The sequence below is a fragment of the Pseudoalteromonas sp. L23 genome, from assembly GCF_021728455.1.
Lineage (GTDB): Bacteria > Pseudomonadota > Gammaproteobacteria > Enterobacterales > Alteromonadaceae > Pseudoalteromonas.
On record NZ_JAKKCW010000002.1, the window covers coordinates 565,957 to 623,627 of the forward strand.

The 57,671-nt window shown below is 42.6% G+C and carries 53 protein-coding genes and 1 riboswitch (2 of these 54 only partly in view); of the genes, 16 read left to right on the forward strand and 37 right to left on the reverse strand.

Annotated features, from left to right (window positions below):
* From L3V43_RS06360 to L3V43_RS06395, 8 genes are all read right to left on the reverse strand, one after another.
* Nucleotides 1–466 carry the 5' portion of a LytTR family DNA-binding domain-containing protein gene (locus L3V43_RS06360; protein WP_010604559.1) on the reverse strand. Its footprint begins 245 nt before the window's first position, so 466 of the gene's 711 nt are visible here — the first part of the coding sequence; the start codon lies at nucleotides 464–466; the stop codon falls past the left edge of the window.
* Complete coding sequence (locus L3V43_RS06365) at nucleotides 460–1,482, reverse strand: histidine kinase (protein ID WP_235367526.1); 1,023 nt, start codon at nucleotides 1,480–1,482, stop codon at nucleotides 460–462. Before L3V43_RS06365 ends, L3V43_RS06360 begins: the two co-directional genes overlap by 7 nt.
* A gap of 150 nt (nucleotides 1,483–1,632) precedes the next feature.
* Complete coding sequence (locus L3V43_RS06370) at nucleotides 1,633–2,565, reverse strand: class I SAM-dependent methyltransferase (protein WP_010371782.1); 933 nt, start codon at nucleotides 2,563–2,565, stop codon at nucleotides 1,633–1,635.
* Nucleotides 2,566–2,681: 116 nt separating this feature from the next.
* Nucleotides 2,682–3,266 carry a GNAT family N-acetyltransferase gene (locus L3V43_RS06375; protein ID WP_102056657.1) on the reverse strand — a complete coding sequence of 195 codons (585 nt, stop codon included), beginning with the start codon at nucleotides 3,264–3,266 and terminating at the stop codon, nucleotides 2,682–2,684.
* Between the two features lie 88 nt (nucleotides 3,267–3,354).
* Complete coding sequence (locus tag L3V43_RS06380; protein WP_237116176.1) at nucleotides 3,355–4,578, reverse strand: DUF418 domain-containing protein; 1,224 nt, start codon at nucleotides 4,576–4,578, stop codon at nucleotides 3,355–3,357.
* Entirely contained in the window at nucleotides 4,571–5,920 is a 1,350-nt protein-coding gene (locus L3V43_RS06385; RefSeq protein WP_237116177.1) for a peptidoglycan DD-metalloendopeptidase family protein, read from the reverse strand. The genes L3V43_RS06380 and L3V43_RS06385 overlap by 8 nt, the downstream gene beginning before the upstream one ends.
* Nucleotide 5,921: 1 nt before the next feature.
* Nucleotides 5,922–7,250 (reverse strand): M23/M56 family metallopeptidase, encoded by a 1,329-nt coding sequence (locus L3V43_RS06390; RefSeq protein ID WP_211868743.1) that lies wholly within the window; start codon nucleotides 7,248–7,250, stop codon nucleotides 5,922–5,924.
* 3 nt (nucleotides 7,251–7,253) lie between these two features.
* On the reverse strand, nucleotides 7,254–7,634 hold the full coding sequence (locus tag L3V43_RS06395; protein ID WP_010371797.1) for a BlaI/MecI/CopY family transcriptional regulator: 381 nt from the start codon (nucleotides 7,632–7,634) through the stop codon (nucleotides 7,254–7,256).
* Nucleotides 7,635–7,792: 158 nt separating this feature from the next.
* Here L3V43_RS06395 and L3V43_RS23795 point away from each other — a divergent pair, with 158 nt between their 5' ends.
* Nucleotides 7,793–9,352: an ATP-binding protein gene (locus tag L3V43_RS23795; RefSeq protein WP_237116178.1), complete on the forward strand. Its 1,560-nt coding sequence runs from the start codon at nucleotides 7,793–7,795 to the stop codon at nucleotides 9,350–9,352.
* Nucleotides 9,353–9,376: 24 nt separating this feature from the next.
* Here L3V43_RS23795 and L3V43_RS06405 read toward each other — a convergent pair whose 3' ends face one another.
* Complete coding sequence (locus tag L3V43_RS06405; protein ID WP_211868739.1) at nucleotides 9,377–10,132, reverse strand: SDR family oxidoreductase; 756 nt, start codon at nucleotides 10,130–10,132, stop codon at nucleotides 9,377–9,379.
* 109 nt (nucleotides 10,133–10,241) lie between these two features.
* Between L3V43_RS06405 and L3V43_RS06410 the strand changes: the two genes are divergently transcribed.
* Nucleotides 10,242–11,138 carry a LysR family transcriptional regulator gene (locus L3V43_RS06410; protein ID WP_237116179.1) on the forward strand — a complete coding sequence of 299 codons (897 nt, stop codon included), beginning with the start codon at nucleotides 10,242–10,244 and terminating at the stop codon, nucleotides 11,136–11,138.
* 6 nt (nucleotides 11,139–11,144) lie between these two features.
* On the opposite strand, the gene L3V43_RS06415 is transcribed toward L3V43_RS06410, so the two are convergent.
* Complete coding sequence (locus L3V43_RS06415; RefSeq protein ID WP_237116180.1) at nucleotides 11,145–11,996, reverse strand: GNAT family N-acetyltransferase; 852 nt, start codon at nucleotides 11,994–11,996, stop codon at nucleotides 11,145–11,147.
* A 241-nt stretch (nucleotides 11,997–12,237) separates the two neighbouring features.
* Here L3V43_RS06415 and L3V43_RS06420 point away from each other — a divergent pair, with 241 nt between their 5' ends.
* Nucleotides 12,238–12,933, forward strand: coding sequence for a hypothetical protein (locus L3V43_RS06420; protein ID WP_102056649.1), 696 nt, complete (start codon nucleotides 12,238–12,240; stop codon nucleotides 12,931–12,933).
* Between the two features lie 81 nt (nucleotides 12,934–13,014).
* Here the strand turns inward: L3V43_RS06420 and L3V43_RS06425 are convergent, their stop codons facing one another.
* The 8 genes from L3V43_RS06425 to L3V43_RS23695 form a co-directional block, all read right to left on the reverse strand.
* Entirely contained in the window at nucleotides 13,015–14,277 is a 1,263-nt protein-coding gene (locus L3V43_RS06425; RefSeq protein WP_237116181.1) for a HAMP domain-containing sensor histidine kinase, read from the reverse strand.
* Between the two features lie 21 nt (nucleotides 14,278–14,298).
* On the reverse strand, nucleotides 14,299–15,000 hold the full coding sequence (locus L3V43_RS06430; protein ID WP_174169013.1) for a response regulator transcription factor: 702 nt from the start codon (nucleotides 14,998–15,000) through the stop codon (nucleotides 14,299–14,301).
* Nucleotides 15,000–15,884 (reverse strand): alpha/beta fold hydrolase, encoded by an 885-nt coding sequence (locus L3V43_RS06435; RefSeq protein WP_237116182.1) that lies wholly within the window; start codon nucleotides 15,882–15,884, stop codon nucleotides 15,000–15,002. The genes L3V43_RS06430 and L3V43_RS06435 overlap by 1 nt, the downstream gene beginning before the upstream one ends.
* A gap of 19 nt (nucleotides 15,885–15,903) precedes the next feature.
* Nucleotides 15,904–17,034, reverse strand: a complete 1,131-nt coding sequence (locus L3V43_RS06440) for a DJ-1/PfpI family protein (protein ID WP_237116183.1) — start codon at nucleotides 17,032–17,034, stop codon at nucleotides 15,904–15,906.
* Nucleotides 17,035–17,191: 157 nt separating this feature from the next.
* Nucleotides 17,192–17,836: a DUF6058 family natural product biosynthesis protein gene (locus L3V43_RS06445; protein WP_235367536.1), complete on the reverse strand. Its 645-nt coding sequence runs from the start codon at nucleotides 17,834–17,836 to the stop codon at nucleotides 17,192–17,194.
* A gap of 3 nt (nucleotides 17,837–17,839) precedes the next feature.
* On the reverse strand, nucleotides 17,840–18,229 hold the full coding sequence (locus L3V43_RS06450; RefSeq protein ID WP_235367537.1) for a hypothetical protein: 390 nt from the start codon (nucleotides 18,227–18,229) through the stop codon (nucleotides 17,840–17,842).
* 62 nt (nucleotides 18,230–18,291) lie between these two features.
* A complete protein-coding gene (locus L3V43_RS06455) occupies nucleotides 18,292–19,134 on the reverse strand; it encodes an alpha/beta hydrolase (protein ID WP_237116184.1) in 843 nt (280 codons plus the stop codon).
* A gap of 90 nt (nucleotides 19,135–19,224) precedes the next feature.
* Nucleotides 19,225–19,356 (reverse strand): hypothetical protein, encoded by a 132-nt coding sequence (locus L3V43_RS23695; protein ID WP_266068412.1) that lies wholly within the window; start codon nucleotides 19,354–19,356, stop codon nucleotides 19,225–19,227.
* A 269-nt stretch (nucleotides 19,357–19,625) separates the two neighbouring features.
* Here L3V43_RS23695 and speA point away from each other — a divergent pair, with 269 nt between their 5' ends.
* Nucleotides 19,626–21,539, forward strand: coding sequence for a biosynthetic arginine decarboxylase (speA, locus tag L3V43_RS06460; protein WP_235367539.1), 1,914 nt, complete (start codon nucleotides 19,626–19,628; stop codon nucleotides 21,537–21,539).
* 3 nt (nucleotides 21,540–21,542) lie between these two features.
* Nucleotides 21,543–22,463 carry an agmatinase gene (speB, locus tag L3V43_RS06465; protein WP_010604538.1) on the forward strand — a complete coding sequence of 307 codons (921 nt, stop codon included), beginning with the start codon at nucleotides 21,543–21,545 and terminating at the stop codon, nucleotides 22,461–22,463.
* Between the two features lie 664 nt (nucleotides 22,464–23,127).
* Here speB and L3V43_RS06470 read toward each other — a convergent pair.
* Nucleotides 23,128–23,610 (reverse strand): MarR family transcriptional regulator, encoded by a 483-nt coding sequence (locus L3V43_RS06470; RefSeq protein ID WP_235367540.1) that lies wholly within the window; start codon nucleotides 23,608–23,610, stop codon nucleotides 23,128–23,130.
* A gap of 116 nt (nucleotides 23,611–23,726) precedes the next feature.
* On the opposite strand from L3V43_RS06470, the gene L3V43_RS06475 reads away from it, so the two are divergent.
* Complete coding sequence (locus L3V43_RS06475) at nucleotides 23,727–24,626, forward strand: EamA family transporter (RefSeq protein ID WP_237116185.1); 900 nt, start codon at nucleotides 23,727–23,729, stop codon at nucleotides 24,624–24,626.
* Between the two features lie 49 nt (nucleotides 24,627–24,675).
* Here L3V43_RS06475 and L3V43_RS06480 read toward each other — a convergent pair whose 3' ends face one another.
* Both L3V43_RS06480 and L3V43_RS06485 read right to left on the reverse strand, forming a co-directional pair.
* Nucleotides 24,676–25,191, reverse strand: a complete 516-nt coding sequence (locus L3V43_RS06480) for a GNAT family N-acetyltransferase (protein ID WP_010604532.1) — start codon at nucleotides 25,189–25,191, stop codon at nucleotides 24,676–24,678.
* Nucleotides 25,192–25,218: 27 nt separating this feature from the next.
* Complete coding sequence (locus tag L3V43_RS06485; protein ID WP_010604531.1) at nucleotides 25,219–25,524, reverse strand: NIPSNAP family protein; 306 nt, start codon at nucleotides 25,522–25,524, stop codon at nucleotides 25,219–25,221.
* Nucleotides 25,525–25,751: 227 nt separating this feature from the next.
* On the opposite strand from L3V43_RS06485, the gene L3V43_RS06490 reads away from it, so the two are divergent.
* Nucleotides 25,752–26,126 (forward strand): VOC family protein, encoded by a 375-nt coding sequence (locus L3V43_RS06490; protein WP_227387189.1) that lies wholly within the window; start codon nucleotides 25,752–25,754, stop codon nucleotides 26,124–26,126.
* A gap of 49 nt (nucleotides 26,127–26,175) precedes the next feature.
* On the opposite strand, the gene L3V43_RS06495 is transcribed toward L3V43_RS06490, so the two are convergent.
* The 5 genes from L3V43_RS06495 to L3V43_RS06515 form a co-directional block, all read right to left on the reverse strand.
* The gene (locus L3V43_RS06495) at nucleotides 26,176–28,587 is read right to left on the reverse strand and encodes a TonB-dependent siderophore receptor (RefSeq protein WP_237116186.1); all 2,412 of its coding nucleotides are present in this window, start codon (nucleotides 28,585–28,587) and stop codon (nucleotides 26,176–26,178) included.
* 180 nt (nucleotides 28,588–28,767) lie between these two features.
* Nucleotides 28,768–29,265 carry an RNA polymerase sigma factor gene (locus tag L3V43_RS06500; RefSeq protein WP_237116187.1) on the reverse strand — a complete coding sequence of 166 codons (498 nt, stop codon included), beginning with the start codon at nucleotides 29,263–29,265 and terminating at the stop codon, nucleotides 28,768–28,770.
* Between the two features lie 244 nt (nucleotides 29,266–29,509).
* A complete protein-coding gene (locus tag L3V43_RS06505) occupies nucleotides 29,510–31,123 on the reverse strand; it encodes an ATP-binding protein (protein WP_233525226.1) in 1,614 nt (537 codons plus the stop codon).
* Between the two features lie 31 nt (nucleotides 31,124–31,154).
* Nucleotides 31,155–31,958, reverse strand: a complete 804-nt coding sequence (locus L3V43_RS06510; RefSeq protein ID WP_102056633.1) for a phosphate/phosphite/phosphonate ABC transporter substrate-binding protein — start codon at nucleotides 31,956–31,958, stop codon at nucleotides 31,155–31,157.
* 111 nt (nucleotides 31,959–32,069) lie between these two features.
* Entirely contained in the window at nucleotides 32,070–32,957 is an 888-nt protein-coding gene (locus L3V43_RS06515; RefSeq protein WP_102056632.1) for a LysR family transcriptional regulator, read from the reverse strand.
* A 107-nt stretch (nucleotides 32,958–33,064) separates the two neighbouring features.
* On the opposite strand from L3V43_RS06515, the gene L3V43_RS06520 reads away from it, so the two are divergent.
* Nucleotides 33,065–33,727, forward strand: a complete 663-nt coding sequence (locus L3V43_RS06520) for an NAD(P)H-dependent oxidoreductase (protein ID WP_102056631.1) — start codon at nucleotides 33,065–33,067, stop codon at nucleotides 33,725–33,727.
* Nucleotides 33,728–33,873: 146 nt separating this feature from the next.
* On the opposite strand, the gene L3V43_RS06525 is transcribed toward L3V43_RS06520, so the two are convergent.
* The 7 genes from L3V43_RS06525 to L3V43_RS06555 all read right to left on the reverse strand — a co-directional run bounded on the left by L3V43_RS06525 (nucleotide 33,874) and on the right by L3V43_RS06555 (nucleotide 43,109).
* Nucleotides 33,874–34,488, reverse strand: coding sequence for a MarC family protein (locus L3V43_RS06525; RefSeq protein WP_237116188.1), 615 nt, complete (start codon nucleotides 34,486–34,488; stop codon nucleotides 33,874–33,876).
* Between the two features lie 603 nt (nucleotides 34,489–35,091).
* Nucleotides 35,092–37,776 (reverse strand): DUF349 domain-containing protein, encoded by a 2,685-nt coding sequence (locus tag L3V43_RS06530; RefSeq protein WP_237116189.1) that lies wholly within the window; start codon nucleotides 37,774–37,776, stop codon nucleotides 35,092–35,094.
* A complete protein-coding gene (locus L3V43_RS06535) occupies nucleotides 37,766–38,047 on the reverse strand; it encodes a DUF1315 family protein (RefSeq protein WP_010604521.1) in 282 nt (93 codons plus the stop codon). The genes L3V43_RS06530 and L3V43_RS06535 overlap by 11 nt, the downstream gene beginning before the upstream one ends.
* Before the next feature lie 2 nt (nucleotides 38,048–38,049).
* Nucleotides 38,050–38,376: a hypothetical protein gene (locus tag L3V43_RS06540; protein ID WP_010604520.1), complete on the reverse strand. Its 327-nt coding sequence runs from the start codon at nucleotides 38,374–38,376 to the stop codon at nucleotides 38,050–38,052.
* A gap of 108 nt (nucleotides 38,377–38,484) precedes the next feature.
* Nucleotides 38,485–40,155: an AGCS family amino acid carrier protein gene (locus tag L3V43_RS06545; RefSeq protein WP_102056628.1), complete on the reverse strand. Its 1,671-nt coding sequence runs from the start codon at nucleotides 40,153–40,155 to the stop codon at nucleotides 38,485–38,487.
* Between the two features lie 135 nt (nucleotides 40,156–40,290).
* Nucleotides 40,291–41,418, reverse strand: a complete 1,128-nt coding sequence (locus tag L3V43_RS06550; RefSeq protein ID WP_010604518.1) for a M14-type cytosolic carboxypeptidase — start codon at nucleotides 41,416–41,418, stop codon at nucleotides 40,291–40,293.
* 245 nt (nucleotides 41,419–41,663) lie between these two features.
* The gene (locus tag L3V43_RS06555) at nucleotides 41,664–43,109 is read right to left on the reverse strand and encodes a glyceraldehyde-3-phosphate dehydrogenase (protein ID WP_010604517.1); all 1,446 of its coding nucleotides are present in this window, start codon (nucleotides 43,107–43,109) and stop codon (nucleotides 41,664–41,666) included.
* Nucleotides 43,110–43,297: 188 nt separating this feature from the next.
* Here L3V43_RS06555 and L3V43_RS06560 point away from each other — a divergent pair, with 188 nt between their 5' ends.
* Nucleotides 43,298–44,098, forward strand: a complete 801-nt coding sequence (locus tag L3V43_RS06560) for a DUF2989 domain-containing protein (protein ID WP_095727874.1) — start codon at nucleotides 43,298–43,300, stop codon at nucleotides 44,096–44,098.
* A gap of 61 nt (nucleotides 44,099–44,159) precedes the next feature.
* On the opposite strand, the gene L3V43_RS06565 is transcribed toward L3V43_RS06560, so the two are convergent.
* The 4 genes from L3V43_RS06565 to nhaD form a co-directional block, all read right to left on the reverse strand.
* Nucleotides 44,160–45,485 carry a sodium-dependent transporter gene (locus L3V43_RS06565; protein WP_237116190.1) on the reverse strand — a complete coding sequence of 442 codons (1,326 nt, stop codon included), beginning with the start codon at nucleotides 45,483–45,485 and terminating at the stop codon, nucleotides 44,160–44,162.
* Between the two features lie 79 nt (nucleotides 45,486–45,564).
* Nucleotides 45,565–46,095, reverse strand: a complete 531-nt coding sequence (locus L3V43_RS06570; RefSeq protein ID WP_206472745.1) for a DUF924 family protein — start codon at nucleotides 46,093–46,095, stop codon at nucleotides 45,565–45,567.
* A 122-nt stretch (nucleotides 46,096–46,217) separates the two neighbouring features.
* Entirely contained in the window at nucleotides 46,218–47,564 is a 1,347-nt protein-coding gene (gene lysC, locus L3V43_RS06575; RefSeq protein ID WP_102056625.1) for a lysine-sensitive aspartokinase 3, read from the reverse strand.
* Nucleotides 47,565–47,652: 88 nt separating this feature from the next.
* A riboswitch (Lysine riboswitch) is annotated at nucleotides 47,653–47,823 on the reverse strand.
* A 145-nt stretch (nucleotides 47,824–47,968) separates the two neighbouring features.
* Complete coding sequence (nhaD, locus tag L3V43_RS06580) at nucleotides 47,969–49,216, reverse strand: sodium:proton antiporter NhaD (RefSeq protein WP_235367547.1); 1,248 nt, start codon at nucleotides 49,214–49,216, stop codon at nucleotides 47,969–47,971.
* Nucleotides 49,217–49,372: 156 nt separating this feature from the next.
* On the opposite strand from nhaD, the gene L3V43_RS06585 reads away from it, so the two are divergent.
* The 7 genes from L3V43_RS06585 to darB all read left to right on the forward strand — a co-directional run.
* Nucleotides 49,373–50,617 carry a hypothetical protein gene (locus L3V43_RS06585; protein WP_010604512.1) on the forward strand — a complete coding sequence of 415 codons (1,245 nt, stop codon included), beginning with the start codon at nucleotides 49,373–49,375 and terminating at the stop codon, nucleotides 50,615–50,617.
* A gap of 4 nt (nucleotides 50,618–50,621) precedes the next feature.
* On the forward strand, nucleotides 50,622–51,170 hold the full coding sequence (locus L3V43_RS06590; protein ID WP_010371906.1) for a hypothetical protein: 549 nt from the start codon (nucleotides 50,622–50,624) through the stop codon (nucleotides 51,168–51,170).
* A complete protein-coding gene (locus L3V43_RS06595; RefSeq protein WP_235367549.1) occupies nucleotides 51,167–53,944 on the forward strand; it encodes an ATPase in 2,778 nt (925 codons plus the stop codon). Before L3V43_RS06590 ends, L3V43_RS06595 begins: the two co-directional genes overlap by 4 nt.
* A gap of 107 nt (nucleotides 53,945–54,051) precedes the next feature.
* Complete coding sequence (locus L3V43_RS06600; protein ID WP_235367550.1) at nucleotides 54,052–54,603, forward strand: DUF4136 domain-containing protein; 552 nt, start codon at nucleotides 54,052–54,054, stop codon at nucleotides 54,601–54,603.
* A 394-nt stretch (nucleotides 54,604–54,997) separates the two neighbouring features.
* Nucleotides 54,998–55,174 (forward strand): darobactin family peptide antibiotic, encoded by a 177-nt coding sequence (gene darA, locus L3V43_RS06605; RefSeq protein ID WP_157782782.1) that lies wholly within the window; start codon nucleotides 54,998–55,000, stop codon nucleotides 55,172–55,174.
* Nucleotides 55,175–55,239: 65 nt separating this feature from the next.
* Entirely contained in the window at nucleotides 55,240–56,316 is a 1,077-nt protein-coding gene (locus tag L3V43_RS06610; protein ID WP_237116191.1) for a hypothetical protein, read from the forward strand.
* 1 nt (nucleotide 56,317) lies between these two features.
* Nucleotides 56,318–57,671 carry the 5' portion of a darobactin export ABC transporter permease subunit gene (gene darB, locus L3V43_RS06615; RefSeq protein WP_237116192.1) on the forward strand. Its footprint extends 950 nt past the window's final position, so the window shows 1,354 of its 2,304 coding nt (coding positions 1–1,354); its start codon is at nucleotides 56,318–56,320; the stop codon falls past the right edge of the window.

A 57,671-nucleotide genomic window follows, 5' to 3' on the forward strand; every position in this document is an offset into this window, starting at 1 on the left:
CAATGGCTTGACCGTATTCTAGCTTGATAAGTTCGATACTGCTGACATCAATTAGTGAGGTTTTCCCCGCCACCTTACTCGTTAAAGTAGCGGCGAATCCTGTCGCGATAACACGATTGACTCTTGATAGCGCCAACGCTAAGCGTTCAGTACTATACGGTTTGAGCAAATAATCAACCGCGCCGAGCGTAAAGGCCTCAACCGCAAACTCACTGTAGGCCGTGGTAAAAATTATCGCACCTGCAAACCCCGTTCCTTGAAGTTTCTCGACCAAAGTAACACCATTGCATTCTGGCAAGTTAATATCGACAAAGACAATATCTATCGCAAGTTCTCGATATGTATCAAGAAATACTAATGGCGTGTTACAAGTCAGTACCAAGTTGTGCTTGGTGATCTGGCTAAGTTGTTCAGTTAATTTATCAATGGCTGGTTGCTCATCTTCCACAATGGCAATGTTCAACATTCCTTTGCTCCTCGTGTGAGTGAAAAGCTGACAACAGCACCACCTGTGTGCATGTCGTTACCAAGCCTAAGTTCAGCATTTTCTTCTAACTTTAACCGTGAGCGCGTGATCGAAAGACCGAGTCCCGCATCTGACGAACTCAATATGTCCTGCTCCTTAAAGCCCACCCCGTTGTCACTGATTTTAAACACTAACTGGTTCGCTAACTTTTTGATTAATACATCAATGTGAAGCGGCCTACTGTTGCCATGTTTTACTGCATTTTCCAAAAGTGGCTGTAAAATCATTGGCGGTATTACTTCGCTCAATAATGCATCGTCGATATCAAAGTCGATGATAAGCGCATCCCCAAACCGGCTTTGCTCTATCTCGCACCATTGATTTAGTGCAATTAGCTCATCGGCAACGGATACTTTGCTCGGTATTTTTCCGCTTGTCACAGAATGCGTTAATGAATATCTTAATACCGCAGCGAGATTATGAACCAAAGACCGTGCTGCTTCTGGTTGGTTTGGTACAAAGGCTGCAATTGTGTTGAGGCTATTGAACATAAAGTGCGGGTTTAACTGACTGTGTAATAACTTAATTTCAGCTAGTTGGCGAAGCTGTTTTTCTTGTTTTAACAACTTTTGGGAAAGGTAGAACTTAATCACCACAAAAATACCGCTAGACCAAGGCAGTGCGATGGTTAGCGCCTCAAACAGTGAAAATGCATGGGTATTTAACATTCCACTTCTGAGTACACCCCAACATAAACAGCCCATTACCATCAGTCCGTAAAAGCCGATATATTGCAGCGGCCAATTGCCTATCTTGAAACGGATGATGAGTACGTAACTTATCACCATAGGTAACCAGTAGAGGAACACAACCGCCAAAATAGAAGAAAGCGCGATATTTGCTGACAACAACATGCCCCGCTGCACCCAATCGGTAAGACTGATAGCAAAACTTATTGCGGCAACGATGGCTAAAATTGCGAATTGTTCATTTCGCTGCAATGTGAGATTGACCATAATCAATACAAATAGTGACTGAATACGTTCATGGTACGCATTTAGCGTCGAAAAGCACTCTGAATGTTGCTGAATGGTCGCTTTTCAATGCTAAATGGTTATCTGTATTAGTCCACACTTTTACATCCAGTCAAAGTGCTAAAAAATAGATTAACTTGCTTTAAACCGTAAACACTTGAGGCTGCTTTGCTCATCAATGTCTTTAAATTCAGGTGGGTTTTGCAAACGTTCAACAAACGTAAGCGCTGGTGCCTCTCTGGTCATTTCATCAATGAGGAATTGACTTGAAACATCGGGAGAATTCACACACGCCAACACTTGGGCATTTGGCGTAAGTAACTCAGGAAGCTTTCTTAAAATACGTTGATAGTCTTTGGTCAGTGCAAAGCTGCCTTTTTGAAAGCTTGGCGGATCAATTACGATTAGGTCGTACGGCCCATATTTACGTACTTTCCCCCAAGATTTAAACAAATCATGGCCTAAAAAAGACACCTTGCTGAGGTCGTGTTCATTGAGTTGGTGGTTGACTCGGCCTTGCTTGAGCGCCGCTTTTGCCATATCTAGATTCACAACATGGGCAGCTCCGCCCGCAATTGCCGCAACAGAAAACCCACAAGTATAAGAAAACAGATTAAGTACCCGAGCCCCCGCAGACTGAGCTTTAACAAACTCACGACCCAAACGCATATCTAAAAACAGTCCCATGTTCTGCTTTACGCCAAGCTTTAGGCCATATTTAAGTCCATTTTCTTCAACGATAGGCATAGCAGTTAATTCACCATACAAAACCTCGAGATCTGAGTCAGGCAAATAACGATGCTGTAGTAAAATAGCAGAGAGTTTTCCGTTAAACGCTTCGGTCTCCACAAGTGATAATAATGCCTGCTTTAACGACGCTATCAAGTCAACGTCGTGCTCCTTGAATAAAGAGACTAAGAGCTGACCTTGTAACCAATCTACTGTGATTTGTTCAAGCCCTTCATAGCAACGACCACGTCCATGAAATAGACGCCTTAGCTCGTTTGGTACGGCTTGGGTTTGCAAATGATTAAGGAGGGTCGATACAGGGTTTATTGCTGTCATGTCGGTGTCTGGTTATGCGTAAAGTTCGGCATTTTACTTGTTACTTCATAGCAAAAGCAAATGCCTAAGGTCTGCTTATCTTTCACGTTTATTTTTTGCAGCACAGAAAACCGGTCCTATGGACGCCACAACATCGTTGTTGCCCCGCTAAAACCGATTAACCAATTGAGATAAGAAAAATCTTCGTGATGGGAGGTAACAAAGCCCATTCTCATATAAAGCTTTTTTGCTTGGGGGTTAGAATCAATTACATCAAGTCGTAAAGCGTGAAACCCGCTTTGTTTGGTGTAGCGCTGCAGTGCCACTAGAAGCGCAGTGCCAACACCTTGTCCTCTGACCGATTTTGCAACAGCGATGCCGTCCATCACTACTTCATTGGGCGCAGGCTTTCGCTCAAATAGGGTAAACACCGCTGCGGCTTTAACCCCGCCTAGCAAGCCTAATTCATCAATGAGCCCAGTAAAGCCCATATTCGATGTAAAACCGCCTTTGCCATATTGAAAGCCCGCAACCCCCACTAACTTGCCGTCTGCAAAGGCAGCAAAAGAGTATTCTGAGATGAAGCTCTTCGCGATAATAGTGATCAGCTTATTGCGATCCGGCACTGCAGCTTTGAATTTGCTACCAAACGCGTCAACATAAAGCTCAGCAGCCGCTTGTGCATACTCAATGTCCCATCCTTGTGTTATTTCTATTTCCATACTTTACCTCAAGCTAACGTATCGACTTCAATATTAGGTCAAAATTAGCTTAGGTATGAAGTTCGAATTTGTAAAAAATTCGAGTCGATTATGCATGTAACGTAATCGTTAGTTTGCGCCATACACGTTCAACGGGTCCCACCTTAAAGAATCGCCCGTAAATCACATTTAATAGCAGCTGCCCTGCCATAATAACAAGCCATAAGAACAAGAGCTCACTGCGACTTAGCGTATTATGTAATCCAAAGCCATAAAATATCACTACCAATAACAGTGACTGTCCAATGTAATTGCTCAGTGCAAATCGACCCACTTGATTTATCGCCTTCAGGGGTTTGAACCGATGCAACCAACGGTTATATAGCAAAGATAACAAAACCAAGTAAACAATCGCTTGCAGCTCCCGGTTAAGTACGATGACCATTTGTTTAGCGTAAGACAACACTGGGATATGTGAACTTTGCAGCCAATGAAAATAACGAGCTTGAGTGGCATAACACGACACCGCAATCAAGCAAAGCAGTGCCACAACCGCAAATGGGCTAAGTTTAGTCTTTGAAAACAATCCCCATTGAAACAGCTGCGAGCCTATCAGCATCATCATTAGCGTGGACCAAAAAATACTTGAATAAAACAGCTTACCTTTGTGGACTTGCGGACTGTCAAAGTTTTCCTGCCAATACTCAGTTAAGCTTGGCGTTTCTTCCAAAGTACGATGAGTGGGTGTCCGTGGTTCAGTTTTATTCTGCCACCGATTAATCGCTTTTTGCTGGCCTCGTGTGCGAGACGCTTCGTCCACATTGAGTGCTGCTTGGTAAGCATCGTATTGGGCGATAGTGCGCTCTGCTCTGCCAAAACCTGCAACTAACATAAACGCCAAACAAATTACTATGCTGGCTTTGATGGTCCGGGTGCCAAGTAATATGATGGTGGTGGCAATCATTCCTATCACAGCATAGTGATAGAGAATGTCGCCACTCCAAATATAATAAGCATGAACAAGACCGAGTATAAATAAAGCCACTAGCCTTGCCGCACTTAATTTAATAGCAAATTCAAATGGCTGTTTTTGAAGAATAATCGTAAGGCCAGCGCCAAATAACATCGCCAGCAGCCCGTAAAACTTGCCCTGAGCAAACACGTACACCCAGTACCTTACCTCACTGTCTATATCTGTCATAAAGCCATATTGGTAACTGCCCCATGGATTGGGATAGGCAAAGCTTTCGATGTTGATAAGTAAAATACACAGAATTGCTACCCCGCGAATAAAGTCGAGGCTGTTAAGACGATTTTTTTCAGCACTAGTCATCAGAGCTACCCATGCTGCCCGACTGTCCATCATGGTGAGCTAGCTTTGTATTTTCGCTATCGAGCAGTGTGGTAATTTGTGCAACCTGCGCGCTAAATTCATCAAATTGCGTGTCACTTAGCTTAGTGTTTTTTGGTTGTTTTAGGGTGAGTGGATTGATGGCTTTTCCGTCTTTATGCACTTCATAATGTAGGTGACGCGCCTGCGACAGGCCGGTATTACCAAGGTAGCCAATCACATCGCCTTGCTTTACTCTCGTCCCATTTTTGAGGCCGTTCGCAAAGCCATTTAAGTGAGCATAAAGTGTTTGATAGCCTTTGCCGTGATCTAACACTACGCGATTACCAAAGCTGCCGCCCCACCCAGCTTTGAGTACTTTTCCAGAACCCGCAGCCATAATAGGCGTACCAACAGGCGCACCAAAATCGATCCCTTTGTGCATTCGGGTATAGCCCAATACTGGGTGATGACGTTTACCGAAGTTTGACGATAATCGAGCACCGTTAAGCGGCGTTTTCATTAAAAAACTTTGTGCGAGGGTACCATCTGAGTGGTAAAAAGCGGTCGTTCCGCCATTATCAGTAAACCGGTATAAGCGGTATTTTTCTTTTCCTGAAAGTAGCGCAACATGTTGTAATTCTAAAGGTTTGGAGATTTGCTTGAGTAACTCTTCGGCAATCACAAGCTGCTGTTCTTGAAATACAAAATCAATTTGATCGCCAGCATAAACTTCTCTTTGAAAATCGACAAGGTGAGATAAGGCGACAATACTTTGATTGATAATATCATTGGGTACCCCGATTTTGCTGGCGTCCACAAAAAAACTAGAATCTATGCTTGTCGATAAACGCTTTGTTTGCGTGACGGTTTCAAGCTCACTTAGCGATGCATGCCAGTGTTCATCTACTCTTTTAATCTCAATAACCTGTGCAAATGCGTATTCAAAGCGGATCTGCATTACTTGTCCGTCTACAAGCTCTGCTTCTATTAACTGTCCAGCCTTGAGTTTAGTCAGTGATGTCCACGTACTCACGGCTTGTTCCACCAGCCAACTATCGCGGTCACTGAATGCAAACTCACTTAAAAGATTAGCTAAACTCTCACCCGATTTAAGTTCAAGTAAACGAATATCTTGAACTGGCTTTAGCTCCTCTGTGATTTGGATTTGGGCCGTGACTGAGTCTTCAGCGGATCTATTGAGTACAACAACTTGACCTTGTTCTGCTTGTACCGACACAAGCGTATTCTCTTGCGCTTTATTGACAGAATGAGTCTGCTCGGGCTGTTTCGAGCAGCCAAAAGTTGCCATCATTACAATGGCAATAGAAAGCTTTTTAATCATGTTAATTTTCCAATAAGGTCAGCGGATCAATGCGCGTGTTGTTATGTAGAGCTTCTAGATGTAGATGTGGACCAGTGACTCGACCGGTTTCACCTATGGTACCGATCACTTCTCCTTGCGATACTTGCTCACCCACTTCAACATCAATGCTATCAAGGTGTGCGTAGAGACTTTGATAACCATTGTCATGATGGATCAACACCACTTTACCGTAATTCTCAGGCAAGGTTTTATCATCAGCAATCGTGACCGTACCGCTGGCAACCGCCATCGCAGGTTCACCAACGCCGCCAGCTAAATCCAGTCCTTGATGTGCTTTATTGTGACGAAAGTTCGATATATGCCCAAACCTTGATGTTATTTCAGGTGTGACGACTGGGTATGTCCATGTTTTACTGACCATCGCCGTTCCCATTGTCCATTGAATATTGCCATAGGCTAAACCTGAACTAAGCAACACAAAAAACCCTATCAACACAAGGTTACTTGGCTTCTTTTTAGATTTAAGAATAACGCTAAAACGCTTTTTATAATCATCTAAAGTCAAAGAGTTAGATGCAAAATTTGCTGTCATATTCATCGTTTTCGGCGGAGCAGCAGCCCGTTTTAAAGAGTTCATTAATGCTTTGCTATAAGCCAAAGGCTCAAGGCCGTGCTTCGCTATCGTCACCTCATCACAGCGATATTCCATCGCTCGAATAAAGCCCTGTTCCATTTTTGCAATAAACGGATTAAACCAAGCAAGCGTCGCGAGTATTCGCCAAATTACGACGGCAATGTGATCGCCTTTATCTATGTGGGTTAACTCATGCAGAATAAGTGCTTGCTGTTCTGCCTCTGGTAGCGTGTCAAATTCCACCGGCAAATACACTTTAGGTTGCCACAGTCCGAACACAAAAGGAGAGCAAGTAATTGGCAATTGATAGCAACTCGGTGCGCCGAGCTTTATTTTTGAGGCGGTGCTACAGAGGCGTTTTACTCGCCAATACTGTCGCCCAAGTACCAAAAGATGAGCGATTAGCCCAACGCAATAGACCATAAATACAGCCATAAGCGTCAGGTTTAGCCAGTCAGACGCAACTTGAGTACGCTTCGTCATCGCCAGCAGCGGCTCTGCAAATTGTTGTAAATTGGCATTAAACAATACGGCTGGAATCGCGTTGTGTTGCCCCATGTGTTCAAGTGGGATCCAAGGCACAAAAGTCACTGCCAGCACGCCCCACCAAAGTCCTTTATTCTGTACATACCGAGCGGAAAATTTCACTCCAAGCGCGTACGTTAAGCCACTAAGCGCCACCCACAGCAAGACCGAAAGTAATATTAGTTCCATACCTTACTCTTTATCACCTTGCGTCTTAGCTAACTCATCTAACATGGCTTCTAATTCATCTAATTCATCCGCTGCAATTAACTTACTATCTGAAAACATAGCGATTGGCAGAGGCTCATCCAACTCCATAATTTGCTTTGCAAACTCTTGGGCATAAAGTGCGAGAGTCGGTACCTTAGCAAGGACAGCTGAGTATATTTTTTTATTGCCTTGCATTTGCTCGGCGAGATAACCCTTTTCACACATTCTCTCAAGAGTTTTTCGAGTTGATGAGTAGCTCCAGCTGAGCTTTGATCCTATTTCTGTGTGAATTTCTTTGCCCGTTCTTGGCTGTTCACGCCAAAGGATTTTTAAAACGATTAGTTCGGTTGAGTTAGGTTTCATTGTTTTTCTCACAACGGCGACATATGTCACACATTAACAAACAAAAAAGTGCGACACAAGTCGCACATTATGCTTTTTTAATTTTCACCACGAAAAATGGCGACATTATCAACAGCACTTATACTTCAAGTTGATATATAAAAAATGAGTTATCTGTAGTGCTAGAGCTAATTAATATTCGCCATAAATTATGGCTGCTAATTGTGTTTCCCATCATTGCGCTTGCCTTACTGCTTGGATATGCTTTTAACCGTTACGCTCACCTTGAGTCAGAAGTAGAATCTCTATACGCCGATCGTGTTGTGCCGCTTATTCAAATAAAAAAAGTATCAGATCACGGTGCGATTCAGATTGTCGACATACTTCATAAGTATCGTGCAGGGCTGGTCTCCAAAGACGAGGTGTTGATGCAAATAGCAGATGCTACTCGGGTCATGAACGACGCCTGGCAAAGCTATCTAAACACATATTTGGTGACGGCGGAGCAAGTCAAAGTTGAACTCATTGAGTTCCAACTGCAGGCCGTATTTACGCATATTGCCACGCTCCAAAGCGCGATAAATCAAGGGACATTTTTAGCGATTCCACAAAATCAGTTTGTTACTGCACTCTATGAAAAGTTCGATCCGTTAACTTCGTCACTACAAGCTCTCACCGAGGTACAAAATGACGTCGCACTCAGTATTGTGGAGCAAACCGAGCAACAATTTAGCCAACTAAAGTTGTTGCTCATTACTTTTTCTGTGATTGTATTGGTGAGCTTAATTGCCGTTGGCTTCGCCTTATACCGTTCTATTCAACATCCAATCGATCATATTCGCTCGCAAATCAACCACATTATTGAGAGCTCGAGTCTCGAAAAACGTATCGACATTGATAATCACAATGAATTGACTGATGTTAGCCTTGCCATCAACCAGCTCCTTAGCCACATCCATGTGATCCACCAGCAACTGGTAGAGGCGGAAAAATTATCGAGCCTAGGTAGTTTAGTTTCGGGATTGGCTCACGAGGTAAATACCCCACTTGGCGTCTCGATTACCGCAGTGTCATCCTGCCAAGAGCAAGTGGATGTGATGGAAACCGGCATGAAAACTCAGCGTTTGTCGCACGCTGAGTTTTTAGAAATTATGGCAGCATTGGATTCTGGGTTGTCTATCGCAGAGCGAAATCTCGGCAAAACGGCAAAGCTAGTACAAGAGTTCAAGAATATCTCTGCAGAGCAAGAAACTGACGTCGAGCAACTTGTCGACCTAGAAGCAGTTATTCGCGATTATTGCGAACAAACGGCCCGTTTCCAGTTAAAGATGCGCGTTGAATTTAGCGCAACAGGAAAACTGGAACAACTGGTCAAAATCAACGTTAAGGCGCTACAGCAAATTTTGTTGCAGCTGCTTGAGAATGCCCGAGTGCATGGTTTTAGTAATGATAGCGACACCCAGCCGTTTGCCGCTGTTCGTTTAGAGATCACTGACAATAAAATATTTATTCGAGTCAAAGACGAAGGCGTCGGTATGAGTAATGAGGTTCTAAACCGGATCTTTGAGCCCTTTTACACCACAGCTCGCCAACATGGTCATGCCGGACTTGGACTTTCCGTCACCTATAATCTCGTCAAAAAACATTTAGAAGGTGACTTAAAAGTCAATTCCAAAGCCGGAAATGGCACCACTTTTACCATCTTGTTGGCGAACAAAACGTTGGCACAAACCGCCTAACCAACTTGTGCCCTCATAGCATACTTAACGAGTGACAAAGCCTCCGTTAACAAACAAAGTTTGCCCAGTCGTCCAGCGTGATTGCTCCGACGCAAGATAAAGCACCGCAGGGGTAATATCGTCTACTTGCCCTAGTCGGTTCATTACACTTGCAGACTGCAAATAATTAATGGTTTGCTCGTTTTCTTCGCCACGGAAAAAGTCAGTGTCAATTGGACCTGGTGCAATAGTATTGACGGTCACTCCTCGATGTCCGATTTCCTTTGCCAGCGCACGAGTGAAATGCTCAAGTGGTGCTTTTGAGCCAGCATAGAGTGCATAATTTCCAGTAAATGCTGCCAGCAGCGAAGTGCCCATATTAATGATCCGACCATTATCACGAATATGTTTAGCGGCTTCTTGCATCACAAAAAATGCCCCTTTACAGTTGATCCCAAATAGCCTGTCAAAATCTTCCTCGCTATATTCAACAAACGGTTTTTTGCTGATAGTGCCGGCATTATTGATAACGATATCTACGCCGCCAAACTCACTAATAATATGCTCAAATATATTCATTACTTGCGCTTTATTGCTGACATCTCCGTGTACTAGCGTCGTCCTAACACCCAGCGCTTCAACTTCCTTCTGGGTTTCAAATGCTTGTAGTTTAGAATGGGCACTATGATAGTGAATAACAAGATCAGCGCCTTGCTTTGCCAGCGCAATAGCAAAATCCTTGCCCATATTTTTGGCTGACCCTGTGATAAACGCAACCTTACCTGTTAATTGCTTAGACATACCTATTTCTCCTACTTGAAATATTCAATCGACTTTTAGTGTAGCTAGGTGAAAGGGATACAGGTATAGTGATTTTAGTCATTTACTAATTGCATTTTTTACATCCGCTATGAAATCGATTACTGAAGAAGATTTATTTGTTCTTACCGTTGAATCTGGCAGCCTCAAATCTGCCGCTGAAGTGATAGGTACCGATCCGTCCTCGGTAAGCCGAAAGCTCGCAAACTTAGAAAGTCGATTAGGAGTAAAACTTTTACAGCGCTCCACTAAACAAACGGCTGCAACCGAAGTTGGTCTTGAGTACTATAAAGGCGTAAAGCAATTACTAGATGAAAAAAGGGAATTAGAAGAATCGATTTCAGGCACCTCAGCAGTGCCTTCTGGGACATTGAGGGTTGCAGCTCCACACGACTTCGCCGAGCGCTTCATTGCTCCTGTGGTACAAACCATTATAACCACCTATCCAGACCTCAATATCGAGTTACTGCTCGGCAGTCATTTCGAAGATCTCAAGGCTAAACAAATCGATATTGCAATTAGGATTGGCAAACTGGATGATTCCTCCTTGATTTGCCGACAACTAGGCCATGTACCACGGGTCTTGGTGGCCTCTAAATCGTATATTGAACGCATGGGACAGCCACAACGCTTTAGCGATTTAAGCAAACTGGACTTTATCTTTTACAATAAACCTAAACTTGATAATCAGCTCATTCTCGGTAAAGGCCTGCACCGTGAAGCCGTTGCGGTAAGTGGTAAACTCATCGCCAACAGTGTTGCAGTGCTAAAAAATTGGGTAAATGCTGGCCTTGGTGTGCATTACGGGCCGCTATGGGCATTTAAAGATGAATTAGCTATAGGCAGTTGTGTACAGCTACTACCTGAACTACATGATGAAAGTTATCCTATTCACGCACTGTACTTGTCGAAGCAATATACTCCCGCAAAGGTACGGGAGTTTGTTGAGCTATTGACTTCAACCTATCAGCAATACCGCTTCGATTGAATCAAACTAACCAATTTCAAACGAAGTTACACCGAACACTCGCGTTAATGGCAAATCTGGGCGTTCACCGGTGTACATTCTCGCAGTTTCAAAAGAAAGTGACATCTTGTACTTTTGTGCAAGCGCAGCAGCAGCGGCATTTACTTCTGGCACATCCAAGTAAATGGCCTCAGTTGCTGATACCTTGGACCTAAGCGCTAAGAAGAGTGTTTCTGCAAGTTCTACGTTATCAGCGTAAAGAGGTCCTATTTTATAGCCGACGTGACAAGGACGGATCACACCTATGGCTACAAGTGTGTCATCCTGTTTAATGCCTAAAGCGTGGCAGTTTGGCTGGTTAATCCAAGCGTCAACAAAGGCTACTCTTTTTGCTGGGAAAAACGCACTGTCGTAAGCAATGACCTCTTCTATCGGTAATCTTTCAAGTGCCACTAAGTTTGTGCAATCAGGCGTTTCGCCGCCACCCACTCCTTCGTAGCGAATATTACGATAGGCGAGCTTAAAACCCGATTTTTTGTAATTCTCTTGCTGCGCGACCACTCCATCCAGTGCGACGTTACAACCAGCTAAATATTGAAGTCCAGCCTGCCAAATCTGCATCCCATAACCCTGACCTCGATATTCTGGTTTAACAATATAAAAGCCTAAAAAACCAAATGAATCATCGTACTTAACCACCGAAATCGAAGCGATAGGTTCATCGCCTAGATAGCCAATTAAAAAGCCATTCGGATCGGCCTGATAGTAGCACCGTGCGTCGCTAAGCCCAGGGTTCCACCCTTCTTGCAGAGCCCACTTTGCTGCAATTTCTAATTCAGTTAAATCCATTACTTTTATTTTAAATGTTCTATTTTCCATGGCGTATCTACTTTTCTCACCTGATGTAGTTTGTATTATAGCGGACAATCCAGCACTGCAATGGCCCTATCATAAGCATGATAAGCTACAAATTTGGAGAAAATATAAAGGACAGGCACGCTGCCGCCCGAACAATTATTATCACTGATTGATTTTCCACACACATCGCTATATGGTGTGCACCAAATATAAGCCTAACGTATTAATTACCAAAAAATAAACCATAAAAAGGAGTTATTTTATGGCCCTCTACATTAAAGATTCGGCAGTCACATGCTCTGCGACAAAAGTGTTACAAGCGACTGATTTTTACAAACCATTCCCAAGCAGCCAAGATGTTGCGTTTAATGACACTCAGCTATTACCAATAGGACTACTTGCCTATTCAAAGTTAGACGTAAACAGCGATGATAATGTGCTTATCGCATTACCGATTTCTATGGAGATTTTTGATGGCGACCTTCCTTATATCTCCTACTCACTGACAGACAATGGGTGGCAGGTTGACGCTCACAACGTTGACAACCTAAGTGAAGAGAAGGAGGATTTTGAAGACTATAGCGAATACCATCAGCAAGCAGCCAGCTTCTACGCCAAACATCAACGACTTAACTACTCTCTTGACGAAAACGAAGAAAGCGATCCGCTATTTGAATTCGGTGGCCAACCCATACTCGGTTGCAATTGGGACGCCTATTTGTGGGATGAAGAAGGTGATGACGAAACGCGCTATTTTGACGCTATGGAAGAGCAAAGTGGCGAGAATTACAGCCACTACTCCACTCGTGAAATTGGCTTTTTTGATGAAGAGCACGGTGTAGATTTTACTTACCTTGGTACCTTCTGCTTCTCTACTTATTTTGAAGGCGGTGGTGAAGGGATTGTTTTTTATAGCGCTAAACACAAGAGAGTATTGGTTATCGCCGAGTTTTCTTAAGTTCAATTAAATTCTCTCAAGGCACGATAACGGAAGTCACCGTGCCTTTTCAAACTATGTTGGGTCAGGTCAACAACAACCCTAAGCAAACTTTAAGTGAACCGATACACCCGTTTCGCCACTTTCAATCACCACCTCCACAGAAAACTTCTCACAAAGACGCTTTACTAGCGATAACCCAATGCCAGTACCTAAACTATTGGGACCCCGCATGCCAGACTCAAAGGCTTGCTCGTTTACCGTAAAGATCTCTGGTAACCCTTGGCCATCATCCGCAATCGTTAGTGTATTATCTCTGTAACGAATATGAATTTGCTCGCCTTGGCTATGATGTACAGCGTTCTGTAACAGGTTTTGCACTACCAATCTTAGCTCCTGCGCGGCCATAGGAACAAATACATTGCCGGGTAAGTCAATACTTAGGACTTTATGCTCAAACAGCGCTTGGTTATTAATAATGCAAGCTTCAATCACGGATTGTAAATTAGTCTGCTCCGGTGTATCGGCTTTTTCCCGGGCAAGGGCAAGTAGCGCCTCTAGTGTTAGCTGCATCTGCTGGTCAGACTCCGCTATCCTTGCCACCAGCTCTTGCTGTTTACTGTTTAACTCGGTGTGGTTGAGTAAACTAACCGCCCCTTGGGAAATGGTGACAGGTGTTCTCAATTCATGGGAAATATCTCTGGTAAATTGGCGTTCACGCTCAACGAATGCTCGAATACGAGCAAGGGCTGATTCAAGCGTTTGTGCAAATTTACCAATTTCATTTTGCGAAAACTGAGATGCAAAATTGGTCGGGAGGTTTTCAACGGGACTCGCCTCTACAATTACCATTAGCTCATCCAAAGGTTTAAGTAATTTTTTTGCCAGCTTTACCGTACCGAGCGCTAACAATAACGCAATGATTAATCCAATCGCCAATAGGGTCAGTGAAAAACCAAGCATCAAGCCTCGCAGTTCGCGCACCACAAGATGGCCGCTTACTTCAGCAAGCAATATGTCTTGTCCACGGTCATCCTTGTTTAGAAAGGCGATATGATAATGTTTACCCGCCTCAGCACTAAACTCTTTGCGGTTTGGTTCCTCAGCGAGTAGCGTTCTTACCACCGCGGGTAAAGTGTCGGTTGTAGGATGAAATGTGACGAAGTCAAAATGCGGTTCTGGTGTCTCGTTATTGACGATTTGAAGCGCTATCTGCTTTCTTTCATCTTCTAAAATTTGATAAAAAAAGCTGTCTTCTATGATGTAGCTAAAAAGCAAAGTGATCAGTGAAAATAATACACTGAGCAGTACTACAATAGAGACAAAGTAGGTGATGATGCGGTTTCTTAGTTGTTTTGTTTTCATTTTTCTCAGTTGCAATTTCAGCTATAAATCCAGCACTAAGCCAACGCTGTGAATGGTTTTAATAATGGCAGTTGGAAATGGCTTATCTACCGCTTTACGTAATTGGTAGATATGTGACCGTAAAGAATCCGAGTCAGTGCCCTCCTCGCCCCAAATACGATCAACAAGCTCACTCTTTGATACCGCTCGAGGATAACTTTCCATCAAAATTTTAAGAATATTGAACAATATTGGTGGTAACACGAGTGCAGTCTCACCCCGCGTTACCGTTTGATTTTGGTAATTGAGCGTAACCTGTTTATCTGCGTTCCCCACGCTAAGTGTTCTTGCAGCAGGTGTGGGATTTAATCGGCAAGTTAATGCGCTGACTCGGGCTGCTAGCTCCTCTAGCGAAAAAGGTTTGGTGAGGTAATCATCCGCACCCTGCGCAAATCCTGCTAATTTATCGTCCAAAGTATCTCGAGCAGTTAACATGATGATGGGAATATGTCTGTCGGCTTGAAGCCTTAATCGCTGACAGACCTCAAGCCCTTCAATATCTGGCAGCATAATATCTAAAATAATACAGTCAAAATATTGCGTTAATGCAAGCTCACAACCCTGCTCTCCCGTATAAGCAAAGTCCAGATTATGTCCCTGCATATCGAAGTAATCGGCTATATTACTTGCAATCGCGGGGTTGTCTTCAATCACTAAAATATTGAGTTGTGAGCTTGCTTTCATTAATACCAGCCTTGTAGTTTTTTGTAGTAGCCTTCAGGCAAGAGATGCCCACCTTCAATGACTACATGATGTTTTTGCACACTCGCAATGGCTTCAAATAGTGCTTTATTTTCACGCTCGCTTGTGTATTCATCGTCATCAGCCGAGACCAACCACACCTTGGGAGAATCAACTGCCGTCGCAAAGTTTTTAATCGCCACTCGTGCCACAGCGTTAGTCAGGTAAGGCGGCACAATTGATAATACATTATCTACTCGTTTATCCAGCGCCGCTAGAATTAAACTGATTTGACCTCCCATGCTATATCCCGCAACACTGATTTGGTCTTGATCAAATTGCGGCTGAGTTGCTACCCAATCAAGCAGTACCCTGTGATCTTTTACCGAATCAATAATTAACTTTTCGTACGGCTCGCGCTTGCCCCACCAATCTAAATCATGCATAACTTCAATAATATTATGCTCAAGATTTTTACGCTTACCATGATTCCTCGAATCAATAGCAACCACTGCATACCCATTTGCTAGTGCCATTTTGGTAAGCTCATCCGTTTGCTCAAACGTATCACGCCCCTTAAAGCTCTCTTGTATCCAGCGTACATCACTTCGGCCCATACCGTGGACACCCACCATAACGGGCATTGGTTTAGTCGCGTCGTAATTACTTGGGTAGAGAATATGACCATTGACTTTATCGCCATCAAACGTCGTGTACTCAAGCGCAAAGTGATTGGTTTTTAATGGCGAAAGATTTACCTCCACGGCCTTTTGCTCATAGCTATATATTTGCGTTAATTCCTCCGGCGTAACGCTGTATGGCTTTAATCCAAACACTGCATACCAAACAGCGGCAACGCCTGCAATAATCCCAGTCACTACTAACATTGTTTTTCTCCAGTTTTGCTTAACCATAAACTTTCTCTTTTAGTGCAATCAGATTCTCTGCCGTACCATGCTTTTTAAGCGCTGCTTCTAATGTGGACTTTGCACCAGACATATCATTTAGTTTGAGCTGTGCATTTATTAGTGCTTCGTACAGCATGGGGTGATCGATATCTGCAAGGGTTAATTGCATCAACTCAACGGCCACGGCAAGTTGATGAGCAGTTTGCGCATGCTGCGCTTGATATAAACCAGAGATCCCGAGCAACATGGGATCAAACGATGACTTATCCGCTAAGTAACGCGCCTTCGCTTTGCTGCTATCTGAAAAGAACTCTTCTACCAACAAAATACTTTCATCGTCTTTGAATCGCGGTAACTCGTTTACCGTCAGACCTAGTGCCGCAACCATCGCTTTAGCAGTATCTACCGTAGAAAAAGGGTTTTGCCCTGTGATCAAATGGCCGTCAATGCTTACCTGATTCAACATTAACCCGTCTTGCACAAACGATGCACCACGTTCAATGAGTTTATCTTCAAGTAGGAATGGAAACTGTTCGGTCCATTTTTTACCAAACGCTGCTTCTTCTTCGTTAGTAAAGCCATTTACTCGCTTACCAGCGATTAAGTACTCGCCATTTTCAAGCTTTACACCTACCAATGCCGCAGGACCATGGCAAACTGCACCAATTACGCCGTTGTTAACGTAGATCTCGCGAATAATTGCCTGTAACGGCTTGGAATCATGCAAGTCGAACATTGGGCCTTTACCCCCAACCACAAACACAGCATCGTATTGCGCGGGCTCTAACTCACTCAGTCTTTTAGTGTTTTTAAGCTGCGCCATCGCAGTCGTATCATTACTGTATGCTTGATTATAGGATTTGTTCTTATCGAACTTATCTGCCAACGGTTCACCGCCCTTCGGCGAGGCTAACGTGACTTTTACGCCATTTTGTTTGAATACGGCATACGCTTTACTGAGCTCGTCAAATTCAAATCCAGGTTTGCTTAAGGTGCCATCAGCACCCATTTCGCCATAACTACTGAGCACCATGAGCACATGAGGTGTGTTTTTATCTTGTGCAACCGCATTGATTGAAGTTGCTGACATTGCAGCAACGAGAGATAAGGTTAATAGTGATTTGTTCATCATCCTGTCCTCGGGCCTGTTGACCCTTGTGTTGTTTTGTTACAGACACTTTATGCGGACAGGTGTGAAATGGATGTGAAGTCAATTCACATTATACCAATTGAATTAATTCTCTAATAAATTCAATTGGTATTATTCAAAAACGAAAAGTTGTCAATTATGATGTTAAAGGCTTTGGAAATTTTGCTCTCACGTCATCTATTAAGCGCTTGCGTGAGCTACGTTCACGCTCATGAGGCGCAAATAATGCACTGGCCTCATCCAATAAATCGACCACTTGGTGAAGGTTGGTTAGTTCATCTGAACTCAAGTGTTCATCTCTTGCCAAATACTCATTGATGATAACGATGGCGGCTTCTTTATTTGCAATATCTTCAGGTAAACCCGTTTTAGTACAAAGTCCGTAAATACCGTCAAGGAAGTGTTGCCACTCACTTTCTAAGTGCGCGTCGATGTCTTGATCCAGCTTTGCACCTCTCGGATTAAAGCCTTGCGCTTTTAATCTATGCAGTTGGTTTTTATAACGTTTACTAAAGAGTGTAAAGGCTTGTGCTTCATCCGTTACTTGTGATACAGCACCAAGCCACACTAAAGCGCCTTGCGGATAAAATTCTAGGCAGCTTTCATCACTGTGCTCGCCAAAGAAAGAATCACATTCAAGCTTTAATGCTAACTTATAGGCGGCTTTTGGCATCAAACGCTTTTCAATTAACATAGCCAATTCAAGATGGGATAACTGCGACTCGAGTAGCAAAGTCTCTTTGGTAATAAAATGCGTCTGCAGATAGGTAAGTAGCTCCATTGATTATTCCTTTGAATTAGTTAGCTTTATTTTTGCCGTGAGCGCAGTCGCGATGATAATCAAGCCAAGCAAGTTGATGTTTACGGCTATGGATTCTAGGTTCAACTGAACCGTTAATAGTAGTCCTGATGAAAATTGGATTAGCGTATCATCAACGACGACACCAATGGACATAAGCGCGCCGAGCACCGCTGCCCAATTTAAGGCCCTGAGTTGCTTTTGATATAACTTAAACGCGACCATCAAGCATAAAAAGCTTGCTGTAAAGTCGAGGATTAACGTCAATTCCGGATGGTTAATTACGCCCAGTACTGACAATACCCCCCCTGCAAAGCCGGCTGCAGCTACTAAGAAAGTCGTGATTTTTGAACTGATTATGTGATGAGAGAACATTGCTTTATTATTATTAGTTGGGTTAGCAGCAGTATAACCGCTAACCCTTTGCGTAAAAAATATTATTGTACCTTTTTCACCATTTCTTCAATATATTTGATGGCAATAAATGGATCTGTTTCATCAAACAGGTGAGATGCATATTTCATGGTAATGGGCGTAACATTATCGCCAATTTCTTGCAGCTTTATTTGGGAGTCTTTTGAAGTTTGAGTATAAACATCAACATCGGCATAACTCATACCAGTAGAGCGGATAGTCACATAAGGGATCCCACGTGACAGTATCGTAACTGGCATTTTTCGGTTGATTTTGTACATCTCTGTATGGGCAGAAGCTTCTTCAAAATCTTCTAATGAATGAGTATCTCGCTCCCAGTTGATGATCCATTCCATTATCTTCCATGCTTCTTTAGACATCTTACTTTTCATATCGTGATACCAAGACTCATGAGCGATATCAATAAGTACCATCCCTTTCACTTTTTCAGGGTTTCGGTTGGCATAGGCTCTTGCAACAAAGCCACCAAAAGAGTGAGGTACAAGTACTAAATTATCCATTTTGGTGGCTTGAGTGAATGCCTCAAGCTCTTGTGTAAGCTCCAACATAGTCCGTACTCGAGGCTTTGCAAAAGTGCTTTTTCCGGTGCCTGCTCTGTCATAAAAACATAAGCGATAGCCTTTTGGCTTTATGTTATGAATGGTGTTTTTATAGGTTTCATGAGCATCAAGGCCCATACCAGCTAGTAAAAGTGCGGTAGTCTCACCCTCTCCTTTGCAAGCATAGGCAAGTTTGTTGCCGTTTATTTCCACATATTGATAATCGTGTTCATGAACTGATTGGTTGGCGCTGGCCACTGAACTATAAGCGACGAGTCCGAGTACTGCTGATGTTATTGTTTTCATTGTCCTTTCTCATTTTTAAGTTTTCCCAATAACATACTAATTAGTTTACTCGATAAACGCAATAAAGTTTCAGAAACTTCTGAAACTTTATTAACTCAACGTATAAATGAAATAAGCTACATAGCCCATGAACAAGATATCACCTTCTCGACGACTAAGCTTAAGGTCTAAAATAAGCAAAGGCACGCAGAGCAAAGCGACATAAATAATATTGATTGTCATCGATGCAAACCTTGCGTTTTGATGGAATGTTAGCTTAAAAAACCCGAGAGTAGAATTTACTACTCCTTGTTTACACTCACTTAATTCCCGTTATAGCGCAACTAAACTAAGGGAAAGATTTGTCACTCTTGACGAGCAAAATAACTCATTAGACTGAGACTTTCTATTTGTGTCTAATGCGCGAAAATTAATGAGACCTTTCACTCAGTGAGTAGCCGCCATTGATGACGCACTGCAGACTGAACTCTAACTTACGTTAAGGAACTTGAATGACCAAATTTACCTCTTCTGAGCAAGCACGTGAATGCTACAACGTGCGCCACTGGAGCCAAGGCTTCTTTGGTATTAATGATCAGGGAGAGGTTACTGCGATGCCGAACCAACAGCAGCCACAGCACGCCGTAACTCTGACAAACATTGCACAACAAATTAAATCTGAGGGTTATACCCTACCTGCGCTAGTGCGTTTTCCACAAATCCTTGAACAGCGCGTACATAATATTGTTGGTGCGTTTAATCAGGCAATTACTGATTACAGCTACCCAGAAGATTATTTATTGGTTTACCCAATTAAAGTAAACCAACAAAAAGAAGTCATTGAGGGGCTTATCGCAAGCCAAACGGCCAGCGATAAAAAACAGCTTGGCTTAGAAGCTGGCAGTAAAGCTGAGTTACTTACCGTATTGGCGCTCAGTGAGAAAACCAGCGCAGTGATCGTGTGTAATGGCTACAAAGACAGAGAATACGTCCGTCTTGCGCTTATCGGTGAAAAATTAGGCCATCAGGTTTATATCGTTTTAGAAAAGCGTTCTGAGCTCGACATCGTGATGGCAGAAGCCAAAGCACTCAACGTTAAACCACGTTTAGGCTTACGCGTACGTTTGGCATCACAAGGTAAAGGAAAATGGCAAGCAAGCGGCGGCGAAAAGTCCAAATTTGGCCTGTCTGCATCGCAAGTGCTTACGGTTGTTAACCAATTAAAGCAAGCTGACATGCTAGACGCGCTGCAACTGGTGCACTTTCACTTAGGCTCGCAAATGGCCAATATTCGTGACGTGCGCGTTGGTGTGGGTGAAGCCGCTAGATTCTACTGCGAATTACGCCGTTTAGGTGCAAACCTGTTGAATTTAGACGTAGGTGGCGGACTTGCAGTGGATTACGATGGAACGCGTAGCCAGTCGTCTAACTCGATGAACTACAGCTTAGCTGAATATGCAAACAACATCGTTTACACCGTAGGCGATACCTGTAAACAGTACAATCAGCCAATGCCAAAGATCATCTCTGAGTCGGGTCGTGCGCTAACGGCGCATCACGCGGTATTAATCACCGATGTGATTGGCACCGAAAGCTATCAAGTAGAAGAGATAACTGCACCGGTAAGTGACGCCCCGAGACTACTACACAATATGTGGACGTCTTGGCAGGCGCTCAACGAGCAGAGCGACGACCGCGCGTTGATTGAAATTTTTCATGATACGCAGGGCGACTTGGCAGAAGTACACAGCCAATTTGCGATGGGCCTATTAAGCCTTGAGCAAAGAGCATGGGCGGAGCAAGTAAACTTGCGCGTATGTTATGAGCTGAACAAGCGTATGGATAACAAAAACCGTTTCCATCGCCCAATTATTGACGAACTCAGTGCTAAGCTTGCGGATAAGTTCTTTGTGAATTTCTCGCTATTTCAATCTTTGCCTGACGCTTGGGGTATTGAACAGGTATTCCCTGTACTGCCACTTAGCGGATTAACAGAGGCACCAAAGCGCCGCGCGGTATTATTGGATATTACCTGTGATTCTGACGGTACGGTGGAGCATTATGTGGATGGCCAAGGTATTGAAGCCACGCTACCAGTGCCTGAGTTTTGCAAAGATAAACCCTATTTATTGGGATTTTTCTTGGTAGGTGCATACCAAGAGATTTTAGGTGACATGCACAACCTGTTTGGCGACACCCACACCGTTGTAGCCACATTAGATGACCAGGGCGAATTGTCGCTTGGTAATGTGGATGCGGGCGACACTGTTGCCGATATGATGCGTTATGTACACCTTGATGTTGAACAATTTAAGCGTAACTTTGCCAACCTAGTTGAAAGCAAACTACCGCTTGAAGAACGAGCTACCTGCCTAGCAGAGCTTGAAACCGGCCTTGACGGCTATACTTATTTGGAAGATTTTTAACCCATGAGCCACTTATTCGATCACACCGATCATTCTCTGTACTCCAACGGCATGACGTTTTTACGTCAGCCAATGGTACGCAATATCACAGATATTGATGCAGACGTTGTGGTACTTGGCTTGCCATTTGACTTGGCAACCTCTGGACGTCCAGGCGCGCGCTTGGGTCCAGATGCAATCCGTCGCGCATCCGTGCACTTAGCTTGGGAAAGTAAAAAATACCCTTGGTCATTTGCATTGTGGGACAAAATTAAACTTCAGGACGCTGGCGATTTCACTTACCCAGTTGGCGATCCTGAGTATTTTACTGCGCAACTCGAGCTAGCAGCTCTGCAAATTTTGCAGCAAGGCAAAACGCTATTAAGCCTAGGCGGCGATCACTTTGTGACCCTGCCACTGCTGCGTGCTCACCAGCAAATTCACGGTAAAATGGCGCTTGTACATTTTGATGCGCACACAGACACGTACAGCCAAGGCTCACGCTATGATCACGGTACTATGTTCTATCATGCTCCGATTGAAGGCCTAATAAGCCCAGAGCATTCAATGCAAATTGGCATTAGAACCGAGTACACAGAGCAAGGCCACGAGTTTGGCGTGATTGATGCTATGGCAGCAAACGACTTAAGTGCCGAAGAAATAGCAGCACAAATCAAAGCACGCGTTGGCGACTTGCCGGTGTACTTAACCTTTGATATCGACTGTCTAGACCCAGCATTCGCACCAGGCACCGGCACCCCGGTATGCGGCGGCCTAACCAGCGACAAAGTGCTGAAGATTTTACGCGCACTGCAAGGGCTAAACATGATAGGCATGGACGTAGTAGAAGTCTCCCCTTCCTACGACCAAAGCGAGCTCACCGCAATCGCCGCCGCCACCATTGCACACGAACTACTGCACCTGTGGGCTGTAAAGCATAAATAACCGGATGCAAGTTTGACTAAGCCACCTTAACAAGGTGGCTTTTTTGTTTGGGGTTTACTGTAAAGTCGTAGAAGATCTCACATGCAACTTATTCTCCTTCGTCACACCTGAAAAGCATACTTCTCGGCGGGTGAACCGCCTCCCACAAAACTATTTGCACTGTGGATTAGAAGAGATGCTACGCTGATAGTTTTTGCAATACCTGCAAGCAGCTTAATCGCTAAAACCGTAGAAGCTCATACAAGCAACTTATCCCCTTCATCACACCCGAAAAGCGTAAGCCGATATGCAATGTGCCGACAGGATGTCGGCTAAGTCTTGTCTGGCATCATGGACGTGCCTTACAAGACGGTTGCACTATATCGACTTAGGATTTGAGGATTAAGTGTGATGTTGGGGCGACGTTTTCTTGGTTCGTTCTTTTGCGTCGTTTCAAAAGAATGAACGAGAAGCGCATGGATGCGCTTTGATATTAGCCAAGGAAGGCTCTACTGATCAGTCAACTCGAAGTGGTCGCTTGCAAGCTCATCATCAACAATAGCTCGAAAACATAACTTTTCGGCGGGTGAGCCGCCTCCCACTAGATTATTTACACTATGAAACACTTGTGGTGGTGCTTCACTTATTCCAACCTAACCGACATATTACAAAACTGTTTACATCCTCACTCAAATTGCGTTAACCACTCTTTTAACACACTATTTAGCAAGGTTTGCTGCTCTCTATTCATCCCTTCAACCAATTGGGCTTGAATGGCGATATGCGGCTCAATCAGCTCTTCAATCAGGGCGAGGCCTTCGGTTGTTAATTCCACTGTTACACTGCGGCGGTCTTCTTTACAATGCTCACGCTTAATAAGGCCTTTTGCCGCTAACTTGTCTAATCGATTAGTCATCGCGCCAGAGGTGAGTAGCATGGTTTTAAATAGCTCTGATGGGGTTAAGCGAAATGGTTTGCCGCTGCGGCGCAAGGTAGCTAACACATCAAATTCGCCCAAATTTAATCCGTATTGCTTATGTAGCTTTTCAACTTCGGCTTCCATATGTTTCGCTATGCGCACCAAGCGACCCATTATCGCCATGGGCGTTGTTTCTAACTGTGGTTTTTCGCGAGCCCACTGCTCTTGTACTCTATCAATCGCATCCATTAATATTTGCCCCGACAACAAACTTTGTAAAGAAATATCTTAACATAAAGATACTTTACAAAAAGTGTTTTTAGTAATACCTTAGCGCAAAGTATCTCAACATAAAGATAGTTAATGTGAATATACTCCTTGCGATGATCCCTGCATTTTTATGGGGCACCACGTACGCGGTGACACAATCCACCCTTGCGGACTGGCCGCCTCTTTTACTTGGCGCTATTAGAGCGCTTCCAGCTGGGCTTATTTTGCTAGCAGTTAAGCCAAGTTTGCCAAAAAAAGCTGACTGGAAAATACTATGCGCCCTTGGGGCGATTAATATCGCGGCCTTTTTTAGCATGATCTTCGTGATGTCGTTAACGCTACCATCTGCCATATCGAGCGTGGGCATGGTGTCTGTGCCTGTGTTCGCCATGCTTTATCATTGGTTGGTCAATAAGCAACGCCCAGGATTGGTGCAAGCGTTATGCGGCGCGGCGCTTATTGTGTTGGCCTGGTTGCTATTTGATCCGAGTTCACTGAGTTTAAACCCTCTTGGTTTAGCGGCAATACTTGCGGCAATAACCTGTATCGTGATCGGCAGCTCAATCACTAAGTCTCTTGGTGATCGCATGCATTGGTGGACAGTGTTAACTTGGCAACTCATTATTGGCGGCGTTATTCTCACACTCGCATCAAGCGTTCACGGTGTGATCGCACCAGCTAAGTATATTGCAGCTTTTAACAATTTCTCGATGACCAATCTCAGCGGCATATTATGGGTTGTGCTCCTGAACACCGCACTGGGTTATAGTTTGTACGTGTGGTTACTACAACGTATGTCTGTTGTGGACTTTACCTTTGGTGGTATTGCAAATCCGATTGCGGGTATTTTGACGGGGCTGGTGCTACTGGGCGAGACGTTCACCCCGCTTCAGTATAGTTTGATGGTTGGCATGATTGTAATGCCGCTATTACCGCAAATTATCGTCACTACCCTACGAAGCCGAGCTGTGCCTCCTAAGTGTGAGGTAAACTAATCAGTTGAGCGCATAGCAATTATGCGCTCGTTCCTTTAAAAAGGCGAAACTAAAGTGTGAGTCGATAAATATATAATGGCTCGTCACCTGCTACGCCCAGATCATTGACACAGGACTCAACAAACTGGCCGCCTATTTTTTCAATGATCCGCTGGCTCGCAATATTTGACTGTAAGCATTGAAACTCCACAGTTTTAATATCACTTACCTCTCGAAGCCTGGCAATAACCTGTTCAAGCACTAGACCGATTAAGCCGTAACCTCTTGCCTTTTCGCCAAGCCAATAGCCAATTTCAGCAGTTTGCGTTTGCGCATCCATATATTTGATCCCAAACACACCACAAAACTCGCAATTAAATTCAATAGCAGACCAAAGTCCGCCGACTTGGTTGTTTATACGTGTGTCGATGTATCGCTCTGCATCAGCCTCGGTATGTAATGTCGCAACCCACGGCAGTACGTTTTGTAAACTTGCTCGACTACTTTGTACGCAATCAAATAATGGCTTTGCATGCGTCAAAGCAAGGTTTTGTAGTTTGAGATTGGCAGAAATATCTAGTTGCACGGGATGTTCAGCTCCATTTACTCACCTCTATTCAAATACAGGTCTAAAGAAGCTGCGTTCATAGCTGATTATGCAACCGGTATCTTCTGCAAATTTAATTGCAGCCTGACACTGTGCATCTTGAAACGATTCATTGCGATACGTTTCATAGGCCGCCAAACTGGGAAAGGTGAATAATGCCAAGGCAATATTACTTGCACCTTCCGATGGTAAAAAGTAGCCATTATGCTGCCCACCAAAACGATTGACGAGTGGGATCCACATTTTGGCATATTCCTCAAAGTCAGCAATTTTTGCCGGATCAACAACATATTTTAAGTAGCAAGTAACCATACAACCTTTCCTTTTTGTTAAAAATACCAGTTTCACGTTGCTCTACACACCGATAGACAGTGTGCGAGATTACTTTAAGCGTTAATAACATGAAGTTAAAGTGATATGGGACTAGCTGTCTCGATTAAATGCTCACCCAAGGTTCTAACTCAACGTAAAACTACTGACAGTAACTGACACACCGAGAGCGTATCTTAGCTGCAATTTTTAAAAGATGATGGAATTCCATGATGATCACCATTGATTCTTTGGTGTTATATGTAAGCGATATCAAGCTGAGCGAAGCGTTTTATAGACAGCTATTCCAATGTGAGGCAGCGCAGCTTTCTCCAACTTTTGTTTCTATGAAATGTGCACACAACGTCTCCATTGCACTTAAACAAAACACAGCCCTTACACCACCAAGTTGCATTACCGGGGGCGGTTCTGAAATCTCTATTATGCAACCAAGCCAAGAAGCGCTTTTGGCTTTATACGATACATGGAAATTACTAGATATTGAGTTTGCTCAGGTCCCGCAAGCCGAGGGATATGGCGCTAGTTTTGTCGTATTAGACCCTGATAGACATCGTATTCGCGTGTTTACTAGTGATAAGGTATAGCGCTATTTCTAGCTCTATACCTTTTTTCCATCGAATATGGAGTTCAAATTTATAGTTTGTAGTGAAGACTCAAACTAATATTTCTTGGCTCACCATATGCTAGCTGCGAGTAGAAGCCGATCTGACTGTAATATTCTTTATCAAAGGCATTATCAATATTTAGTTGTACTGATAGCGCCTCGTTGTGTTGGTATCTAGCCATTAAATTGATAAGTGAATAGGCTGGCTGTTCAACTCGTACATTGCCTAATGGTGATTTTATGTCAGTGTAGTTTTCACCCTCCCAAGAAATACCTGCACCCAATGTAAATTGGTTATATTCAAAGGTATTGAATAATCTAAATATTTTTCGAGGAAATCGCGTATTAACCGTATTTGATGTGCCACTACTATCCTCAGCGGTTGCTTCGAATGCAGTATAATTGGCATTAATCTTCCAGCCGTCCATGATCTGACCGACTACTTCGAGCTCGTAACCGTCGCTTTCAACACCATCTGCTTCCTTGTATGCAGCTAACTTATCAGGACGTGGAACAAAATCAGGGTCAACAACCGCTAAGTTTTCCTGCTGTGTTTGAAAGTAAGTTATATTGGTATGTAACGCATCATTGAAATAAGTGCTTTTCAAACCAATTTCATAATTGATCCCAGTGAGGGGGTCTAAGTAATTGTCATCAGCGTCAACCGCATTCTGCGGCTTAAAGATTTCCGTATAACTTGTATAAATCGTATGACTGTCATTTAAGCTATACAATAGCCCCGCATAGGGTATAAACACATCATCGTCGCCATAGTCTTGGTCTGTTCCATAGGATACACCCTGCCTATTCCAGCTCGCTAACCGTGCACCAACAATTGCCTTAAATTTATCGCTCAAATGTATTCGTGTCGCAGCAAAGTAACCTGTTTGCTCAGTAGTGTAATCCTGGCTGATGTATTTTTGACCCCAATCTGGCTGGTCAAATTCCCCGTTCCACTCAAAAAAGTTTGTGACTGGTTTGGCAGTTTTGCTCCCCCCACCTTCATAGCCGTAATACACAAAGTCCTGATCGCTCTTTGCAGCCCCAACTACAAATTCATGTTCGTGGTCAAATAAAGAGTACATGCCTTGTAATCTGACACCAAAGTCAATCTGCTCTCTTTCATTTTCTAGGCGCGATCCAGAAGCAGTCATCCCAGCCCCCGTCACAGGATGAGGAAGTCCGGATACCCAAAGTAAATACATGTCTGCAGTGCTGACATTTTTATTCGCATGGGCAACCAACTCCCATCCATTACTAAAGCTGTGATGTAGGTTTGCAAAAAATGTTTTGTGTGTACTGGCCCAACTACTCCATTTTGCGGCCACTGAAGCTGAACGATCAAAGTCTGTACGGCTGAGATCAGAGTTGAATATTGGCAGCCCGCCCCATTGAGAGCCTTTGGGTTCATTGTCTTGAATGCTATACCCTAATCGCAGTAAGGTTGCATTCGACAAATCTGCATCAACGGTGGCATAAAAAACCTGTTTACTCTTTTTTTCATAGTCGACAAAAGAGTCGCCTTCTTGCAGCACCATAACCGTTCGACCTCTAACAGATCCGCTTTCGTTTAGCCCGGTGCCCAGATCAACACTCGCATAATAATTGTTCCAGCGCCCTAAGCGCGCAATTACCTTGCCACTAAGTTCACTCGAATTTGCGTGTTTACGAACCAAGTTAATCGATGCCGACGGATCTCCTGCGCCGGTCAACAACCCAGTAGCCCCCCGCACGATTTCAATACGTTCATAGAGTGCGGTGTCGGTAAGCGACTCACCAGCACTCTGCGCGCCATTCCACTGTACTGGCACCCCATCAATTTGGTAGTTGTCAACATTGAAGCCTCGAGACGAAAACGCATTCCTTGAGCTATCGTAAGCTTTGGCCGAAATGCCAGACGCATTATTAATCACATCGGTTAGTGACGTTAACGCCTGATCTTCAATACTTTGCCGAGTAATAATATTCACGGTTTGCGGAGTTTCTTGCAATGTCAGACCCAAACCTGTTGCCGTGTCTATTGGCTCATTGACCACATAACTGCCCGTCACCGCAATACGTTCAATTTCATTATCACGCGCGAGAGCTGCGCCTACTTCATGGATTGAGAAACGATTTTCGTCAACTTTAGTTGCAACAAGCCCGCTTCCTTTCAAAAGAATTTCAAGTGCTTTTTCCGTCGTATAGTTTCCCTTCACTTGTATCGTTTTTTGCTCTGCTAACGCGACACCATATGCAGTAATGTGCTGCTGCGTTGCAGCTGACAGTTCGGTTATCGCTGTAGAAAGCGTTTGGGGTTCTATATTTAGTTGGTACGTAGTATCGCTAGCATAAACGTTCGCAGTTGCCAATATGAGTCCTGCGCTAGAAACAAATAAGCTCCGTCTACATATATTTATCGCATGCTGAAACTTATTTATTCTAAAAGTATCGCTTTTCATGGTCATCCTCTATTTTCATGTACCCATTTATATATTTCATCGTTAAGACGTCTACGAATTAGCAAACCCGTAAAAATCTTATAAAAATCCGCTTTAGCGTAACGGCGAGCATTAAGATAAGTAGTAACTGAAAGGTGTTCGTCATACTTTATGTGCGAGCAGCGAAAGTGCCACCTAAACTTAACGAGACAGTACCTCTTTACAAAAGTTTATTGCTACGGTGAGACGCTTTTCTACATTTGACAGGCTAATTGCTAACTGTGTGGCAATATCTCGTTGTTTAACACCCTTGATGGTGTACATAAAAAATATCTGCCGGGTTAACAATGGCAGCTCGTCCAGTGCCAAGTTTATGCAACGAAGCTCACACGAGCTGATATGGCACTTTGAAATATCGGCTATTTGACTATCAATACATGTCGTCATGTACGCTTTTTCATACTGGGCTCTGACCTGTTCAGTACGGAAGTAATTAATGACTTCATTGTGGGCGGAGCGATACAGATAGGCAGTTGGATTTTCCACATTTCGCTTTGTTTTCATCTTTAACAGCTTTTCAGCAATGATTTGTAGAATGTCTGACGCTGTATCTGAGCAACCAAGCTTGCTAGTCAGAAAACGTTTTAGTGCACATTCATTTGAGGAGAGTGACTGTAATATTTCTTGTGAATACATCATTTATAAGTCAACACGCAAGTCCTTGCAAAAATTGCGAATGATAATAATTACCATTTATGAAAATTGCAATACTTCTGAGATATAAAGCCTAAGTGGGTGAAGGTAATCCATCACCCTTTATTTAGAAATCCTTTGTCTCAGGCTCACACCAACTGATATTCATTACCAGAATGCGGATCTGAACTGCGGATAATTTATACTTGAGTGTTGAATAACAAGGGCAAGATCAAACTGCTTTTCGAGTTCAAGGAGAAACAGGCAGGGTGATAGTAAAACAGCTTCCAATCCCAACCTCACTTTCTACTACAAGCTCGCCACCATGCTCTTTAATAATGTCATAACTTATTGAAAGGCCTAAGCCTGTCCCGTTGCCAATGGGCTTAGTCGTAAAAAATGGGTCAAATATTTTATCTTTTATTTCTTCGGGGATCCCCACCCCGTCATCTTGAATTCGGATCAGTACACGCTGTTGTTCTAGACTTGTTGAGACGCGGATCTCTCCTTCGCTTTTCAATGCCTGAGCCGCATTGATCAGTAAATTCGTTAATACTTGAATTAGTTTACCTTGATTACCGAGCACTTGAGGGACTTCATTCAGTTGTGTGATCACATTAGCATGATATTTGAGCTTACTCTCCACCAGATTTAACGTTGTCTTAATACAGGCGTTAATATCACAAGGTTGCAATTGAATAGTATCTGCCCTTGAAAACTGTTTGAGGTCGTTCACAATTGCAGACACTCTTTGTAGCCCAGTCATCGACTCGTCAATAAGCTCAGTACAATCGCTATTAATAAAAGCAAAGTCTTTGTCTTGAATAAACTGATTAAACGCTACGAGTGTACTGGGTTCAAGTCCAAGCTGAATCGCACGCTTTGCAAGTTCGGCATAATCGCCATGATAGTGACGCATCACATCGAGATTACTCATGACAAAACCGAGCGGATTATTTATTTCATGGGCAACCCCGGCGGCTAATTGACCCACCGATGCCATTTTTTCTGAGTGAACAAGCTGTTGCTGTGCGGCTTCAAGCTCTCTATTGGTAGCCTCAAGCTGCTGATTTTTCTGATTCAGTTTTTCAGTTCTTTGCGCCACTAATTCTTCTAGATGTTTATTTAGCTCAATCAAGTCATGCTTATATCGCTCTCGACGCTCATGCTCTTCGGCTAAGGTTTGTGATAGCTCATCAAACGCCAAAGATAGCTCTTGTAACTCATCTTTACTCTGTATTGGTTTCCATTTGAAATCAAACACGCCGTTTTTGACATTCCGAGCGATAAATTTAGCTTGATTCTTCAGTATATACAGATTGGTTGTGAGATATATACCGAGAAAATAAGAGAAAATAGCAACTAACGCCATTTCAAACAGCGCGATGGAAACCGTCCAGCGTTTTACCTCTGACATAGCTCGATTTATGGTGCCAATATCTATGCCTATTTGAATGGCGCCAAACAGTGTCCCACCCTCAACAATATCAGCATGAATATCAAAAATACCGTCGGTAACTGTTTCAACTAACGTATCACCTTCAAATGTACGTTCTTTTAAGCGCTCGTTACCTGCAAAAGAAAGAGTTTGGTTTTCACCATCGATGACTTTAACGTAAAGGATATCTGGGTTACTTAATAACTCATTGGTAAAAGCATCCAGTGTGGCCAAATCGTATGACAGCACCGCATCTTTGGTCGCACTCGCAAACAGGCTTGCGGTCGTCGTTGCGCGTTTATTCATGGCGTCATTTGCAGACTCCATCATAAAATCAATCACTACAAATATGAGCGCACTCAACAACACCGCTTCAATAATAGCGGTGCCAATCATGGTTTTGAGTCTTAACGATAGCCTTTTCATTCAGTTGTGGGGCTTCTTAATAGTCCGCGTACTAATTGCCAACTAAGGTTTCTAATTCTAATGCTTTTACGTCTTGCCAGTCCTCGTTCGACGCCGCCATAATGCCTTTGAAATTCACCGCTTCGAGTAGCCTAATTCCCTCTTCACTCAGTTCAAGAGAGGTCAACGCCTCTACTAATCTTTGCCTTGCATCTTCTGGCATTGTTTTTTTTACGGCAAATGCATGTGGCGTATAACCTTTTGTCGTCCAGAGAATGTCGAGTTGTGATTTAATTTTGGGATCGGCGTTGTTGAAAGTACGCATAACACCACCGCCCGCTTTGACAAATCCTCTCGACACGTTGAGATAAACAGAATCATGGGAAGAGACATACCTTGGTGTAAATTCAATACCTTGTTTCACAAGTTCACCACGGGGCAAAATGCTTGCAGCGAATGCAGCAGGAGCCGGAAAAGCAAGCGTCTCTCCTCGCAACTGCGACAAGTCAGCGATACCAGCCCCCTTTTTAACCACTATGATCCCTTTGATCATTTTATCTCTTTGCTTGGCGATAGCTTGATAACCCGCCTGCTCATTAAATACAACAAAGTGATAGGGATTCATGTATGCTACATCATACTCTTGCTTCAACACCCGGGCTTCAAAGGTTGGTATATCTTTAGCGGTTTTAAACGTGTAGTTATCTCCGGTCTTATCACTGAGATAATCGAGAATAGGCTGCCAATTTTTGGCTAACTTATTTGCAGACTGCTGCGGCACAAAGGCGAAGGTATAATCACCACTCAAACATAAAGCGGGAAATAAAATGAGACTCATCAGCAGGATTTTTATCATCACATCACCACCTAGCAATAAACACTTTTCGAATAAGGACTTAAGTTCCACAAAAGTATAGATCAATATTAAAAAACGGCTTATCTGCTCATTGATAAAAGTGCCTGTCCTTTATCTTGTGTCCTTATCTTTGTTGGCCTTGATATTTTGTAACGCGCTTGCCAGCCAAATGGTAAACTGGTGAACAATCGCCGAACTCTTGCGATAAGTCGTTTGCCTGAGCCAATAGCCATAGCCTGAAAATTCCTCCATTGTTGGGCTTTTACTTAGCCACCCCTGTATTACTGCTGACTCTGCTAATACATCGCTCAATAGTGCCAGCCCTTGCCCGGCCACAGCCGCCTGCAAGACAAAGTGTTCTTGCTCAAAATAACGCAAGTCATAATGGCTTTCGTCAATGTGCGCTCGCCAAGGAATATTTTCAAGCCCCGTTTCGTCTTGCCAATGGGTGAGAAATAGTACAGGTTTACCTTGGTCTGGCACCCGATAATTTGGGCTAGCATAAAGCCCAATTTTCTCGGTAATAAGATGAGTTTCATTAGAATTCGGATCCGCTTTGCCATAACGCAGGGCGATATCAATATGCTTCTCTTTATTTAAATCAATGAGTTGATCGCTCGCGCATATTGTGACGGTTTGGTTTGGGAAAGCATGATTAATGGCAGCCATATTCGGAGCAAGCCAAAGTGCAGCAAATGAATTACAACATGAAATAAGCAAATCGTTCTTTTGCTCAGTAAACTCAATAAACGCATTATCGAGCATATTAAGTGAATCAATACACACCTTTGCCAGTGTCTGTCCTTGTAATGTTAATTGCACTGCTCGCGTTTTTCGCTCAAAAAGCTGAACCCTTAACTGTGATTCCAGTGATTTTATCTGATGTGACACTGCCGTAGGCGTAACATTAAGTACCCGCGCCGCATCTTTAAAGCTCAAGTAATGTGCAGCAACTGCAAAGGTTTTTATGTTATTCAAAGACGGTAAATGTGTGAACATAGCAAACCTATAAGTTAGTTTATCTCATCTATTTGTGAACTCTTCTCAGTTGTCACATTGCTCACGTAAGCACACAATAAAGCACAGAACACAACTGGAGAAAAGCCATGAAAAACATTCTATATATAAGTAGTAGCGTAAGAAAGTATAGTGAGACGAGTTCGCAACATCAGTCAATTAGCCGGATGTTAGGTGAGCAATTTTTGACAAAATTTAGCTGCTTCACACATGAAGTGGAAATCACCCATCGCGACCTCTCCGTGAAACAACCTGCATTCATCGATGAAGCATTTATAGCGGCTGCATTTGCAAAAGGCGTGTTGAGCGAAGAGCAACGCTTAGTACTCGCTGAGTCTGACGAAATTATCAAAGAAGTGACCAATGCCGATATTATCGTAATCGCAAGTCCTATGTATAACTACGGCATGCCTGCCGTGCTAAAGGCTTGGTTTGATCTGGCGATCCGAGTAAATAAAACCTTCAGCTTTGATTTAGCACGAGGTGATAAACCACTTGAGCCAATTTTATCGGGTAAAACTCTCGTATTACTGGCATCTTGGGGAGAATTTGCATTTAAAAAAGGTGAGTCACAATATCATTTGAATCATCTAAGTAGCCATATCGAGCAGTTGGCTCCATATTTAGGTGCTGAGGCGTTTTATGAAATCGCATCTGAGTATCAAGAGTTTGGAGATGACAGGCATAAGCACTCAAAACAACGTGCTATTGATGATGTACACAAACTAGCGCAAATACTTAGCGCTAAGTAAGAGCACAAGTGAGCGTATTACGCTCACGCAGCTTAGTGCTTATAGCAATAGGTAATCTTACTTTCTGAGTTTGGGCTTTCCTTTTAAACTGATTTGGATTATTACAGTAGTAACCACATTGATTAGCATGCATATACTTAATGAAATCATAGCGCGTTTTCTACCCACTTGCTGACGCCAATGGCTTCCATAATGAACTCTACTGATAATGCTGCGAGTATCATGCCCATAAGTCGAGTAAGTAGTGACGCTCCTGCAACTCCGATAAATTGAAGTATTCGCGTGGAATAAAGTAACATTAAAAGTGTGATAAATAATACAACCAACATAGTAGTAGCTGTAACTAGCTGTTCTTGAATGGTATAAACGTGATTATCAGTAATTAAAATTACTGCCAAAATTGCACCAGGAGATGCAGTAGAAGGTATTGCTAAAGGAAAAACGGAAATATCATGCATCGGCTCTTTCGTATTCTCGCTGGATTCTTTAGAAAAAACCATTTGTAATCCAAATAAGAACAATATAACTCCACCAGCAACCTGAAAAGAAAGTAGGCTAACACCCAAAGCTCCTAATAGAATTTGTCCAATAATTATGGACCCTATCAAAATGATGGAAGCATAGGCTATAGTTTTGATCGCCGTCTTCTTACGTTCTTCAGTAGAGAGATTAGCTGTAAGCGCAACGAATATCGCCATAGTGCCAATAGGGTCGATGGTGACCCATATGGTTAGAAAGTCGTGCAAAATTTTTTCAGTCATAAACCGCTTCCAATTTAAATTATCTAGGGGTGTAGAAGCTTGCCTTTCACTTATTATCAATATCTTACTAAAATTAACAGTATCACAAGTTGTTATAGATAGATCTATAAAATAGCTTTTCTTAACTAACCTGAGCTTCGGATAATTAATGCCTTTCTAGCAGCCAGTTTTAGCGCTACCTGCGTTGAATTCACTTCCAATAGCCAGCTATTGGTGCGTAAATTCGCCTTGCCTACAGGATGAAGGCACCAGGGCGGTAGCAGGACGCGAGAGCGGAGCTATCCCCAAAACTCTCTGGCTAGATAAGGAAATAATTTAATATGATTTTAAAAATAATGAGTTAGCTTATTTCTTATCCAAGCCTCAGGTTAACTAAATTTTTCGTGCTCATTACTAAAGCTGATATCAAGCAAGTTAATCATGTCTGATGAACTTAAGATTTAGGTGGGTTTGAAAGTGATTGAGCTTGTATCAGGCCGAAATCAACGCAATCCAAATATATAATCAACAAATTAGAGATAACATGAAGAAAAAATAATGGCAAGTCATGATTCGGGAAGAGGCCAACTCAAACCGCACGGTTTGAGTTGGCTGTGTAGGAAGTTAAGCGTTTAAGACCGCCAATAATCTCCCCTTTGAAGTCACTATATCGGCTTTTTCAGCCTCAGCTAGATAACTGATAAGGTAAGTCTCAAGGCTGCTTTCTTCACCTTGCAGTTTTGCATCCAGCATCGCGACTTGCTCAGACATTCTCTCGCTTTGCAACGCTTCTGGTGATGACTGATTCGTTAAAATTTCAAGCCTTAGCAGCAATTGGGCAGCGTTTAGCGAGGTTTTATTGCTACCTTGCCACGAACTTGGAATATCACCGTCAGTGTCTACCGCTTCCACCAATTCATTGAACTTTTCGCGACGCTGAGATGAAAACAGATCATCTAATTTCGACTTCACTTGTGACAATAAACGATTCTTTTCTTGCTTTAGTCCTGACACTACAATAAACATATTGAGTTCGTTACGAATAGCAACCAGTTCATTTTGAGTTACCGCTTCTATGACCTTGTTGTCGAACTCTGCTAACAACTGACGCTGCTCGGCTTCCTGCGACTTCTCCTGTGCTTTTTGCTCTGCATATTGTGCGCTGCGCTTCTCAAACACGGCATCATTATGGGCACGAAATGCTTTCCACAGAGTATGCTCTTGTTTGGCACCAGCAAAACCAATTTGCTGCCACTGTTTTTGCAATGATTTCAGTAAGTCACAAGCTGCTGCCAAATCTTCAGCCTCTAGCTGCTGCTGTGCAGTTTCAACTAGCTTTGTCTTTTCAACGGCATTGGCTTGATGGAAGGCTTTAAGTTTCTCGTAAACCGCTTGATGGTGCTCACGGTAAATCGAATTCAGCTTTTGATAGACTTTGGCATCCACATTGCCAGCATTTTTCCATGCTTTGGCTAGGCGATTAAATTGTGCTTCAACTTCTCGCCAATCAATACCTTCGTTATCCAAAGTACCAAGCAGCGCTTTCACTTCTTCAATCACCGCTTCACGCGCTATTTTTGCCTGCTCACGCTGTACTTCTTGCTCCGCAAAGTAAGTGCGACACGGTACAAACAATAATTCAATTTTTTCATCAAATTGAGCGGCTTGTGCCTTTTCCTGTTCCGTTTCAACATGACCAAGCTCGTTCCAACGTACTCTAAGTAATTTTACTTCCTCAGCACGCTTAACTGGGTCAACCGCCTCCTCAGCGAGTTTGTTATCAAGCTCCGCAAGCAATTCTTCACGTTTAGGTGTAGCAGCATACTTTTGCCAATCTTTAAGGTCTTTTAGTGCTTGAGACAAGCTTTCATGCTGGTTTTCGAGCTGCTTTTTGTAGCTTGGTGTTAGCAACTCAAACTGCTCGATAAAGCCATTAAAAACGCCAAATGCCACGTTAAATCGGCCCTGATCAATTAATCGTTGAACATCGCGTGCTTTCTTCTTCGCGATTTTGAGTGCTTTTTCTTGCTCATTTTTCAGCGGCTCGATAGCTGTCATAAACACTTGGCTTACATCTGATAGCTCAGCTTTTGCTGATTTATGCAATACCTTAGGCAGTGAATCTAGTGCTTTACGCGCTGCAACATAGCGGTCTTTTTGTGCTTGCACTTGGGTATCAAGCGATTCTAATGAAGTTGGTACTTCAACTGCTTTCAACTCTGCTAAGGCATTATTAAAGGTTTCACTTGCAGCAATAAGTGCGGGCAAATCGGCAAGATCACGCTCAATATTTTGCAGTTTTCGGGTAAACTCGCCAAGCGCTTCAACAGTGACATATTGAGGTGCAGACACTTTGCCTTTTAATACTTCACTACGCTTAACCAGTGCATCGTGCGAGGCTAAGTCAAGTGTTTTACATGCAATTTCGACCGATTTTTCAATGGCTTCAAGTTCAGCAGTTAATTCAGCAACCTCTAGGGCTTCATTTTGCTTTTGCATTAACTCAGCTTGCTGCGCTTGATGTTTAACTTGTAACTCATTGAGATGACGGTTTAATTTATCTGCTACTTGCTGATACTTTGCATCTAGTGCAGTTACCGTTTCAGCATCTAACCACTTAAGCTCAATGCTTTGCCACTGTGCAAATAACTGTTGTGCTTGCCCGTTCACAATTTCATAGTTTTGCTTATCTCTTAGCGCGTTTAACTTGGCAAGTACAACCCGCGTTTGCTCAGCAACTTGAGTAGGCATTTCTTTTGCTAATCGCTGCTGCTCCAGTGATCCAGTAAGAGAAGTCAGCGCTTCACCTTTGGCTGCTTTTAGGACACTCTTTTCAAGTGAATGCTGTGCAATCAGTTCCAACATAGCGATCTGAAGTGCTTCATCACCTTCTTTGAAGGATTTTTCGATTAACGTGGCATTCGCAAGGCGCTTGAGCAGTTTAACTTTGCTTGTTAAATCGGTTTCAATTAACGCAACTTTCTCAAGTGTTTTAGCTGGCGCGTAGCGTTCAATGTATTCTTCACGAATGTTGCTCTGCAGTGCGGTGTCTTGATTAATAACCGCACTCGAAATTTTCTGCTCAGCAAGCTCTTTTAGCTCGCTATCTTGCTTATAAACTTTCCACCAAAGACCAAGGTCATTTACCTTAGTAAGTACCTTTTTTCTGATCTGTGCAGACTCGTCCTCAAGTGCTAGCGTATGTAGTAAAGTTGCGTCTTTGCTTAAGTCTAACTTGTCCACTGCTTGTGAGCGAACGTCAACCTTAGGGTGTTTCCATTTCGGTGTAAAAAGGTGTTTAAAGATCATTTTCACTGAACCTAGCTATTTCGTTGTCGGCTTTGAATTCTTGTTGTAATTCGCGTTTGGATTTTTGCACCATTTCACCTTTTTCGTTGATGGTGAACTGCTCATTGGACTTGGCTACTTTTGCTTGATATAGCATGACCAACTGCACGGTTTGCTCTTTTTGCGCATCACTTAGCGACGTACCATCAGGCCACTTTCCAGTTGACGCGCCGTATTGCAAACGCTCGAATACTTCAGGGGTAATATTTTGAACTAAGCTATCTACATTCATTACTACTTTTTCTTTTTCAAAATAACGAGGATGACTCGATTAATTAAGTACCAAACCGCACCTATGCCTATAGCGCTTTTGCTTGCGATCATTTCAAACGAGTTAGGTTCAGGCTGCTGCCAATAGATATATAAGAATCCGCCTAGCACTAAGATCAGTGCAATAAACGAGTAATTCATTACTGATTGCTGACGTTTTACACGGTTTCTAGAGGCCGCTCTCTCTCTGTCTTCTTGAGAAAAGTCTGCTAAATTGGTTTCACAATGCGGGCAGGACTTATGTTTGGAGGAAATAGATTTACCGCAGCTTGGGCACTGTGCTATTGCCATCGTGTTACTTCTCCATAATACAAAAAAGGGCACCTGTGAGGCGCCCTATTCTACTACCTTTGCGAACTCTTGTCCTTAAATGACAAGATAATTTTAATTAAAATTCGCTCACTGTTTGTGTTCTTTGTTGAAATCTTCCCAGTATTCTTTAACTGAAGATTTCATTTCTTTTCTGAGTAGTAAAATACCAAATAAGTTAGGTAAGGTCATCACTACAATGGCCACTGCAGCCAACTTCCACACTAGTGTCGTATCAGCAAACGACGCCCAGAAGAAACCTGCAACATAGAATACGCGATATGGCATGACCGAGCGGCTACCCAGAAGATAAATCATCGCGCGGTCGCCATAGTATGACCATGCAATTGCCGTAGAAAACGCGAATAACAACAAGCCAATCGAAACGATGTATTTACCATTTTCGCCCAAATAACCTCGGGTAAATGCTTTGGTTGTCAGCTCTGCCGAATGCACTAAAGAGTAACCAATCACGCTGATGCTATTGTCTGTTGGCAAGCCGTCTTTCACTTCGACGGTACCTGTGTACTTGTGACGCTCTGTAATACCAAAACGTACTTGCTCACCAATAGAACGCGAGTGGATCACGGTAAAGTTTTCTGTTACCGCCTTACCCTGTACGACTTCAATCTCACCATTGAAAGGTTTGACAGTATGCTCTTTTTTACCATTCAAGTAGGCGTACAATGCATCTCGGTCTTGTTGATTCGATTCGTCATATTTACCGTCTAAGATAACCATAGACGAGCGCTCAAAATGAGTTTCGAACTTTTCAGTCCACACCCCCGATGACAAAATAACCAATCCCGTCAAGGTACAGATAATGATTGTGTCAATAAACGGTTCCAGAATGGAAACCATACCTTCAGATACTGGCTCATCGGCTTTTGCCGAAGCGTGCGCGATTGGTGCTGAACCTTGACCCGCTTCATTAGAAAATAGACCTCGGTTAACCCCACGGTTAAATGCATACGCAAAAGAAGCCCCTAAGAAACCACCCGCTGCCGCAGATCCCGTGAAAGCATCTGTAAATACAGAAAGGAAAGAAGGAACGATATTCTCAATGTTGTAGAAAATAACGGCAAAAGAGCCAAGAATATAAATCGCAGCCATTAATGGCACAACGCGAGAAGTGATAGCAGCAATGCGCTTGATACCACCAAGTATAACAAGCGCAAGTAAAACTGAAAGCACAGCGCCTGTTGCCATCGGTGCAAAACCAAAGGTCGCTTCCATGCCTTGAGCAATGTTGTTGATCTGCGGCAAGCTACCTGTACCAAATGAGCTAATCACAGTCGCAATTGCAAATAATACCGCTAACCATTTCATGTTTAGGCGGCGATCCATATAGTACATTGGACCACCGGCCATGGTGCCATCATCTGTTTGTACACGGTATTTATGCGATAGCGTGACTTCCACAAATTTGGTTGTCATACCGAAAAAGGCCGTCATCCACATCCAAAATAATGCTGCAGGCCCGCCGATTGAAATTGCCAGTGCCACCCCACCAATATTCCCAGTACCAACTGTGCCAGAAAGTGCCGTTGCGAGTGCTTGGAAGTGTGTGGTATCCCCTTCTAGGCCCTTTTTATCGTATTTTCCGGTAACGACTTTACAAGCATGTTTGAAATATCGGATCTGTGGAAATTTCAAGTAGATTGTAAAAAACAAACCTACCCCTAACAGTACATACGGGAACCAAGGTGAACCACCTAACATTCCATCCAAGCTATCTAATAAGCTGCCTAACGCATCCACGAATATTCCCCTTTATTGTTGTTATTACACCCTGTTGAGGTGTTCTACTTTATTATTTTTAAATATTATTTTGTTGTTCTTTTAAACGCACAAAAATAAACGGGTAATCAATATGGTGATTACCCGTCTTTAAGCTTATCTTAAGTCGTCAACCACATTTAAGATTGCAGCTAAGGTGTCTTGACCAAACTGATATGAGCGTCGGTCTGACCAACCGAAGTATGGATCCGGCAGATTTGCATTATCCTTAAACGGCATTTCAACGGTATAAGCCAACGCTTTGAACGCTTCACCAACAGCACACGAAGCAACGGTAAGGTTTGCTTCACCCGGTGCATCTTTATCGTAACCAAATTCATCTTGGAACTCAGGTGTAATAGTCAACAGTGCCGCCTTGAAAGATTCTTCCAAACGTTGTAGACGCTCATCATAGCTCGGAATACCTTCACTGCCCGCAACGAAGTTATACGGTAGTGCTTCGTCACCATGAATATCGAGGTACATATCCAGCCCAGTTTCATGCATTTTATTTAATACATAATAAACTTCAGGTGAGTTCTCAAGTGTTGGCGTTTGCCATTCACGGTTAAGGTTAACGCCTTTTGCATTTGTACGCAGATGACCACGAACGCTGCCGTCCGGATTCATATTTGGCACGACATAAAATACCGCTTTCGATAACAGTGCAGCGGAATGTGGATCTTCGTCATCCAATAATTTGTGAAGTAGACCTTCAACAAACCATTCTGCCATCGTTTCACCTGGGTGCTGGCGCGCCGTGATCCAAATCTTTTTCTTCTCATCTGACGGCTCACCAATAGTGAGTAAGCTCATATCACGGCCATCAAGCGTTTGACCTAGCGTCTCTACAACGCACGCATCATGGGCTTGAGCCCAGTAGACTAGGTCTAAATGGCGCTCATAACTATAAGGAGCAAAATAAGCAAAGTAGGTATGAGCACATTCAGGCTCAAAATCGATAGTTAATGTGCCATTCTCATAACGGGTTGGCACACGGAACCAAGTTTGACGATCGTAAGATGCAACCGCATGATAGTCATCCCAACCTTCAGGGTACGCTGAGTTTAGTAGTTGGTTGATATGAATTTTGTGCTCTAAAAAAGGCGTAGACTCAAGTCTAAAGTGAAACCATTGAAAAAAGTCAGACTCATTGTCTTTATTGATTTCTAGTTGAATATCCGCAGGTGATTCTGCTTTTACCACCTTGATATTACCACTATCGAAATTACTCGTAATGCGCATAGGTTTCCCTAAATAAGTTAAAAACTGTTGTGTAAATACACTGTTACCATACTCAACTTTGCTTCAGTCTAGAACAATATTAAGCCTCAAAAAGAGGTAATACTGTGCCCGCCTTTGCACAAAGTTAAGGTGTAACTTTTTGTTAGCTAATTGTAGCTGACCTATCTTTGCAAGCCTACCACAACCAATTTGTTTCAAAAACTAAAAAAGCCAGCTGGTGCTGGCTTTTTATCGTAAATTTCGTGTTAGCGAGGTAGGCTCGGGAATTTTACTTCCGCCATGTCTTGCATTACACGTACAACCTGACAGCTGTAACCAAACTCGTTATCGTACCATACGTAAAGTACTACGCGGTCGCCATCAACGATGGTTGCTTTTGAGTCAACCACACCTGCATAACGGCTACCCACAAGGTCAGTAGACACGATTTCTGTTGATGCAGTGTAGTCAATCTGGTCACGTAGTTCAGAGTAAAGTGAGGACTCACGAAGGAATTCATTTAGCTCTTCAGCAGTTGTTTCTTTACCTAGGTTTAGGTTAAGAATTGCCATTGATACGTTTGGTGTTGGTACACGAATTGCGTTACCAGTTAGTTTACCAGCAAGCTCTGGAAGTGCTTTAGCAACCGCTTTCGCAGCACCAGTTGAAGTAATAACCATGTTCAATGCTGCACTACGACCACGACGCTCAGCTTTGTGGTAGTTGTCGATCAAGTTTTGGTCATTGGTGTAAGAGTGAACCGTTTCAACGTGACCATTCTTAATACCAAACTTGTCGTTAAGTGCTTTTAATACCGGTGTGATTGCGTTAGTTGTACAGCTTGCTGCAGACACAATCTTGTCTTCAGACTGAATGTCTGAGTTGTTAACACCATAAACGATGTTTTTGATGTCACCTTTAGCTGGCGCTGTAAGTAACACTTTAGACGCACCGATTGACTTAAGGTGCTTACCTAAGCCATCTTCGTCTTTCCACACACCTGTGTTATCTACGATAAGCGCGTTTTCAATACCGTATTTTGTGTAATCCACTTCTTCAGGTGAGTTTGCGTAGATAATCTGAATGTAGTTACCATTTGCTTTAATCGCACCTTTTTCATGGTCTACTGTGATTGAACCATTGAAAGGACCATGAATTGAGTCACGGCGCAATAAGCTTGCACGTTTCTCGAGATCACCATCGCGGCCACCGCGAACAACAATTGCACGAAGACGTAAATCAGCGTGAGAGCCGCCACGTTCGATAAGTAGGCGTGCTAATAAACGGCCAATGCGACCAAAACCATAAAGAACGACGTCACGAGGTTCTGGACGTGCACCTTGGTTTAGTAATTCTGCAAGTTCTGCATTTAAAAACTCTTCGATTGAGCGGCCTTCACCTGCATTTTTATAAATGTAGGCATAAGCTAGCTTACCAAGGTCAACACGACCTGGTGCTAATTCCATTTTGCTGATCACTTCTAAGAATGGAAAGCTTTCACGAAGACGTAGTTTACGCTCTTCAAAGCGTGCTACTGTTTTGTGTGCTTTGATAACATCAATGGTGCTTGCGCTCACAAGAGGACGACCGTATACAGAGATTTCAACGCCTTTGTTACGGTATAGACGACCGATTAGGGGTTGCATGCTTTCTGCATAATCTTGACGCTCTTGCCAGCTGTTTTGATATTCTTGCTCGTGAGATAAGGTCATTTTTTCTGCCTAATAAACAATTTTCTTTGAACGGATAGCCCGAATGGGCACGGCTATTCTAATTTAAACTGCCGTGATTCTCCACTGTTACCGAACAATTCATTGCGTTAAACTAGTAAACTATTAGCTCTACCCTGTTTATTCGGGCGTAACCCCCTATAATTATAAAAAATCATTGAGGTCAAACTATGGCGTTTAAAAAGTCGCTAGTCTTTGCAGCGTTACTACTTGCTGGTTGCGACGACACCCTAACCTTGAACCAAGTGTGTAGCGAAACGCCTGGTTTTTGTGAAGACTTAAATAAAGACAGTCACTGTAAAGACGAACGTGCGTCGCTAATTTACGCGCGCTACCACGAATACAAGTCTCCAACGGACGAAAACAAATATGACTTGTTGCAAAATTTAGAAAGCTACAACCAATGTGTTTCTCGCGCCGCCAAAATTGAGCACATCAAGTTAAAAGAAAAAACCACTTCACGAGTGGAAGGTCATCTCACCGCACTAAAAGAAATGACGCGTATTTACAATGAAACAAAAGGCAGTAACCACCCAGGCCTGCTCTATTATCATTGGTCTCGTAACAGTGATCGCACAGCAATGAACAAGCTACTGAATATGCAAGACGACCCTAGGGTCCAAAACGATCCCGAAATTCAGCTTTTCCTCGCAGAGTTTTATGCCAAAGTAGATGACGATAAAACCGTTGATATTCTCTACCGCGTATTAGAGCTGAATAAAAGAGGTCATACCCCTAACCCAGAAGTCTATTCATCTTTAGTCAGTATTTTCTACAAACACGAAAAGTATAAGCACGCATATACTTTTGCCCGAGTGGCCCAGCTTTCTGGGGTTGAAGATATCGATATTATTCCAGTGACAAACCAACTGGCTTCAATGGGAAAAGATTTAGCCAACTTAGATTCATTGGCGCAAAGAACTTACGAAAGCATTCAAGCTGGGGAGTTTGTTTCCCCACGAGATTTTTGAGCTTAGTTATAAAAATCAAAACGGGAAGCCAATGCTTCCCGTTTTTGAGAATAAATGATCACTACTTTGCCAGTGCTACGTTAATAAACACTGCGGTCATCAAGATTGGGCAAACAAATCTAACGTACTGAGCAAACCAGTAATGTGCACCACGGGATTCTAAGTGGAGCTGATTACCGCGCTTCCAAACCCAGCCAACAGTAATAAAGTAGAACAGTCCCATCAAAGGTAGCTGATATTGCGTGAATAGACTGATCACCAATTCGAACAACCAATCAAAGTTTAGAATAATCGTGCTCGATGCTAATAAGATAACTAACGTAACCAACCAAGTCGCTTGTTTACGTTGAAAGCCATGGTTTTCAACCAAGAAAGATACCGGAATTTCTGTTGAAGAAATGGTAGACGTTACCGACGCAATAGACATAAGCACAAAGAAAGTCAGGCTAACTAATAATCCCATTTCACCCATATTGGCAAATAGCTCGGGTAAAATGGCAAAAATCAACCGACCTTCACCGATTAATTTGCCGTCTTGAAATACTTGAACACCATTTTGCTGCGCAACGAATATTGCAGGGATAATAAGTAAACCGGCCAAAAATGCGACACTGGTGTCTAGCATTGCAACACTAAACGTCAGCTTAGGTAGATTTTCATTCGGTTTTAAGTACGAGCCATAAATCATCATGCAGCCCACACCCAACGACAACGAAAAGAATGCCTGCCCCATCGCCGCAATGATCAAGTCAGGATCGCTAATTTTTGAAAAGTCCGGAACTAAATACGTTCTAAACCCTTCTGCTGCACCGTCTAATGTCGCCATATAGCCAATAAGGCAAAGCAGTAATACCAGTAACAACGGCATAAGTCTGCGTGACCAAGCTTCTATGCCTGATTTTACGCCTTTAAGAATAATGCTCGCAGTCAAAATTAACATTAGTGGCGTAAAGATAAAGTTTCTCAGCATCGAATCACCGCTAAGAAACTGATGTGCAGCATCTAGTTCAGCCATTTGCGCAAGAGGATCAAGTGCATGAGACAGCATCCACCCAGCCACGATGGAGTAAAAGCTGAGCATCACAATAGCACCAGCAAGGCCGATATACCCCGCCGCGGCTCCTATTTTCGGATTACCTTCACGCCAGGCTGTCTTAAGTGCTTTAACTGGGTTTGCTTGTGCCTGATGGCCTAAGTACAATTCTGTGTAAAGTGCAGGTAATGCGAGTAAGAAAATTACCGCAAAATAAACCAGTAAAAATGCACCGCCACCGTGGTTTGCGGCTTGTGTGGGAAATCCCCAAATATTACCAAGTCCAACAGCCGCACCAGCTGCTGCTAACACAAAGCCAAGTCGGCTTTGAAATCCATCGCGCGTATGAGCCATGTCTGTAATCAATCATTATTTTTGTAGACGGCCGATTATACGTACTTCCGCTAAAAATGCGAGAGGTTCGAGCCGTGCCTCAGAAACTCGAGTTGGGCGTCTCTAGAAAGTCCATTTCTTCTTCTGTTGAATCGCGATTGAGTATTTCATTTCGATGGGGATAACGGCCAAATCTATCGATAATTTTTTTATGCGCGACTTCAAAATCATAATTGGGCAGGTCGCGAAAATAATGATCTGCGGCACGATGGATGATGCGACTTTCGCTATGCATCATAGGTAGATATAAAAACATCAATTCAGTATCGTTGAGCTGGCGGTGGTAGCCCTTTTCGATGGCGTGTTGGGTGAGGCTTAGCGCCAATGCGTCACTGGCAAACGCCTCTGGAGTGTCTCTGAATATATTGCGTGAAAACTGATCTAAGATAATGATTTCGCACAGCGCGCCAAGTGGTGTTGCTCTCCAGCTCGAAAGCTCACCTTGGTGCGCCATTTGGTGCAAAATACCGAAGCGATTTTTTATGATGCGATCAAAGTCCGCAGACTTCTTCCACCAATCTGATTCAGTGCATTCAACAAACCAGAATTCGTAGACGTCTTTATAATTCATGATGGCACTCCTAGGGAAAAACAAACTTGATGGTCAGCAGACCCTAACCGTTATAAACAAAGTGCCATCCATTACTCAATAATGCAACTTTTTTATTAGTTCCTAAAAAACAATAAATTCACTTACGCAACCTCTAGTAATTTAGCATGAATTGACTGCACGACCTGATCTGACTCCTGCTGCTCAACTAAAAAGCACAGATTGTGCTTGCTCGCACCATGGCATATCAATCGAATATTAAACTCTGACAACACATCCATCAGGTTAAGTTGGCACTTCTTCAACTGGATCTCAGAACCTATCATGGCCACCAAAGTAAGATTATTTTCAACGGTCACATGACAAAACTCGCTAAGTTCATCCAAACAAGCTTGTTCTAGCTCTGGTCGAGAAGCATTCGGCGCATTATCCAGCGTAAGCGCAACACTAATTTCCGAAGTCGTTACCAAGTCAACTGATATATTGTAATTGCTTAAAATGGTGAAGATACGAGCCAAAAAGCCGCTAGCAAGAAGCATTTCAGGGCTCTTTAACGTCAATAGTATTTGGTTTTTGCGTTGTGTCACTGCGCGAATGCCTGCTTGCGCCGTTTTCTCTTTTTCAATCCAAGTGCCACCCGCTTGCGGATCACGGCTTGAACCAACAAATACTGAAATACCTTTACGACTCGCTGGCAATATCGTTGCGGGATGTAACACCTTAGCACCAAATGTCGCCATTTCTGCCGCTTCATCAAAACTCAAACGAGGAATAGGTCTAGCCTTTACACACAAACGCGGATCGGTACTGAAAATACCAACGACATCGGTCCAAATATGCACACTTGACGCGTCAATTGCCTCTGCTAACAATGCAGCACTATAGTCAGAACCGCCACGACCAAGCGTAGTCGTCTGGCCGTATTGGTCACTACCAATAAACCCTTGCGTCACCTGCACTGTGTCGCCAAGTAGCGCGACCAAATTGGTTTGCGCAGCTTCACGCGTAGCTGCAATATTCGGATTCGCTTTACCAAATTGATTATCTGTTTTAAGCACTTTACGCACATCAAAGCGCGACGCCTGAACCTGGTTATTACGTAGTATTTGGGTAAACAAATAAGAAGAAAAACGTTCGCCAAAGCTCAACATTTCATCGCATTGCTGTCTGCTAAGTGCAGGTAAACTCGCAAGGCTTTCAAATTCACTGAAAGTTTGCTTGTAACCCTCAGCAAGATCAGCATCCAAAGACACTTGGTCGATAATCGCTTGCTGTATGTTTTCAACCGCTGCAACAACCGCTTTGCGCCCGGCCTCATCTTCCTTTTGTTGGGTTAGCGTTACAAGGTGATTGGTTACGCCAGCACACGCACTCACAACGACCACTCGAACATTTGGGTTGTCACGAACAATGTGAGCACAACGAGACATAGCCTCAAAGTCAGCGACACTGGTACCGCCAAATTTGGCTACAACATACTGCGAATTCATTTTCTCTCCTCTCGACTGTTGGCACAGTCAAATTTTATAAGGAGAACTCGGCATGGGATTTCTAAAAAGACGAACGCTTGAAATGACCTTTGCCAGAAGCTCTCCACCAATACGGTGACAGTTCCGAGGATTCAGCCTCGTAAACCGAAGAATCGTTGCGACGAGCAACTTTTCTCCTCGGCGAATACTTCCCTCACTAGTGGTCATTGGTCTCGTCACCTCACACTAACTACCTAAGCATCGCGCCTCTTCTGTTTATTTTGCCTTTGTTAATCTGAATAAAAGCAAAATAAAAGCCCGCAATAAATGCGGGCGATGTGAGAAAATTATCTTTTAGCCGTCTAGGTGTCAAGTTATTTATGAAAAACTTATCCCAAAGCGCTAAAAAATTAAATCCATTGGTCTTAAATAAGCTGACCCGCGAAATACGCGCCACTATATCCAATGGTATATGCGATAAGCAGGTAGATACTCATTTTAAGATAGCTTGAGAAGGTTAACGCTTTAACCTTACTCATTGCAATGATCCCCGCTGCAGAACCAATGATAAGCATAGAGCCACCAACCCCAGTCGCATAAGTAAAGGTTAGCCATTGCGCTGGAGTCATCGTAATATCTGCTTTTAATAACGCCGCCGTCAATGGCACGTTATCTACCGCCGCACTCATTAAACCGACCAAGTAGTTTGCGTATTCCGGTGCAAGATGCAGATATAAATCGGTAAACTTAGACAGTACACCGACCTCTTTCAACGCGCCAACTAATAACAGCACACCCACAAAGAACAACAAGGTGTCGTATTCAATTTCACGGATATAGTCGATGATTTTCTTATTAACGTCTTTCTTGCGCATCAAGAATTGCGCCATTAAGAACATCAAAGACAAGCCAAATAAGAAAGTTAGCATCGGCGGTACATGGTATTGCACGCTTAAGAATAACGTAGCAAAAATGGTTGATAAGAAGATGAGCGCAATGGTGATATCGGTCTTTTCAATTCTGCGTAATTCTACCTTTTCAAAGGTAATTTTTTCATTCATACCAATAGAAAGCATGGCTGCTAACACAAATACACTCAACATCGACGGAATGATCAGCAATAAAAGGTCTGGGATCGTGACTTTATCGGCCAAAAATATCATCAAGGTGGTTACATCACCGGTGATCAATGATACCCCACCGGAGTTAACACTGAAGATAATTAACGTCGCATATTTTATTAACTTTTTCGGGTCAAGTTTCAAAGACATGACCACAGCTAATGAAATAAGCGTCGCAGTAATATTATCCGAGATGGATGAAAATATGAATGCAAAAGCACCGACCAAAAACATTAGCTTGCGTTCGCTAATATGGGTTGGCATGATCCGGTGAACAATATTTTGGATAAACCCTTTTGAGTTCAAGTAGGCGACAAACGTCATGGCAGCCATTAAAAACAGCCAAAGCGTCGCGATTTCCAAAATGTTATGGTCTAGCTCAATTTGTACAATTTCTGGGCTTTGACCATGAATTGGAGAGATAAAGGCGATAATCCAACATAAAGTACCAAAAAAAAGCGTTGTTTTGGCCTTGTTTACGTGAATAATATCTTCTATAACGATGAGTATAAAAGCGATGGCGATCAGGGTTAGAATAATGGGCGTGACCATAATGCGTAAACAACCTGTAATTAAATGTAACAAGGGGTGGGTTCGATTTCGGGGCGGATTCTAGCACCATCGCAGGCCCCATGCCACGTACAATAAACATTTTGTGACAAATTGATGAAGTGGTGATGAAACTTCTCTACTACACACTGGAAAGTTATGATCCCAGCAAAAAAATTATTAAATACGATAAATGAACACTGGAGCGTACTCGAGCTACTTTTTAAACGATTTAAGCTCGCAGATTTCAGTCTAAAAGATGTACAAAACATCCTAAAGCAGAAAAATCCTAGCTGGTCGAGTGAACGGATATATAAAGAAACCAATCGATTACTCCAACAAGAAATTATTATTCCTTTAGCTAAATCTTCACAGTTAGAAATCAACCGTGCAATCGCTGACTTCGCCAGCTTTCTCTTACAAGAAGAAAGCCTCGGTTTAGCGGAAGAGATCACGGTGCTGGTAAAAGACTTAGAAAGATTAGGTAATCGCATCGCACAAGCCGGTGAAGAGGCTGACTACTCTGAGCTACGCCGCTTTAGCCGCATTATGGACGAACGCGTTCGTAAAATTGTTAAGCTGTTCGAGCATAACGAAAGCGCTATCATGAACTTGGTTGAACAAGCAAAGTCTGACACCTCAACGCTGTCTCTTGGCATGAGGTATAAAGCCGTATTAGAAGCGTTTGACGAATATATCGAACCTATGTTGGAAATGGTCGATATTCATGGCCCTTTCCAACGCTGCTTCGATCAGATAGAGCTTCAGGTCAGTGAGCAAATTGACGAGATTGAACAATTAGGCCGTGGTGCTGCAGACAAACGCATGCTGGAGCAGCTCAGAACACGCATTTTAGATATGCACCTCATTGGTAGAGAAAGTTTAAGCCGCAGTGCCGATCTCCTCATGCCGTTACGTGAAGAGCTACGCCGCAATACACTCATTACGCGGCAAGCCTCTAAAGTCCTTGGACAAATTAGAAAGCGCGGTGTTGACCGTTTACTCTCACCAGTTCAACCAGAATTTGTGTCAGACATTCAACGTTTTAACCTTGGGCAAAAGCGTCACATGGTCGCATATATGGCAAGTCTAGTTGAATTTGAGCATGAAGAATATCAGCTGCCCGATCACGACGATGTGCCAGCTTATCAAAGCCCTAACATTCCAGATTACAACTCGGTAAAAACGAGATTTCAACAAACCGGTAAAAAGCGCCAGGCACTATTGGGCTTTTTAAGCGATAGCTACCCTGATCTTGAAGCAGACGAAATGCTGTTCCTTTATCAAAAACTGATCAACGAATCTGACTTGGCACTTAGCCAAGAGCAACAAAAGAGTAAGATCACTATCGCATCGCATACCTTCTCTTTATATCCATTTAGTGCCAAAGCAAAACAAGATTAGCATTATGACGACAATTAACTTAGACATGCTCAATGAACTCCAAGCCATTAATAAAAAACTGGTGAGCGGGTATCATATCAGTGAGCAAGACACAACCCTTTGGCAAGAGTTAGATCAGCAAATTGATAGCTATCAAGCGCTATTTTCAGCCTTAGGCCATGATTTACAGCACGATGCCCGTGGTTTTTATTATTTGGCAAGCGATGAAAGCACGCCAAATATGGGGAAAATTTCCCGTGCGATTGCCCTAACCATTTATATTTTGATTGAGCACTATGCCAACCAAGGTAAAGATCCGCTTCGCGTACTATTTGATGAAAGCTGCGATTTAGAGCTAATGCAAACCATAGTACAGCTCAATAAGCATCTTTTTGACCAGTTGGAGATTTTTTCGGGCTCAGATCTCAGAAAAGACGTGTTTTTACGTATGGTGAGATTGGGTCTAGCCCGTGAGGTTGAGCAAGGCTTTATGCTACTTGCACCGATTTATCGCTACATTGACGCGCTAATGGAAGTAAACGAAGAACAATATGATATTGAGGACGAGCTATGAGCGAGCAGTTGTACGGCCTAAGTAAACTCGCATTATTAAATACCGCCGGATACGCTAAGTGTGTCATTCCTCTGGATAAAAGTGCGTCTATCTGCGCCCCGAATAACACCGGTAAAAGCTCGGTGATCAATGCGCTACAGTTTCCACTTATCAACGATTTAAGACTGACTGAATGGGATGGCCACGATTTAGAAGAAACGCGTAAGTTCTACTTCTCTTCTGATCAATCCTATATTTTGCTTGAAGCCAACCTCCCCCACGGCGATGTGGTCATTGGTGTTGCGGGACTGGGTAAAATCGCCGGTTACGCGCATCAGTTTTTTTGCTATCAAGGCAAACTGAATCTTGATGATTACACCCAGGGTAAAAGTATCATCAAGTACACCAAGCTATTTAATCACTTACAGGAAAAACAACTTAAGCCTGTAGAGCTAAAAGCACAAGAACTTAATGCCCTGCTCACAGGTGGCGCTACACCATTTGATGGCGATATCAACCTGAAGATGATCCCACTGAATAATGTCCAAGATGCGCCTGTATATAAAGAAATATTCCGTCGTATTTTGAATCTGCACAAACTCGGTGCACAAGACGTAAAGCGCTTTATGCTCAAGGTGTTCGAACGCCATATGTCGAACTCGAAAGTCGATTTTTATGAAGTCTGGCGTCGCGCTTTTGATAAGGTTAACCGTGCGCGTCGTGAACTAAATGCGCTGGAGTCAATGCAAGAGCCAATTTCAGCCCTTGAGAAAATGCTTGAAAATGAGGCGGTATTAAAAGGTAAACTGGCGGCTTACGCACCGAAACTCGATTTAGCTTTGGTTGAATATGATAACTATCACAACGAGCAAATTGCAGAGCTGGCAACACAGCTAGAAGACATAGAAGCTGAAAAGCGCGAATTTGAGTCTAAGCAGCAGCTGTACGTCCAACAGTCTCGAGATATCGAGCGTAAACAAACCCAAATAGAACAATGGTTTACTGATTTCCACGCGTTAAAACGTGAATTTGAACTAACGAATCATGCAACGCTTAAAACCAATTTAACTCTGTTGAAAAAGGAATATGAGCAGCTTTCCTTCTCTATTAATAGTGCACAGGGGCAAAGTCTCCATACCCTTGATTTCCGCATCAACGAAACGCAAAAGCAGATTAAGAGTTTAAAACTGCAACTCAAGAACCTTGAGTTCAACCTGTTTACTCGTATGCGTGAAGATCTTTCTTTAAAAGAAGTGGAAGAGATCTCACGGATCTTGAATCCGGATTTGTTATCGTTTTCAACCACCTCTCAAGGTGAAATTGATATCACCGACGAAGATGCCTTTGGCGCATTTTTGGAGTCGCTATCTAAGTCAGTTCAAGGTGGTGAGCTTAAAGTACCTGGTGCTAACGTTAAGTTGAAAAAACTGAGTCCAGTACAAATGCAAAGCGGTGAGAACAAAGCCCAACTGCAAGCACAGCTGGAGTCACTACAACAGTCGCTTAACGACTTAAAGCAGCAGCGTGAAGTCGCCGCAAACGTCGCTGAAAAACAAAAAGAACGTGATGCTCTATATGATGAACTAATGGCTACCGAAGCGGCCATGAAACGCTTTGAGCAATATCAAACCATGTTGCAATCCGTCGATGCTCAGCAAGCACTAAAAGAGCAGCTAGAGATGGAACGTGAGCAAGTTGATGAATATTTACATGATATTCAGCGTAATGCCGGTTCGATTTCAGATCGCCGCTCTATCATTAAAAGCAAGCAAGACTTATTGGTACGCCAAGCCGACCGCTTAAAACAAGTAAAGTCAGAACGTATCGATCACACACTAGACCTATACTCGGGTAAACTGGCACCGTACGAAATCGAAATTAATCTTGATTTTGATAACCTGTCTGAAGTGACCCACCAGTTTAATAAAGACTGTAATGAGCTTAGAAACTTAGACGTTAATGTGCGTAATACCTACTTGCATATCTACAATGCTGGGATCACTAAGTTTGAAAACGAGTCAGACGTTACTATTAAGTATCAAAAGCTGATCAGCGCGTATCACAATCTCTATAACGAACGAGATGCCGTCGATAAACAAGCACGAGTGGCGCTCACTGAAGTGGCCGCAACCATTAAAGGACTGCGTCAAGACTTAGACCGCTTACGCCGAGAGATGAACAGCTTTAACAAAGGCATAAGCCAGCATCGGATCTCTAACTTGCAAGCGTTTAAGATTAATGTGATCCCTCGTAAAATGCTTATCGATAGCATAGACACCATTATCAGCACTTCAGATTTATACGAAAAAGGCGAAAGCTTAGACTTACTGAGCGAGCAGCCTAGCTCAGAAAAGTCCGTTAATGAGGCGAAAGATCACATCATCAAACTTGCAAGTGATAAAGCGGGATTGACGTTAACCGACCTCTTTGACATTCGCTTTGAAGTGGTCAACCGCGCGGGTGACATTGAACACTTCGATAAAATTGACTCGGCCGGCTCAAACGGTACACGGATCACCATCAAGCTTTTATGTGGCATGCTATTTATTCGCTATCTGTTATCTGATCAAGAACAAGCGATGTATCGTATCCCAATTTATATCGATGAAGCTGCGGATATCGACCCACAAAACCAAAAGGCCATTATCGAAACCGCACTAAGCTTTGGGTTTGTGCCAATTTTTGCATCGGTGAAACCACAGATCAGCTGTGACTACTTGGTGCCAATCCGCAGTGTTGCACAAGGTAGCCAAAACTGGGTGGATGAAAAAGACTGGATAGAAGTGGAACATTAATCCCAAGTTAATGTCTTAGATACAATTATTAAAGGGTGCTTGTCTCTACCATTTAACGCCTTAACACGTTAAGGTAGAGCAAATATCCGACTAAGGAGTAAAGACACATGTTTAAGAATATTGTTATCGCCACTTTGGTGCTGATGTTAGCGGCCTGCGCCAAAACCCCTGATTGGGATTATGATAAGTCTGTACAATTCGCTAACTACAAAACCTATGCTTGGTCACCTGAAGCGGACCTAAAAAATAATGGTCGTGAATACCAAGTCAATGACTTAATGGAAAAGCGGATCCGCAGTGCAATTCAAAACGAAATGAGCAAACAAGGTTTCACCCTCACCGATCCGCAATCGGCTGACTTACTGGTTAACTATCACGCATCAGTTGATACAAAAATTGAATCAGACTCACTTCACACCACGTATGGCGCGCGTTGGAATTACTGGGGTATTGGCTGGCAAACACAGACCACAACACGTGAATATGAAGTGGGCACGCTAGTACTCGATATGATAGACAAAGCGTCTAACCAGCTAGTTTGGCGTGGAGCAAAAGAAGGTCGCTTACGTAGCAATCAATCACCGGATCAAAGAACAGAGTCAATAAACAAAACCATCTCAGAACTATTGGCTAACTTCCCTCCCAAAGCACAGCATTAAGTTTTATAAGTGGAGTATGTATTACTCCACTTCTACATCTACATCTACATCTACATCTACATCTACATCTTCCAAAAATCTATCACCATAATGCAAACTCTAAAAATAGCCAAACAGCCCACCAACAAACCCATAAAATTAACATAAATTCAACACAACTTCATTCTCAGCGTAAGCTTCGCCATGCCCCAAGCTAGGCTCATCAAATAAAAAACCAATAAACAATTACAATCCAATGACTTACAAAAAATTAAGTTGAAGAAAATAAGTGCAAACCAACGTCACACTCTAACAAGTTAAAATAAAAAATTTGACACTGCATTATCATTTAATGTACAAATATTTCGAGGATGTGTCCTCAAGGTATAATTTAACTTTTAAGAAGGAATTAAAAATGATCGTTGAAGCACCAAAAGAAAAAATTTCTGTTGCAGAAAAACTAGATGCGTTAAAAGCTAGCTTTTCAGATCAAACACTAAATATTGCAAACGTTGACCAATCTCGTGTTGATAGCATTGCGATTGCTCCACCAATTACCGCTTGGAACTGGTCTAAGTCGTTCGAGAAGTAACCACCTTTTGGTTGATTAGCTGTTAAAGATGTGCAGTGTTAACAGCTTTATTTAGGACGAATGTTATGAATATTTTAACGAGCGAATTACCCAGTTGTCTGAAGTTTGAGAACGACTCCTTTGTTGAGATATTTACGCGATGTAAATTAACATTAATGATAGATATCATTGAGAAAGAGGTATTATCAAACAAACCGCTCTCAGAATTGTTTGATAAGCTCTCTGAAAGACTGTCAACTAATGATCTGTACCAGCTTTTAAAATTACCAAGATTTTGGAATACATTGATCGCACGCCGTGGTGATGAAAAATATCAATCAACGATAGAGAGATTACTAATTACAGAACTTTCTTTCTTGGAATTTAACCCTGACTATATTATCCAAAGTGATTTCATTGATGAAACCTCAGTCACTTGGAACTTACGCGGTAATCTTGGTTATCAAGCATCCTCAGATAAACTGTTTAAAAATCAAAATGTTCATCCCGACTCAAACATTCTTCTAGACTACTTTAGTGACCTAGCAAGAGGTGTCCAAAAAGATATTCCTTGGGACGATACGGGCATTACTCCAGAGCTTATTCAATGCTCGACTCCAAAAATTTACAATGCGCTAGATTACATAAAAGCGGTTTCAGATCCGTGCTACACAATTTTAAAAGAGAACATTTGCTCAATAGCAATCCGGTTTGATAAGACAAAAAATCGCTTTAACTGTGCTTCAACTAATATTAGCAATGGCTTAATTGTCTTGATTAATCCTAATCTTAGTGAGGTGAGTGTTGAAACAATTGCCGATGCTATCGTTCATGAGATGACACATAATCTATTTGACCTAGCTGAATTGTATGAGCCGTGTCTACCAACAAAATTTCACTCTCGTATCATCAAATCGCCTTGGACAGGTAGAATGTTAGATCCAAATACCTATATTCAAGCCTGTTACACTTGGTATGGTTTGAAGAATTTCTGGCGAAAGGCGTATGCTTATGAGCCTTCAGATAATGCATATTATTATCTACAACAAGCATCTAGAGGCTTTTCATCATCAAGCTTTTTAGATGCTATCACTGATTCAAAGTTTGAAATAGAACAAAGACTATTCGACACGCTCAAAAATTTGCAGAGTTTAGGTAGTTAAGATGTCTAAACTATTGAGCGATGGAAAAGCACTTTCCGCTGTCACTGGGGTTTTATCTTTATCACTGGGCGCTGTCTTACTTGGATTGATGTTTATTTTTTTTCTAGCAGACAGCTCTATAAATTCTGGACTTTCCAGCGACATATATAAAATTGAAACCCAATTTAACCTACCATCCGGTGAAACCGTGGTAAGCTCTAAAGCGCCTGCTGCACTTATACCTGTATTAGAAAAAGATCAAGCTGTAAAAAGGGTAGGCAAAGTTTATCGTGAGAATATAACTATATTATATAATGATATAGAATTAAAAGGCACTGAAGTCTATGCATTAGATAAAACTGCACAACTAATGCTAAATCTAGGCTCTGAAGAGCTGGGTATAAGTGGAGCTTTCATCTCGTCCACGCTCGCTGAAAAGATAGCGGAAGATAATAGTAAAATAATTGGAAAAACAATAAAAATAAACAATACTGGTTTATATAGAATAGAGAAAGTAATAAAAATAGATGACACCTTATCAATCCAACCAGATGTGATTGTTAACTTCGATCATTTATATAATGGAAAAATAAAAGAAAGTTATACTGATTGGTATGACACTCATCTTCATCTATTTGTCGAACTGGTAAACAGAAATGACCTAGATCTAGAAAAAATCGTTAGTAGTAACGCACCGCAGATCCCTGGGGCACCTTTCACCCCAAGTTCATTTATTAACCTTTCAAAAAGAGCAGTTTCAGATCTTCATTATGATAGGAATCACCCTGACGCGCTTGGAATTACATTTTCAAAATCAAGCTTATATCTAATCTTTGGAATCTGCATATTTTCTTTCATTCTTGGAACCGTTGGATTTTTAAGCTCGATAATCTCAATAAAAATCTCTCAATTAGATCGTATAAAAACATTAACAAGCATTGGCGGTAGCGAAATACAGATTATCTTTATTTCTCTACTAGAAAACAAAAATTCTCTTATCATAGCCAATATCACATCAGCTATATTACTTTACCTTATCCTTCCACCTCTTTCCGGTGAGTTTGATATTTTATCTACGGTCAACACAGAGGAAAAGTTATTTACATTATCCTTGATAATAATAACAATTATATCCCTATACACTCTATCTAATGTGTTTGTTATTAAGAGAGTTCTATCGTATCAAAGCAATGAGTCCATCACCAAATCGACAGGACTAAAAACAATGTGGCTTACAAAAGTCACTGTGTTCCTTCAGATGTTAATCACTTCTATTGTAATTTTTATCGCAGTTAGCTTAACTTATGAACTGTTTACCGAAAAAAAGGCCGACTACGGCTACGATATCGCAAAAAGCCACTTTATAAAGCTAGATG

Excerpts from the sequence above, each read along its gene's own strand:
- L3V43_RS06365 (WP_235367526.1), bottom strand. The coding sequence starts at position 1,482 with ATGGTCAATCTCACATTGCAGCGAAATGAACAATTCGCAATTTTAGCC.
- L3V43_RS06370 (WP_010371782.1), bottom strand. The coding sequence starts at position 2,565 with ATGACAGCAATAAACCCTGTATCGACCCTCCTTAATCATTTGCAAACC.
- L3V43_RS06375 (WP_102056657.1), bottom strand. The coding sequence starts at position 3,266 with ATGGAAATAGAAATAACACAAGGATGGGACATTGAGTATGCACAAGCG.
- L3V43_RS06380 (WP_237116176.1), bottom strand. The coding sequence starts at position 4,578 with ATGACTAGTGCTGAAAAAAATCGTCTTAACAGCCTCGACTTTATTCGC.
- L3V43_RS06385 (WP_237116177.1), bottom strand. The coding sequence starts at position 5,920 with ATGATTAAAAAGCTTTCTATTGCCATTGTAATGATGGCAACTTTTGGC.
- L3V43_RS06390 (WP_211868743.1), bottom strand. The coding sequence starts at position 7,250 with ATGGAACTAATATTACTTTCGGTCTTGCTGTGGGTGGCGCTTAGTGGC.
- L3V43_RS06395 (WP_010371797.1), bottom strand. The coding sequence starts at position 7,634 with ATGAAACCTAACTCAACCGAACTAATCGTTTTAAAAATCCTTTGGCGT.
- L3V43_RS06405 (WP_211868739.1), bottom strand. The coding sequence starts at position 10,132 with ATGTCTAAGCAATTAACAGGTAAGGTTGCGTTTATCACAGGGTCAGCC.
- L3V43_RS06410 (WP_237116179.1), top strand. The coding sequence starts at position 10,242 with ATGAAATCGATTACTGAAGAAGATTTATTTGTTCTTACCGTTGAATCT.
- L3V43_RS06415 (WP_237116180.1), bottom strand. The coding sequence starts at position 11,996 with ATGGAAAATAGAACATTTAAAATAAAAGTAATGGATTTAACTGAATTA.
- L3V43_RS06420 (WP_102056649.1), top strand. The coding sequence starts at position 12,238 with ATGGCCCTCTACATTAAAGATTCGGCAGTCACATGCTCTGCGACAAAA.
- L3V43_RS06425 (WP_237116181.1), bottom strand. The coding sequence starts at position 14,277 with ATGAAAACAAAACAACTAAGAAACCGCATCATCACCTACTTTGTCTCT.
- L3V43_RS06430 (WP_174169013.1), bottom strand. The coding sequence starts at position 15,000 with ATGAAAGCAAGCTCACAACTCAATATTTTAGTGATTGAAGACAACCCC.
- L3V43_RS06435 (WP_237116182.1), bottom strand. The coding sequence starts at position 15,884 with ATGTTAGTAGTGACTGGGATTATTGCAGGCGTTGCCGCTGTTTGGTAT.
- L3V43_RS06440 (WP_237116183.1), bottom strand. The coding sequence starts at position 17,034 with ATGAACAAATCACTATTAACCTTATCTCTCGTTGCTGCAATGTCAGCA.
- L3V43_RS06445 (WP_235367536.1), bottom strand. The coding sequence starts at position 17,836 with ATGGAGCTACTTACCTATCTGCAGACGCATTTTATTACCAAAGAGACT.
- L3V43_RS06450 (WP_235367537.1), bottom strand. The coding sequence starts at position 18,229 with ATGTTCTCTCATCACATAATCAGTTCAAAAATCACGACTTTCTTAGTA.
- L3V43_RS06455 (WP_237116184.1), bottom strand. The coding sequence starts at position 19,134 with ATGAAAACAATAACATCAGCAGTACTCGGACTCGTCGCTTATAGTTCA.
- L3V43_RS23695 (WP_266068412.1), bottom strand. The coding sequence starts at position 19,356 with ATGACAATCAATATTATTTATGTCGCTTTGCTCTGCGTGCCTTTGCTT.
- speA (WP_235367539.1), top strand. The coding sequence starts at position 19,626 with ATGACCAAATTTACCTCTTCTGAGCAAGCACGTGAATGCTACAACGTG.
- speB (WP_010604538.1), top strand. The coding sequence starts at position 21,543 with ATGAGCCACTTATTCGATCACACCGATCATTCTCTGTACTCCAACGGC.
- L3V43_RS06470 (WP_235367540.1), bottom strand. The coding sequence starts at position 23,610 with ATGGATGCGATTGATAGAGTACAAGAGCAGTGGGCTCGCGAAAAACCA.
- L3V43_RS06485 (WP_010604531.1), bottom strand. The coding sequence starts at position 25,524 with ATGGTTACTTGCTACTTAAAATATGTTGTTGATCCGGCAAAAATTGCT.
- L3V43_RS06490 (WP_227387189.1), top strand. The coding sequence starts at position 25,752 with ATGATGATCACCATTGATTCTTTGGTGTTATATGTAAGCGATATCAAG.
- L3V43_RS06495 (WP_237116186.1), bottom strand. The coding sequence starts at position 28,587 with ATGAAAAGCGATACTTTTAGAATAAATAAGTTTCAGCATGCGATAAAT.
- L3V43_RS06500 (WP_237116187.1), bottom strand. The coding sequence starts at position 29,265 with ATGATGTATTCACAAGAAATATTACAGTCACTCTCCTCAAATGAATGT.
- L3V43_RS06505 (WP_233525226.1), bottom strand. The coding sequence starts at position 31,123 with ATGAAAAGGCTATCGTTAAGACTCAAAACCATGATTGGCACCGCTATT.
- L3V43_RS06510 (WP_102056633.1), bottom strand. The coding sequence starts at position 31,958 with ATGATAAAAATCCTGCTGATGAGTCTCATTTTATTTCCCGCTTTATGT.
- L3V43_RS06515 (WP_102056632.1), bottom strand. The coding sequence starts at position 32,957 with ATGTTCACACATTTACCGTCTTTGAATAACATAAAAACCTTTGCAGTT.
- L3V43_RS06520 (WP_102056631.1), top strand. The coding sequence starts at position 33,065 with ATGAAAAACATTCTATATATAAGTAGTAGCGTAAGAAAGTATAGTGAG.
- L3V43_RS06525 (WP_237116188.1), bottom strand. The coding sequence starts at position 34,488 with ATGACTGAAAAAATTTTGCACGACTTTCTAACCATATGGGTCACCATC.
- L3V43_RS06530 (WP_237116189.1), bottom strand. The coding sequence starts at position 37,776 with ATGATCTTTAAACACCTTTTTACACCGAAATGGAAACACCCTAAGGTT.
- L3V43_RS06535 (WP_010604521.1), bottom strand. The coding sequence starts at position 38,047 with ATGAATGTAGATAGCTTAGTTCAAAATATTACCCCTGAAGTATTCGAG.
- L3V43_RS06540 (WP_010604520.1), bottom strand. The coding sequence starts at position 38,376 with ATGGCAATAGCACAGTGCCCAAGCTGCGGTAAATCTATTTCCTCCAAA.
- L3V43_RS06550 (WP_010604518.1), bottom strand. The coding sequence starts at position 41,418 with ATGCGCATTACGAGTAATTTCGATAGTGGTAATATCAAGGTGGTAAAA.
- L3V43_RS06555 (WP_010604517.1), bottom strand. The coding sequence starts at position 43,109 with ATGACCTTATCTCACGAGCAAGAATATCAAAACAGCTGGCAAGAGCGT.
- L3V43_RS06560 (WP_095727874.1), top strand. The coding sequence starts at position 43,298 with ATGGCGTTTAAAAAGTCGCTAGTCTTTGCAGCGTTACTACTTGCTGGT.
- L3V43_RS06565 (WP_237116190.1), bottom strand. The coding sequence starts at position 45,485 with ATGGCTCATACGCGCGATGGATTTCAAAGCCGACTTGGCTTTGTGTTA.
- L3V43_RS06570 (WP_206472745.1), bottom strand. The coding sequence starts at position 46,095 with ATGAATTATAAAGACGTCTACGAATTCTGGTTTGTTGAATGCACTGAA.
- lysC (WP_102056625.1), bottom strand. The coding sequence starts at position 47,564 with ATGAATTCGCAGTATGTTGTAGCCAAATTTGGCGGTACCAGTGTCGCT.
- nhaD (WP_235367547.1), bottom strand. The coding sequence starts at position 49,216 with ATGGTCACGCCCATTATTCTAACCCTGATCGCCATCGCTTTTATACTC.
- L3V43_RS06585 (WP_010604512.1), top strand. The coding sequence starts at position 49,373 with ATGATCCCAGCAAAAAAATTATTAAATACGATAAATGAACACTGGAGC.
- L3V43_RS06590 (WP_010371906.1), top strand. The coding sequence starts at position 50,622 with ATGACGACAATTAACTTAGACATGCTCAATGAACTCCAAGCCATTAAT.
- L3V43_RS06595 (WP_235367549.1), top strand. The coding sequence starts at position 51,167 with ATGAGCGAGCAGTTGTACGGCCTAAGTAAACTCGCATTATTAAATACC.
- L3V43_RS06600 (WP_235367550.1), top strand. The coding sequence starts at position 54,052 with ATGTTTAAGAATATTGTTATCGCCACTTTGGTGCTGATGTTAGCGGCC.
- darA (WP_157782782.1), top strand. The coding sequence starts at position 54,998 with ATGATCGTTGAAGCACCAAAAGAAAAAATTTCTGTTGCAGAAAAACTA.
- L3V43_RS06610 (WP_237116191.1), top strand. The coding sequence starts at position 55,240 with ATGAATATTTTAACGAGCGAATTACCCAGTTGTCTGAAGTTTGAGAAC.